This is a genomic window from Nonomuraea sp. NPDC003754 (assembly GCF_053605785.1).
In genome coordinates this window covers 113,269-168,422 of sequence record NZ_JBSGJX010000019.1, presented here as the reverse complement: position 1 = coordinate 168,422, position 55,154 = coordinate 113,269, and the positions used below count along the sequence as shown (strand labels likewise).

Annotated in this window: 51 protein-coding genes and 1 pseudogene (2 of these 52 only partly in view); 25 read left to right on the top strand and 27 right to left on the bottom strand. The window is 72.7% G+C overall.

Annotation, left to right across the window (positions count from 1 at the left end; all coding sequences use genetic code 11):
• Window positions 1-1,538, top strand: partial view of a hypothetical protein gene (locus ACWEVS_RS24170; RefSeq protein ID WP_452553396.1) — the 3' portion only. It extends 490 nt beyond the left edge of the window; the window shows 1,538 of its 2,028 coding nt (coding positions 491-2,028); the start codon falls outside the window, past its left edge; its stop codon occupies window positions 1,536-1,538.
• On the opposite strand, the gene ACWEVS_RS24165 is transcribed toward ACWEVS_RS24170, so the two are convergent.
• Genes ACWEVS_RS24165 through ACWEVS_RS24140 form a run of 6 tightly spaced genes read right to left on the bottom strand, consistent with a single transcriptional unit; the run spans window position 1,522 to window position 6,297 of the window.
• A complete protein-coding gene (locus tag ACWEVS_RS24165) occupies window positions 1,522-2,028 on the bottom strand; it encodes a flavin reductase family protein (RefSeq protein WP_354914476.1) in 507 nt (168 codons plus the stop codon). The genes ACWEVS_RS24170 and ACWEVS_RS24165 overlap by 17 nt on opposite strands.
• Complete coding sequence (locus ACWEVS_RS24160; RefSeq protein ID WP_452553394.1) at window positions 2,025-2,291, bottom strand: hypothetical protein; 267 nt, start codon at window positions 2,289-2,291, stop codon at window positions 2,025-2,027. The genes ACWEVS_RS24165 and ACWEVS_RS24160 overlap by 4 nt, the downstream gene beginning before the upstream one ends.
• Window positions 2,288-3,646: an LLM class flavin-dependent oxidoreductase gene (locus ACWEVS_RS24155; RefSeq protein ID WP_452553393.1), complete on the bottom strand. Its 1,359-nt coding sequence runs from the start codon at window positions 3,644-3,646 to the stop codon at window positions 2,288-2,290. Before ACWEVS_RS24155 ends, ACWEVS_RS24160 begins: the two co-directional genes overlap by 4 nt.
• Window positions 3,643-4,494: an ABC transporter permease gene (locus tag ACWEVS_RS24150; protein WP_452553391.1), complete on the bottom strand. Its 852-nt coding sequence runs from the start codon at window positions 4,492-4,494 to the stop codon at window positions 3,643-3,645. The genes ACWEVS_RS24155 and ACWEVS_RS24150 overlap by 4 nt, the downstream gene beginning before the upstream one ends.
• Window positions 4,487-5,281: an ABC transporter ATP-binding protein gene (locus ACWEVS_RS24145; RefSeq protein ID WP_354914468.1), complete on the bottom strand. Its 795-nt coding sequence runs from the start codon at window positions 5,279-5,281 to the stop codon at window positions 4,487-4,489. The genes ACWEVS_RS24150 and ACWEVS_RS24145 overlap by 8 nt, the downstream gene beginning before the upstream one ends.
• Entirely contained in the window at window positions 5,278-6,297 is a 1,020-nt protein-coding gene (locus ACWEVS_RS24140) for an ABC transporter substrate-binding protein (RefSeq protein WP_452553389.1), read from the bottom strand. The genes ACWEVS_RS24145 and ACWEVS_RS24140 overlap by 4 nt, the downstream gene beginning before the upstream one ends.
• Window positions 6,298-6,666: 369 nt before the next feature.
• Between ACWEVS_RS24140 and ACWEVS_RS24135 the strand changes: the two genes are divergently transcribed.
• Both ACWEVS_RS24135 and ACWEVS_RS24130 read left to right on the top strand, forming a co-directional pair.
• Window positions 6,667-8,058, top strand: a complete 1,392-nt coding sequence (locus ACWEVS_RS24135; RefSeq protein ID WP_452553388.1) for a selenium-binding protein SBP56-related protein — start codon at window positions 6,667-6,669, stop codon at window positions 8,056-8,058.
• Window positions 8,055-8,660 carry a hypothetical protein gene (locus ACWEVS_RS24130; protein WP_452553386.1) on the top strand — a complete coding sequence of 202 codons (606 nt, stop codon included), beginning with the start codon at window positions 8,055-8,057 and terminating at the stop codon, window positions 8,658-8,660. The genes ACWEVS_RS24135 and ACWEVS_RS24130 overlap by 4 nt, the downstream gene beginning before the upstream one ends.
• Window positions 8,661-8,781: 121 nt before the next feature.
• Here ACWEVS_RS24130 and ACWEVS_RS24125 read toward each other — a convergent pair whose 3' ends face one another.
• Window positions 8,782-9,066: a hypothetical protein gene (locus tag ACWEVS_RS24125; RefSeq protein ID WP_452553384.1), complete on the bottom strand. Its 285-nt coding sequence runs from the start codon at window positions 9,064-9,066 to the stop codon at window positions 8,782-8,784.
• Between the two features lie 420 nt (window positions 9,067-9,486).
• Between ACWEVS_RS24125 and ACWEVS_RS24120 the strand changes: the two genes are divergently transcribed.
• From ACWEVS_RS24120 to ACWEVS_RS24110, 3 genes are all read left to right on the top strand, one after another.
• Window positions 9,487-9,621 (top strand): hypothetical protein, encoded by a 135-nt coding sequence (locus tag ACWEVS_RS24120; RefSeq protein WP_354914462.1) that lies wholly within the window; start codon window positions 9,487-9,489, stop codon window positions 9,619-9,621.
• On the top strand, window positions 9,621-10,724 hold the full coding sequence (locus tag ACWEVS_RS24115) for a YeiH family protein (RefSeq protein ID WP_452553382.1): 1,104 nt from the start codon (window positions 9,621-9,623) through the stop codon (window positions 10,722-10,724). Before ACWEVS_RS24120 ends, ACWEVS_RS24115 begins: the two co-directional genes overlap by 1 nt.
• 88 nt (window positions 10,725-10,812) lie before the next feature.
• Complete coding sequence (locus tag ACWEVS_RS24110) at window positions 10,813-13,062, top strand: MMPL family transporter (protein ID WP_452553380.1); 2,250 nt, start codon at window positions 10,813-10,815, stop codon at window positions 13,060-13,062.
• Here the strand turns inward: ACWEVS_RS24110 and ACWEVS_RS24105 are convergent.
• Both ACWEVS_RS24105 and ACWEVS_RS24100 read right to left on the bottom strand, forming a co-directional pair.
• Window positions 13,028-13,753, bottom strand: a pseudogene (locus ACWEVS_RS24105) (SRPBCC family protein); the annotation flags it as partial. The gene ACWEVS_RS24110 and the pseudogene ACWEVS_RS24105 overlap by 35 nt on opposite strands.
• A gap of 4 nt (window positions 13,754-13,757) precedes the next feature.
• Window positions 13,758-14,318, bottom strand: a complete 561-nt coding sequence (locus ACWEVS_RS24100) for a helix-turn-helix domain-containing protein (RefSeq protein WP_354914456.1) — start codon at window positions 14,316-14,318, stop codon at window positions 13,758-13,760.
• A 61-nt stretch (window positions 14,319-14,379) separates the two neighbouring features.
• On the opposite strand from ACWEVS_RS24100, the gene ACWEVS_RS24095 reads away from it, so the two are divergent.
• Window positions 14,380-15,153: an NAD-dependent epimerase/dehydratase family protein gene (locus ACWEVS_RS24095; protein WP_452553378.1), complete on the top strand. Its 774-nt coding sequence runs from the start codon at window positions 14,380-14,382 to the stop codon at window positions 15,151-15,153.
• 239 nt (window positions 15,154-15,392) lie between these two features.
• Here ACWEVS_RS24095 and ACWEVS_RS24090 read toward each other — a convergent pair whose 3' ends face one another.
• On the bottom strand, window positions 15,393-16,436 hold the full coding sequence (locus ACWEVS_RS24090) for a serine hydrolase domain-containing protein (protein ID WP_452553376.1): 1,044 nt from the start codon (window positions 16,434-16,436) through the stop codon (window positions 15,393-15,395).
• A gap of 214 nt (window positions 16,437-16,650) precedes the next feature.
• Between ACWEVS_RS24090 and ACWEVS_RS24085 the strand changes: the two genes are divergently transcribed.
• Together ACWEVS_RS24085 and ACWEVS_RS24080 are read left to right on the top strand one after the other, a co-directional pair.
• Entirely contained in the window at window positions 16,651-17,400 is a 750-nt protein-coding gene (locus ACWEVS_RS24085) for a bestrophin-like domain (protein ID WP_452553375.1), read from the top strand.
• Window positions 17,397-18,743, top strand: a complete 1,347-nt coding sequence (locus ACWEVS_RS24080; protein ID WP_452553373.1) for a hypothetical protein — start codon at window positions 17,397-17,399, stop codon at window positions 18,741-18,743. The genes ACWEVS_RS24085 and ACWEVS_RS24080 overlap by 4 nt, the downstream gene beginning before the upstream one ends.
• Before the next feature lie 227 nt (window positions 18,744-18,970).
• On the opposite strand, the gene ACWEVS_RS24075 is transcribed toward ACWEVS_RS24080, so the two are convergent.
• Window positions 18,971-19,888, bottom strand: coding sequence for a zinc-binding dehydrogenase (locus tag ACWEVS_RS24075; protein WP_452553371.1), 918 nt, complete (start codon window positions 19,886-19,888; stop codon window positions 18,971-18,973).
• Between the two features lie 78 nt (window positions 19,889-19,966).
• Here ACWEVS_RS24075 and ACWEVS_RS24070 point away from each other — a divergent pair, with 78 nt between their 5' ends.
• Entirely contained in the window at window positions 19,967-21,040 is a 1,074-nt protein-coding gene (locus ACWEVS_RS24070) for a winged helix DNA-binding domain-containing protein (RefSeq protein ID WP_452553369.1), read from the top strand.
• A gap of 145 nt (window positions 21,041-21,185) precedes the next feature.
• Window positions 21,186-23,846: a BTAD domain-containing putative transcriptional regulator gene (locus ACWEVS_RS24065; protein WP_452553367.1), complete on the top strand. Its 2,661-nt coding sequence runs from the start codon at window positions 21,186-21,188 to the stop codon at window positions 23,844-23,846.
• 67 nt (window positions 23,847-23,913) lie between these two features.
• Here the strand turns inward: ACWEVS_RS24065 and ACWEVS_RS24060 are convergent, their stop codons facing one another.
• Window positions 23,914-25,206 carry an FAD-dependent monooxygenase gene (locus ACWEVS_RS24060; protein WP_452553366.1) on the bottom strand — a complete coding sequence of 431 codons (1,293 nt, stop codon included), beginning with the start codon at window positions 25,204-25,206 and terminating at the stop codon, window positions 23,914-23,916.
• 95 nt (window positions 25,207-25,301) lie between these two features.
• Here ACWEVS_RS24060 and ACWEVS_RS24055 point away from each other — a divergent pair, with 95 nt between their 5' ends.
• Window positions 25,302-25,799: a cysteine hydrolase family protein gene (locus ACWEVS_RS24055; RefSeq protein WP_449918369.1), complete on the top strand. Its 498-nt coding sequence runs from the start codon at window positions 25,302-25,304 to the stop codon at window positions 25,797-25,799.
• A gap of 33 nt (window positions 25,800-25,832) precedes the next feature.
• Here ACWEVS_RS24055 and ACWEVS_RS24050 read toward each other — a convergent pair whose 3' ends face one another.
• Window positions 25,833-26,231 (bottom strand): MerR family transcriptional regulator, encoded by a 399-nt coding sequence (locus ACWEVS_RS24050; RefSeq protein WP_449918372.1) that lies wholly within the window; start codon window positions 26,229-26,231, stop codon window positions 25,833-25,835.
• Window positions 26,232-26,296: 65 nt separating this feature from the next.
• Between ACWEVS_RS24050 and ACWEVS_RS24045 the strand changes: the two genes are divergently transcribed.
• Window positions 26,297-27,520, top strand: coding sequence for an MFS transporter (locus ACWEVS_RS24045; protein WP_452553364.1), 1,224 nt, complete (start codon window positions 26,297-26,299; stop codon window positions 27,518-27,520).
• 186 nt (window positions 27,521-27,706) lie between these two features.
• Here the strand turns inward: ACWEVS_RS24045 and ACWEVS_RS24040 are convergent, their stop codons facing one another.
• From ACWEVS_RS24040 to ACWEVS_RS24015, 6 genes are read right to left on the bottom strand one after another with little or no spacing between them, the layout of a single operon-like run.
• Window positions 27,707-28,036: a hypothetical protein gene (locus ACWEVS_RS24040; protein WP_452553362.1), complete on the bottom strand. Its 330-nt coding sequence runs from the start codon at window positions 28,034-28,036 to the stop codon at window positions 27,707-27,709.
• A complete protein-coding gene (locus ACWEVS_RS24035) occupies window positions 28,030-28,551 on the bottom strand; it encodes a hypothetical protein (protein ID WP_449918377.1) in 522 nt (173 codons plus the stop codon). Before ACWEVS_RS24035 ends, ACWEVS_RS24040 begins: the two co-directional genes overlap by 7 nt.
• Before the next feature lie 54 nt (window positions 28,552-28,605).
• Window positions 28,606-28,770 (bottom strand): hypothetical protein, encoded by a 165-nt coding sequence (locus tag ACWEVS_RS24030; protein WP_449918380.1) that lies wholly within the window; start codon window positions 28,768-28,770, stop codon window positions 28,606-28,608.
• Window positions 28,758-29,294, bottom strand: a complete 537-nt coding sequence (locus tag ACWEVS_RS24025; RefSeq protein ID WP_449918382.1) for a hypothetical protein — start codon at window positions 29,292-29,294, stop codon at window positions 28,758-28,760. Before ACWEVS_RS24025 ends, ACWEVS_RS24030 begins: the two co-directional genes overlap by 13 nt.
• Window positions 29,284-29,799, bottom strand: coding sequence for a hypothetical protein (locus tag ACWEVS_RS24020; protein WP_449918385.1), 516 nt, complete (start codon window positions 29,797-29,799; stop codon window positions 29,284-29,286). Before ACWEVS_RS24020 ends, ACWEVS_RS24025 begins: the two co-directional genes overlap by 11 nt.
• Window positions 29,796-30,548, bottom strand: coding sequence for a hypothetical protein (locus tag ACWEVS_RS24015; protein ID WP_452418411.1), 753 nt, complete (start codon window positions 30,546-30,548; stop codon window positions 29,796-29,798). The genes ACWEVS_RS24020 and ACWEVS_RS24015 overlap by 4 nt, the downstream gene beginning before the upstream one ends.
• A gap of 143 nt (window positions 30,549-30,691) precedes the next feature.
• Here ACWEVS_RS24015 and ACWEVS_RS24010 point away from each other — a divergent pair, with 143 nt between their 5' ends.
• Window positions 30,692-31,279 carry a hypothetical protein gene (locus tag ACWEVS_RS24010; protein ID WP_452553361.1) on the top strand — a complete coding sequence of 196 codons (588 nt, stop codon included), beginning with the start codon at window positions 30,692-30,694 and terminating at the stop codon, window positions 31,277-31,279.
• 40 nt (window positions 31,280-31,319) lie between these two features.
• Here ACWEVS_RS24010 and ACWEVS_RS24005 read toward each other — a convergent pair whose 3' ends face one another.
• Window positions 31,320-32,207, bottom strand: coding sequence for a phosphotransferase enzyme family protein (locus ACWEVS_RS24005; RefSeq protein WP_452553359.1), 888 nt, complete (start codon window positions 32,205-32,207; stop codon window positions 31,320-31,322).
• A gap of 116 nt (window positions 32,208-32,323) precedes the next feature.
• Between ACWEVS_RS24005 and ACWEVS_RS24000 the strand changes: the two genes are divergently transcribed.
• Window positions 32,324-33,358, top strand: a complete 1,035-nt coding sequence (locus ACWEVS_RS24000) for a fatty acid desaturase family protein (protein WP_452553357.1) — start codon at window positions 32,324-32,326, stop codon at window positions 33,356-33,358.
• Here ACWEVS_RS24000 and ACWEVS_RS23995 read toward each other — a convergent pair.
• Window positions 33,332-33,565, bottom strand: coding sequence for a hypothetical protein (locus tag ACWEVS_RS23995; RefSeq protein ID WP_354914428.1), 234 nt, complete (start codon window positions 33,563-33,565; stop codon window positions 33,332-33,334). The two genes, ACWEVS_RS24000 and ACWEVS_RS23995, sit on opposite strands and share 27 nt — an antisense overlap.
• 326 nt (window positions 33,566-33,891) lie before the next feature.
• Between ACWEVS_RS23995 and ACWEVS_RS23990 the strand changes: the two genes are divergently transcribed.
• From ACWEVS_RS23990 to ACWEVS_RS23975, 4 genes are all read left to right on the top strand, one after another.
• Entirely contained in the window at window positions 33,892-34,977 is a 1,086-nt protein-coding gene (locus tag ACWEVS_RS23990) for a sensor histidine kinase (protein WP_452553355.1), read from the top strand.
• Window positions 34,974-35,642: a response regulator gene (locus ACWEVS_RS23985; protein WP_449918401.1), complete on the top strand. Its 669-nt coding sequence runs from the start codon at window positions 34,974-34,976 to the stop codon at window positions 35,640-35,642. The genes ACWEVS_RS23990 and ACWEVS_RS23985 overlap by 4 nt, the downstream gene beginning before the upstream one ends.
• Before the next feature lie 64 nt (window positions 35,643-35,706).
• Window positions 35,707-36,960, top strand: coding sequence for a cytochrome ubiquinol oxidase subunit I (locus tag ACWEVS_RS23980; RefSeq protein ID WP_452418403.1), 1,254 nt, complete (start codon window positions 35,707-35,709; stop codon window positions 36,958-36,960).
• A gap of 10 nt (window positions 36,961-36,970) precedes the next feature.
• Window positions 36,971-37,708, top strand: coding sequence for a cytochrome d ubiquinol oxidase subunit II (locus ACWEVS_RS23975; protein ID WP_449918407.1), 738 nt, complete (start codon window positions 36,971-36,973; stop codon window positions 37,706-37,708).
• Between the two features lie 132 nt (window positions 37,709-37,840).
• Here the strand turns inward: ACWEVS_RS23975 and ACWEVS_RS23970 are convergent, their stop codons facing one another.
• Window positions 37,841-39,502 carry an alpha-amylase family protein gene (locus ACWEVS_RS23970; protein WP_452553353.1) on the bottom strand — a complete coding sequence of 554 codons (1,662 nt, stop codon included), beginning with the start codon at window positions 39,500-39,502 and terminating at the stop codon, window positions 37,841-37,843.
• Window positions 39,503-39,538: 36 nt separating this feature from the next.
• Between ACWEVS_RS23970 and ACWEVS_RS23965 the strand changes: the two genes are divergently transcribed.
• Together ACWEVS_RS23965 and secD are read left to right on the top strand one after the other, a co-directional pair.
• Entirely contained in the window at window positions 39,539-39,880 is a 342-nt protein-coding gene (locus ACWEVS_RS23965; protein WP_452553351.1) for a hypothetical protein, read from the top strand.
• 27 nt (window positions 39,881-39,907) lie between these two features.
• Window positions 39,908-42,118, top strand: a complete 2,211-nt coding sequence (gene secD, locus ACWEVS_RS23960; RefSeq protein ID WP_452553349.1) for a protein translocase subunit SecD — start codon at window positions 39,908-39,910, stop codon at window positions 42,116-42,118.
• A gap of 145 nt (window positions 42,119-42,263) precedes the next feature.
• On the opposite strand, the gene ACWEVS_RS23955 is transcribed toward secD, so the two are convergent.
• The 3 genes from ACWEVS_RS23955 to ACWEVS_RS23945 all read right to left on the bottom strand — a co-directional run bounded on the left by ACWEVS_RS23955 (window position 42,264) and on the right by ACWEVS_RS23945 (window position 44,469).
• On the bottom strand, window positions 42,264-43,307 hold the full coding sequence (locus ACWEVS_RS23955; protein ID WP_452553348.1) for a PAS domain-containing sensor histidine kinase: 1,044 nt from the start codon (window positions 43,305-43,307) through the stop codon (window positions 42,264-42,266).
• Between the two features lie 46 nt (window positions 43,308-43,353).
• Window positions 43,354-43,761, bottom strand: coding sequence for an ATP-binding protein (locus tag ACWEVS_RS23950; protein WP_449918415.1), 408 nt, complete (start codon window positions 43,759-43,761; stop codon window positions 43,354-43,356).
• A 72-nt stretch (window positions 43,762-43,833) separates the two neighbouring features.
• A complete protein-coding gene (locus ACWEVS_RS23945; protein WP_449918418.1) occupies window positions 43,834-44,469 on the bottom strand; it encodes a response regulator transcription factor in 636 nt (211 codons plus the stop codon).
• Between the two features lie 113 nt (window positions 44,470-44,582).
• On the opposite strand from ACWEVS_RS23945, the gene ACWEVS_RS23940 reads away from it, so the two are divergent.
• The 3 genes from ACWEVS_RS23940 to ACWEVS_RS23930 all read left to right on the top strand — a co-directional run bounded on the left by ACWEVS_RS23940 (window position 44,583) and on the right by ACWEVS_RS23930 (window position 46,679).
• Complete coding sequence (locus ACWEVS_RS23940) at window positions 44,583-45,182, top strand: alpha-L-rhamnosidase C-terminal domain-containing protein (protein WP_449918421.1); 600 nt, start codon at window positions 44,583-44,585, stop codon at window positions 45,180-45,182.
• Window positions 45,183-45,219: 37 nt separating this feature from the next.
• Window positions 45,220-45,417 carry an EF-hand domain-containing protein gene (locus ACWEVS_RS23935; RefSeq protein WP_354914402.1) on the top strand — a complete coding sequence of 66 codons (198 nt, stop codon included), beginning with the start codon at window positions 45,220-45,222 and terminating at the stop codon, window positions 45,415-45,417.
• Between the two features lie 74 nt (window positions 45,418-45,491).
• Window positions 45,492-46,679 (top strand): helix-turn-helix domain-containing protein, encoded by a 1,188-nt coding sequence (locus tag ACWEVS_RS23930; protein WP_354914400.1) that lies wholly within the window; start codon window positions 45,492-45,494, stop codon window positions 46,677-46,679.
• Here ACWEVS_RS23930 and ccrA read toward each other — a convergent pair.
• Window positions 46,645-47,970, bottom strand: a complete 1,326-nt coding sequence (gene ccrA, locus ACWEVS_RS23925) for a crotonyl-CoA carboxylase/reductase (RefSeq protein WP_452553346.1) — start codon at window positions 47,968-47,970, stop codon at window positions 46,645-46,647. The two genes, ACWEVS_RS23930 and ccrA, sit on opposite strands and share 35 nt — an antisense overlap.
• Window positions 47,967-54,065 (bottom strand): SDR family oxidoreductase, encoded by a 6,099-nt coding sequence (locus ACWEVS_RS23920; RefSeq protein ID WP_452553344.1) that lies wholly within the window; start codon window positions 54,063-54,065, stop codon window positions 47,967-47,969. The genes ccrA and ACWEVS_RS23920 overlap by 4 nt, the downstream gene beginning before the upstream one ends.
• Window positions 54,066-54,323: 258 nt before the next feature.
• On the opposite strand from ACWEVS_RS23920, the gene ACWEVS_RS23915 reads away from it, so the two are divergent.
• Window positions 54,324-55,154: the 5' portion of an alpha/beta hydrolase-fold protein gene (locus tag ACWEVS_RS23915; RefSeq protein WP_452553342.1), read on the top strand. Its footprint extends 606 nt past the window's final position; 831 of the gene's 1,437 nt are visible here — the first part of the coding sequence; it begins with the start codon at window positions 54,324-54,326; the stop codon falls past the right edge of the window.

The following is a 55,154-nucleotide window of genomic DNA, read 5'->3' as shown; positions in this document are numbered from 1 at the left end:
ACAACGCGTCCAGCGTCAAGGAGTGTCTCGATTCCGTCGATCCGCTACGGCTGGCCGCGCAGGGCACGCTCTGCTCGGACCTGGCGATGTGGTTCGCCGAGCTCCAGGGCGACCTCGAGGGGCGGGCCCGCGAGCTGGCCAACGCGTGGCGCGGTCACACCTCCGAGCTCGCGCTCGAAGGGATGCGCAAGGTGCACGCGACCTGCCGGGCGCTGGCCCATGTGAGCGGGCAGACCGGCGAGACGATGAGCTGGCTGGCCGGGGTGCTCCTGCAGTACCAGTTGAACTTCGAGAGCGTCCTCGATCCCGACGGGCAGGAGGACGGCGCCGAGCAGGGGGACGGCGACGGCTGGGCTCGGTCGATGGGAGCCGGGGCGCACGAGCGGGCACGTGACTACCTGCGGGATCTGAACGTCCAGCTGGCCGTCGCGCACGGCATGCTGCCCGACCAGGTCGAGACCCTGCTGCCAGGGGTCGTCGTCGCCGCCGGTGCGAGGGCGCCGCGCAGGCAGCGGGAGCGCGGGGGCGAGCACGTCCTGGGGAGCGGGGGTGGCGGGCGGGAGGCGGGCGGCTTCCCCGGCTACCCCGGCTACCTGGTGCCGCCGATCGCGCCCATGGCGGGTGGCGGTGGTGGAAGCGCGGGCACGGGAGGATCCCCGTCGCGTGGCCAGAGGCGGCTGCCGCCGAGCTCGTTCGCCGGCGAGACGAGGGTGCACGCGTATGAGCCGGAGCGGGACCGGGTGCGACGCGCACGGCCCCTGCCGGAGCCGCGCGAACAACGGCAGGCGGAAGATCGCCGGCCCGGCGCGGATCGGTCCGGCACGACCCGGCCCGGCGTGGACCGGCCCGGCACGACCCGGCCCGGCGTGGACCGGCCCGGCACGACCCGGCCCGGCGTGGACCGGCCCGGCGTGGACCGGCCCGGCGCGGATCGGCCCGACGGGGATCGGTCCGGCGGCGCCGACCAGGCGGGGAAGGGCGACCGTGAGGGTGCCGACCGCCTCAAGAGGGCGTCCAGCCAACCGGAGGGCGACTCGGCCGAGCAGTTCGTCGACACCGCGGAGGAGCCGCGCCCAGACCAGGTCGTCGACGTGAGGGAGGAGCCCTGGCCGGGCCGGAGTCTCGACACGACGGAAGAGCCCTGGCCGGGCCGGAGTCTCGACACGACACAAGAATCCGGCCCGGGCCAGAGTCTCGACATGATGCACGAGTCCCGGCCAGGCCAGGGTTTCGGCACGGCGCACGAGTCCCGTCCAGACCAGGAGAGCACGGCGAACGGGACGCACGACACCCGACCGGGCCAGGAAACCGACGTGGCCCACTCGCCCGCCGGCCGGGGGCCGGGTCAGGGGGATGACAGGAGAAACTCGCCGTGGGACCCCCGCCCAGGCGGCCGGCAGGACGATCCGGCGGACGCACCAGGTGAGAGGTCCTACCCGGCCCCGGAGGCTCGCGTGGGCGGGGACGGGGCTGCCGGTCCGCGCCCGGATCTGAACGACGAGGACCGGCCAGACGACGTGCTCAGGGGTGGGCGGTGAAGCGGCCGAAGCTGCCCTGGTGGTACAGGAGCGGACGGCCCCGGTGGTGGATGTCCGCCTCCGCCACCAGGCCGACGACCAGGATGTGGTCGCCCACGTCCACCCTCTCGTACGGCAGGCAGATCAGGTGCGCGGACACGTCCGCGAGCAGGGGCGCGCCGAGTTCGCCCGGCCGCCATCGGGTGGGTTCGGCGAACCGGTCGATGCCTTTGCGGGCGAACCGGGTGGCCAGTTCGGCCTGGTCGCTGGTGAGCACGTTGACCGCGAAGTGGTCGGCGGTGGCCAGCCACGGCCAGGTGGCGGAGGCTCGGTCGACGTAGAAGGAGACCAGGGGCGGGTCGAGGCTCACCGACGTGAAGGAGGTGGCCGTCAGCCCGACCGGCACTCCCCCGTTCTGCGCGGTGATCACGACGACACCGGAGGCGTGGACAGCCAGGGCCCTCCTGAACCGGTCGGCGTCCACGGCGCGCTCGGGCATCGTGTCGGTCATGAGCCCACCACCCCATCGAGCTCGTGGTCGGGCACCGCGCGGGCCGTGAGACCGCCGCCGTGGCCGAGCACGACACGGGCCACAAAACCACCGCCGTGGCCGAGCACGACACGGGCCACAAAACCACCGCCGTGGCCGAGCACGACACGGGCCACAAAACCACCACCGTGGCCGAGCACGACACGGGCCACGAGACCACCACCGTAGCCGGGCATGGCGCGGGCCACGAGACCACCACCGTGGTCGAACAGGGTCCCGGTCATGAGGTCACCACCACGTCCAGTTCGCGTTCGGGTGCTGCCGCGTACCGGGACGGCGGTCTGGCAAGCCCGTAGTTCTCCCGCAGTGTCCGCCCCTCGTACTCGGTCCTGAACAGCCCGCGGTCCCTGAGCTCGGGCACCACGTGGTCGACGAAGTCCTCGAGTCCTCCGGGCAGGATCGGCGGCATGATGTTGAAGCCGTCCGCGGCGCCGTACTCGAACCATTCCTGCAGTTCGTCGGCGATCTGCTCGGGTGTGCCCGCGATCACGCGGTGGCCGCGCCCGCCGGCGAGGCGGGACAGTAGCGCGCGTACGGTGAGCTGCTCGCGCCTGGCCAGGTCGACGACGAGTTTGCGGCGGCTCTGCGCTCCTTCGGTGTCGACGCCGACGTCGGGGAGCGGCTTGTCGAGGGCGTCCTCGTCGAGGTCGACGCCGATGAGGGTGGACAGCTGGACCAGCCCGTAGGCGGGGATGAGCAGGTCGTCGAGTTCTTTCTCCAGGCGCCGCGCCTCCTCCTCGGTGGAGCCGATGATCGGGGAGATGCCGGGCAGGATCAGCAGTTCCTCCTGGCGCCTGCCGTGGGCGCGCAGGCGGTTCCTGAGGTCGATGGAGAACGCGCGCGCCTCGCCCAGGGTCTGCTGGGCGGTGAAGACGGCTTCGGCGTGGCGGGCGGCGAAGTCCTTGCCGTCCTCGGACGAGCCGGCCTGGACCAGCAGCGGCCGGCCCTGGGGGGCGCGGGAGGTGTTGAGCGGTCCGCGGACGCTGAAGTGGGGGCCGGCGTGCTCGATCGGGTGGATCTTCCCGAGGTCGGCGTAGGTGCCGCCGGCGCGGTCGCCGAGGACGGCGTCGTCCTCCCAGCTGTCCCAGAGCTTGCCGACGACCTCGAGGAACTCGGTGGCCCTGGCGTAGCGTTCGGCGTGCGGCGGCCGTTCGACGCCGAAGTTGTGCGCTTCTGCCTCGCCGGCGGAGGTGACGATGTTCCAGCCGGCCCGGCCGCCGCTGATGTGGTCGAGCGAGGCGAACTTGCGGGCCACGTGGAAGGGCTCGTTGTACGTCGTGGACACGGTGGCGATCAGCCCGATGTGCTCGGTGACGACGGCCAGCGCCGACAGCAGCGTCAGCGGTTCGAGGCCGCCGAGCGCGTTGTGCTTCACGTTGCCCCACAGGGCCAGGCCGTCGGCGAGGAAGACCGAGTCGAGGGTGCCGCGCTCGGCGGTCCTGGCCAGGTTCTGGTAGTGGCGGACGTCGGTCAGCCTGGACGGCTCGACGCTGGGGTGCCGCCATGCGGCCTCGTGATGGCCGACGCCCATGAGGAAGGCGTTGAGGCGCAGCTTTCTCGTCGTGTGATTTCTCGTCATGTGGTCCTCCAGGTCGAGAAGCGGCGCTCCACGCTGACCAGGAGCTGGTTGAACAGCAGGCCGATGGCGGAGATCGTGATGATGCCGGCGTACATGTCGTGGATGCGGAAGCTGGATTGGGAGGCCTGGATGAGGTAGCCGAGCCCGGCCTTGGCGCCGACCATCTCGGCGAAGAGCAGGACGAGGATGGAGTACGCGCCCGCCAGCCGTACGCCGGTGAAGACGGTGGGGACGGCGGCGGGCAGGATCACTTTCTGGAACAGCCGGAACGGGCCGAGGCCCATGGATCGCGCGGACTTGACGAGCAGGGGTTCGACGGTCTTCACGCCGCTGATCGTGTTGAGCAGGATGGGCCAGGAGCAGGCGTAGAGGACGAATGTGATCTTGGTGGTCTCGCCGATGCCGAGGATCAGCGTGAACACCGGCAGCAGGGCGACGGCCGAGGTGTTGCGGAACAGTTCGAGCAGGGGGCTGAGGAAGGCCGCCACGGGCCGGTACCAGCCGATGGCCAGGCCGAGCGGGATGGCCAGGGCGATGGCGAGGGCGAATCCGGCGAAGGAGCGCAGCAGCGAGGCGCCGAGGTGCTCGCCGAGCTGGCCGGAGAGCAGCAGCTCGTACCAGGCCGCCAGGTTCTCCGACAGCGGTGGCACGAACACCCGGTCGACGACGCCTGCCCTCGGCAGCGCCTCCCAGAGGGCGAGCAGCAGGACGATCGCGGCCGAGCGCTCGACGGCCGTCGACAGCCGCCCGGTCCTGGGCTTCCTCTGGGCGCCGGCGTCGGAAGGGCCGTGCCACCGCGCCTGGGCGGGCCGGCCGGAAAGGGCGACCGGCGAGGTCAGCTCAGCCAACGGAGCCCACCTCCTCGCGGCGTGCGGCGGCGACCTCGTCGCGCAGCAGGGTCCAGATGTGGTGGCGGTAGTCGCCGAAGCGCGCCTCGGCGCGCAGGTCGCCCTCGCGGGAGCCGAACTCGACGGCGAGCGTCTCCTTGATGCGGCCGGGCCGGGAGGTCATCACGGCCACGCGCTGGCCGAGGTAGACGGCCTCGTCGATCCCGTGCGTGATGAAGACGATCGTCTTGCCGGTCTTCTGCCAGATGTGCAGCAGCTCCTCCTGGAGCGACTCGCGGGTCTGGGCGTCGAGCGCGGCGAACGGCTCGTCCATCAGCAGGACGTCGGGGTCGAAGGCGAGGCTGCGGGCGATGGCGACGCGCTGGCGCATGCCGCCGGACAGTTCGTGCGGGTAGCGGTCCTCGAACCCGGCCAGCCCGACCAGGTCCAGGTAGTGCCTGGCCCGCTCGGCGCGCTCCTTCTTCGGCACGGCCTTGGCCTCCAGGCCGAACTCGACGTTGCCGGTGGCCGTGCGCCAGGGGAAGAGCGCGTACTGCTGGAAGACGATGCCCCTGTCGAGCCCGGGGCCGGTGACGGGGACGCCGTCGATGAGGATCTGTCCCGAGGTCGGCGGGGTCAGGCCGGCGATGAGGTCGAGCAGCGTGGACTTGCCGCAGCCGCTCGGCCCCACGAGCGTGAGGAACTCGCCGGCGCGGATGTCGAGGTCGATGCTCTCCAGCGCGGTGAACGGCCGGTCGGCGCCTCTGACGTCGAACACCTTGCCCACGTCGCGGATGACGATCTTCATGAGGCGCTCCCGCCGGCGTAGGGGTTGTAGGCGTTGGTGAACAGCTCGGACAGCTTGACCTGGCCGGGCTGGATCTCGCCCTCGCGCTCCAGCCAGTCGATCCAGGTCTGGAACTCCTTGTCGGCGATCACGCCGCCGGCGCCCGCGATGCCGGAGCTCTTCCAGAACGTCACGGCGGTGGCGTCCTCGCTGCGCCCGCGCCTGGCGATGATCTTCTGGAAGGTGGCGACCACCTCCTGACGGGGGTGGGTCTGCGTCCAGCGCACGGCCTTGGCGAACGCCTCGACGAAGGTCCTGGTGGTGCGGGGGTTGGCGGCGATGAAGTCCTCGCGCAGGACGACGGCGCCTGCGGTGAACGGGCCGAACAGGCCGACGTCGGTGAACAGCGGGCGCAGCCCGCCGCGCTGCAGCGCCTTGTCCTTGAGGATCCCGCCGAGGGTGCCGACGTCGAGCTGACCCTGGCGGATGGCCTGCTCGGTGTTGACGGGCGGGATGACGACGAGCTCGACCTGCTTGATCTCCTCGGGGGTCAGCCCCTCGCGCTTGAGGTACTCCTTGATGACCGCTTCGTGGTGCGCGCCGAGGGTGTTGACGCCGATCTTCCTGCCGATCAGGTCGCGGGCGGTCCTGATGGGGCTGTCGTCCTTCACGTAGTAGCCGTTGAAGCTCCGCTCGTCGGAGCCGTAGTAGCCGATGACCGCCTTGATCGGCGCCTTGGCCGCCTTGAGCTTGATGATCGCGCCGTTGAAGGCGCCGCCGATGTCGGTCTGGCCGGTCGCGACCGACTGGATGTCCTGGGGGCCGCTGGTGGTGTTGCCGACCCAGGTGAGCTTGATGTCGCCGAGGTAGCCGAGTTCCTGGGCGAGTTCGGGGAAGGTGACGGCGCCGTCGCTGCCCTGGTAGCGCAGTTCGGTCGTCTCGGCGCCGCTGCCGGTGGCCGAGCCTTCGGCCGTCGCGCAGGCGGCCATCGTCGCAAGGGCCAGCGCGTACGGCAGGGCGTGTCTGATCTTGATCAAGGGAGTGTCCTCACGAGAGCACGGCGGCCCGCGGCGGGGCGGGCACGCCAGGGGAGTGTTCGTCGGTGGGTCGCGCGGGCGCCTTCGGCCACGCGGGAGGGAACGGCGCGCGATCAGCACGCGTGATCGGCACGCGTGATCGGCACGCGTGATCGGCACGCGTGACCGGCACGCGTGACCGGCTCCGTGATCAGCGACACTGCGCGCTGGCGACGTGGCCGTGGTCCACGTGCGGGCGCGTGGTCAGGTAGGGACCCTGCCTCATACCGGCGAACCTACGCGCTCGCGGGCGCAAAGTAAATATTTCCTACTGGTTTTACATGGATAATTACCTATTGACCTTGTAGGGATATCGGAGATGCTGGGACCATGGCACTCTGGACCCCCGACCCCACCTTCTACCCCTCGCCCCGAGACGCCGCCGCCGCGCCGGCCGAACGCCTGGCCTACGTCGCCGCCTTCGACCGCAGCGCCGAACGGCCCGACGCGATCGCCGTGCTCGACACCGACCCCTCCTCCTCGCGCTACGGGCGCGTGGTGGGCTGGACCGACCTGCCGTACACGGGTGACGAACTGCACCACTTCGGGTGGAACGCCTGCAGCAGCGCGCTGTGCCCCTACGCGCCGCACCCGCACGTGGAGCGGCGCTACCTGGTCGTGCCGGGGCTGCGTTCCTCACGCATCTACATCCTGGACACCAAGGACCGGATCAGCCCCGAGATCGTCAAGGTCATCGAGCCGGAGGAACTGGCCGCACGGGCGGGCTACTCCCGCCCGCACACCGTGCACTGCGGGCCCGACGGCCTCTACGTCTCCGCGCTCGGCGGGGCGAACGGCGAGGAGGGCCCCGGCGGGATCGCCATCCTCGACCACCAGTCCTTCGAGGTACTCGGCCGCTGGGAGGTCGACAGGGGGCCGCAGTACCTCGCCTACGACTTCTGGTGGCACATCAACCACGACGTGCTGGTCACCTCGGAGTGGGGCACGCCGTCGATGATCGAGGGCGGGGTCGTCGGCGAGCTGCTGCTCGGCCGGAAGTACGGTCACCGGCTGCACTTCTGGGACCTGCGCAGGCGCCGGCACGTCCAGGAGGTCGACCTCGGCGACCAGTACCAGATGCCGCTGGAGCTGCGGCCCGCCCACGACCCGACCAGGACCTACGGCTTCGTCGGCGTCGTCACCAGCGTCGAGGACCTGTCGGCCTCGGTCTGGACGTGGTTCCACGAGGACGGCCGCTGGCAGGTGCGCAAGGTCATCGACATCCCCGCCGAGCCGGCCGACCCCGCCCTGCTGCCCGACGTGCTCAAGCCGTTCGGGGCGGTGCCGCCGCTGGTCACCGACATCGACCTGGCGGTCGACGACCAGCGGCTCTACGTCTCCTGCTGGGGGACGGGCGAGATCAAGCAGTACGACGTCGCCGATCCGTTCAAGCCGGTCGAGCTGGGCTCGCTGCGCATCGGCGGGATCGTCGGCAACCGCGCCCACCCGGCCGCGCCCGGCGAGCCGCTGCGCGGCGGCCCGCAGATGGTGGAGGTCAGCAGGGACGGCAGCCGCCTCTACGTGACCAACTCCCTGTACGGCGCGTGGGACGACCAGTTCTACCCCGAGGGCGTGGGCGCCTGGCTGGCGAAGATCGACACGGGGTCCTTCACCTTCGACGAGCGCTTCTTCCCGCACGGCGACGACTTCCGCGGCCTGCGCCCGCACCAGGTCAGACTGCAGGGCGGCGACGCCTCCTCCGACTCCTACTGCTATCCGTGACGGTCACGGCGGCGCTCCTGCTGGGCGCCTTCCACGGTCTGAACCCCGCGATGGGCTGGCTGTTCGCCGTCGCCCGCGGCCTGCAGGAGCGCAGCAGGAGCCGGCTGCTGGCCGCGCTTCCCGCGATCGCGGCGGGCCACCTGGCCGCGGTGGCGTTGGTCGGCCTGGTCGTCGCGGTCACGGGTTCGCTGGTCACCGGCACGGTGCTGTCGGTGGCGGGTGGCGTGGTGCTCGTCGGCTACGGCCTGTGGCTGCTGCTGTCCAGGCGGCACTTCCGCTGGGTGGGGATGCGCCTGTCGCTCCTCCAGCTGGCGGGCTGGTCGTTCCTGATGTCCTCGGCCCACGGCGCCGGGCTGATGCTGATCCCGCTCTTCACCGGCCTCCAGGGGGAGCACGCGGGACACGGCTCTCACGCGCTCGCCGGGGGCCTGGGCGTGGCCGCGCTCCACACGGTGGCGATGTTCGCCGTCGCGGGAGCGGTCGCGCTGCTCGTCTTCGAGGTGGTCGGGCTGACCGTGCTGCGCAGGGCCTGGTTCAACGTCGACAAGGTGTGGGCCGTCGCCCTGGTGGGCGCGGGGGTGCTCACCCTGGCGCAGGCGTAGGGAGGATCCGTCGTGAGCCTGCCGGACTTCCTCGTCGTCGGCGGCCCCGAGGTGGGGCCGCGTCGCCGTCCCGCACGCCAGGCTCATCGTGGGCCTGCGCGACCCCGTCGAGCGGGCCCGCTCAGCGCAGCTCGGTGAGCAGTTCGTGGGAGCCGTCGGGCCTGGTGAACTCGTAGTACACGCGGGTGCGCCCGTCCGGCAGGTCGACCAGGTCGAGGTAACGCAGGCCGCCGCCCGCGTGCGGGGAGGCGGCGACCGGCGGGGTGCCGACGGGGCGCAGGTCGGCCGGGTCGCCGCCCTCGGCGATGCCCGTCCGCTCCTCGTGGTTCTGCGCCGCGCTCGCCCGCCCGTCGTAGAAGGCCTGGACGAGGCCGCCGGTGAAGCGCACGGCGCTGAAGCCCGTCACCGGCCGCCGCGCTGGGCGCGCCCGCCCAGTGCCCCTCCCCTGCGACGGGGGGCGTCGCCACGACCACCGCGCGGTCGGGAGCGGGAACCAGCGCCCCGATACGGCGCGCGTCCTCATTGATCGACATGTGCTCGACGGCAGGCCCCGACACGGGGTTCGGCATGGCCTTTCACCTTCTCTTGGCTGGTGAGCAAGGTTTCATGTATTCCCTATTGACTTCATGGGGAATATCGCCGAGTGTCAAGGGTGTGATCCACCGCGAGCCTCTCGTCGCTCGCCTCACGAGAAGGGTCCTCCACGGGCGGGGCGTTGGGAGGCGCCCCGCCCCCTTCCCCCCGGCGTACCCCGCCTCCCCTGGCACCCGCCTTCCCGGCGCGCGCCTGCCCTCCCCGGCACACCCCCCACAGAAAGGCGCATCCCATGAGCGAGCACGAGACGCGGACCGACGGCGACAGCCGTGCCGCCCTCAACGAGGACTGGGCCGCCACGATCGTCGGCCTCGCCCTCCTCCTGCTGGTCATCACCGGAGTGATCCCGGCAGGGCTGATCCCGTGATGAGCACCACCCGCCTCCCCTCCCCGGCCACCGCCACCTGGGTGTGGCCCGCCGCGGGCGTGCTGACCGTGCTGGTCCTCGCCGCCGCGACCAGGTTCCTGGAGCGGAACGTCCCCGTGTGGTGGTCGGGCTCCGACCTGGCCAAGGCCGTCGAGTACCCCGTCTACGCCATCGCCCTCGGCCTGCTCGGCAACGTGGTCCTGACCGCCACCGGGCTCAGGGACCGTCTGGCGGGCGGCTTCCGCACCGAGTTCTTCATCAAGACGGGCCTCGTCCTGCTCGGCGCCTCGATCAACCTGAAGGTGGTCGTCACTGCCGCCGGGCCCGCCGTCGTCCAGGGGATCGCGCTCATCGGCACGGTGTTCCTGTTCACCTGGTGGCTGGGCGGCAGGCTGGGCCTGGACGACAAGCTGCGCGCCCTGCTGTCGGCCGCCGTGTCGATCTGCGGTGTCAGCGCCGCCATCGCCGCGGCGGGAGCCGTCCAGGCCAGGCGGGAGCAGCTGGCCTACAGCGCGAGCCTGGTGATCGCCTTCGCGCTGCCGTCGATCTTCATCCTGCCCGGACTGGCCACGACGCTCGGGCTGAGCCCCGCGGTGGCGGGGGCCTGGATCGGCGGCAACATCGACACCACCGCGGCGGTGACGGCCGCGGGCGCCCTCGTCGGCGAGGACGCCCTGGCGGTCGCCACCATCGTGAAGGTCACGCAGAACGCCCTCATCGGCGTGGTGGTCGTGGCCCTGACCGCGTGGTTCGCCTTCCGCGTCGAACGCCGGCCCGACGCCGAGCGCCCCGGCGCCATCGAGTTGTGGCGCCGCTTCCCCAAGTTCGTGCTGGGGTTCGTGGCCGCCTCGGTCATCGCCACCTGGTACCTCGCCACCGTCCCCGCCGCCGCGGGCAAGGAGGTCGTCGGGGTGGCCAACGACCTGCGGGTGTGGTTCCTCATCCTCGCCTTCGTGAGCATCGGGCTGGAGTTCCGCGTGGCCTCGCTGCGGGAGGCGGGATGGCGTCCGGTCGGCGTGTTCGCCGCGGCCACCGTGGTGAACGTGCTGGTCGCGCTGGGACTCGCGGTCCTGCTGTTCAGCGGCTTCAGCGCCGGCGCGTAGGAGGGCATCGCCGGAGGCGCGTTGACAAATACGAGCGAAGACTTGTATTAATCCAAACACGAGTAATTCGTCGTGTTTGGAGTGAGTCGTGGGTGCATTCCTCGTCCGCCGGCGCCGCCTCGTCATGCTGCTGTCCCTGCTGGCCACGCTGGTCATGGGCGCGCTGGGGGCGGGGACGGTGAACGCGCTGTCGCTCGCCAGGTTCGAGGCGCCGGGATCGGAGTCCGACCGGGCGGGAGCCGAGCTGGCCGAGCGGTTCGGCACCGGCAGCGTCGACCTGATCCTGCTCGTCACGGCCGCGACCGGCACCGTGGACGACCCGGCCGTGGCGGCGGCGGGACGGGAGCTGACCAGACGGGTGGCCGCCTTCGACGGGGTGGCGGAGGCGGCCTCCTACTGGACCAGAGGCAACCCCGCCACACTGCGCAGCGAGGACGGCACGCGGGCGCTGGTCGTGGCGCGCATCCCCGGCGACGCGGACGTGGTCCGCTCGCGGATCCTGCCCGCGCTGGTGCCCGAGGTCACCAAGGGCGACGCGGTCGTCTCGGTGCGCGCGGGCGGCGGCGAGGAGGTGTTCAGGCAGACGGTCCCGCAGGCCAGGCAGGACTTCCTGCGCGCCGAGATGATCATTTTTCCGCTGGTCTTCGCGCTGCTCTGGCTCTACTCCCGCAGGGTGCTCGGGGCGGTGCTGCCGATCATGGTCGGCGTCTTCGCGATGGTGACGACGCTGGCGCTGCTGCGCGTCGTGCTGCTCTTCGCCGACGTCTCGACGTTCGCGCTGAACATCACGCTGGCCATGGGCCTGGCGCTGGGCATCGACTACTCGCTGTTCGTCATGGCCCGCTTCCGCGAGGAGGTACGGCAGGGCCGCGCCCCGCACGACGCCGTCGTGGCCGCCGTCGCCCGTGCGGGCCGTACGGTGGTCTTCAGCGGGACGACGGTCGCCGCCTCGCTGGCGGTGCTGCTGGCTCTGCCGTTCGGCTTCCTGCGCTCCTTCGCCTACGCGGGGATCGCCGTGGTGATCGGCGGCGTCGTGGGCGCCGTGGTGGTGCTGCCGGCCGTCCTGGCGGCCGTGGGACCGCGGGTGATCCCGCGGCGCGACCGGGACGAGCGGGCCGTGGGCTTCTGGCACGCGGTCGCGACGCGGGTGATGCGCAGGCCCCTCCGGTACGGCGGCGCCGCCACGCTGGCGCTGCTCGTGCTCGGCACGCCGTTCCTGGGGCTGGACTTCGGCGTGGCCGACGACCGGATCCTGCCGCCGAGCGCGCCCGCCCGGCAGACGCAGGAGATCATCAGGGCCGAGTTCCCCGCCGAGGAGACCGACGCGCTCCAGGTGGTGTCCACCGGCCAGGCCACGGGCGTCACGGCGTACGCCGCCGCGCTGTCGCGCCTCGACGGCGTCGCGCAGGTCGACTCCGCGGCCGGCTCCTACGTCAGGGGCGCGCGGGCCGGCGACGGCGACCCCGCCAGGTTCCGCGGCGGAGAGGGGACCTGGCTGTCGGTCGTGCCCACCGCCGCCCAGATGGAGGGCGATCCGATCGAGCTGGTCTCGCGGGTACGCGCGGCGCCCGCGCCGTTCGAGGTGCTGGTCGGCGGCTACACGGCCGAACTCGCCGACTACCGCGCCTCGGTGGTGGACCGGCTGCCGCCGCTGATCGGGCTGATGTTCGCGGTCACCTTCGTGATCCTGTTCCTCATGACGGGCAGCGTGCTGATCCCGCTGAAGGCGACCGTGCTGAACCTGCTGAGCATGGCGGTGATGTTCGGCGCGCTCGTCTGGGTCTACCAGGACGGCCACCTGTCGGGGCTGCTCGGGTTCACCCCGACGGGAAGCATCGACCCGAGCATCCCGATCCTGATGTTCTGCATCGCCTACGGGCTGTCCATGGACTACGAGGTCTTCCTGATCGAGCGGATCAGGGAGGAGTACGCCAGGACCGGCGACACCGTCACCGCGGTCGCCCATGGCCTGCAGCGCGGCGCGCCCCTCATCACCGCCGCCGGGGCCATCCTCGCGCTGTCGTTCGCCGCCTACGCGACGGCCAGGGTGGTGTTCGTGCAGATGCTGGGGGTCGGCATGGCGGTGGCGATCCTCGTGGACGCCACCGTCATCAGGGCCGTCATGGTGCCCGCGTTCATGCGGCTGGCCGGGGCGGCCAACTGGTGGGCGCCCCGGCCGTTGCGCCGCCTGCACGCTCGGGTCACGCGGCCTCGAGCCAGATCGGACGCCAGTCGGGCAGCTCGTGGTAGCGGCGCAGCTCCGCCAGACCCGACAGCCAGCCGCCCCACGCCGCGTGCGGCGGACGGGCCGCGTCGAAGCCCGACTGGACGAACGTGAGCCTGGTCCTGCCGTCCGACTCCGCCAGCTCCCAGCTGGAGATGCCGGCCGATCCCCAGTCGACCGACATCGCGCGGCCCTCGACCAGGTCGACGACCTTGGCGGGGTCGGGGTTGTCGAAGCCGCCCATGGCCCAGCGGCCGCCGACGAACGGCTCGATCTCGATGGGGTAGCCGAACCAGCGGGTCGCCTCCGCGCCGTCGGTCAGCGAGCGGTAGACGTCGGACATGGGCGCGTCGATGACGACCTCCTCCCGCATGACGGCCGAGGTGTAGTCGATCTTGGGGGTGAGCTCGCGGCCCTCCACGTGGTCGACGAGGTTGGCCAGCGACAGCGCCCAGTACGTCTGCAGGGCGCCCCTGATGCTGGCTCCCGTGATCACGTCCTGGAAGTCGAAGTGGCTCTGCCTGAGAGTGACGATCGTCGTGTCGTCGCCCTCCTCCTCGAGGGAGATCTCGGTGGTGGTGGCCTCGCCGTCGAGCGTCCACTCCAGGGTCAGGGAGCGGTCGTCGGCGCGCAGCACCCGCTGGTGCGGCGCGTCGCCCTCGGGGGTGTGGCGGCCCCAGAACTCGAAGCGGTGGGGCAGGTCGGCCTCGGCGTGCTCGGCCAGCCACGTGCGCAGCGACGCGGGGTCGGTCAGCGCGTGCCACACCTGCTTGGCCGGGGCGGCGACGCGGACGCGCAGGGTCATCGGCTCAGTCATGTGTCTCTCCCTTGGGGTAGCAGGCCACGGCCAGCTTGAAGGCGTCGCCCTCGGCGCCGCCGTATCGGGTGAAGAGGTCCTGCAGGGCGTCGCGCAGGTCGTTCATGAACTCCTGGCGCCGCTCGGGCGGCACCCTGATCTCCCCCGAGACGCCGATGGACGGCAGCTCGGAGGCCGTGCGATCCAGGGCCGCGATGTCGGCTTGGACCTCCTCCATCAGGTCGAGGAGGTAGCCGAGCGACAGCTCGTCCTGCGCCTTCCTCAGGCCGCCGATGCGCCCGACGAGACGGGGTGAGAGCCAGTAGGAGCGGGCGGTGGCCTGATAGATGCCTTCGCTGATGCCGCGCACCTTGCGCTCGGACACCTGCTCGACCAGCCCGGCCTCCACCAGCCGTTTGACGTGGTAGTAGACGCGTTGCGGGGTCTGGGAGAGCCGGGCGCCGACCTCGGTGCAGGTGCGCGGCTCGGCCAGCTGCCGCAGCACCTCGATGCGCTGCGGCTTGAGCAGGGCCTCGGCCTGCTCGATCTGTTCCAGGTACAGGACGTCTCTCATTGCGAAAACAATGTTGTACGTAAAAATCCTGCTTGTCAATGAGCGTGACAGACTCCGGCGCATGGCTTTGGACACCGTGGTAGTGACAGGAGCCGCCGGGCTGGTGGGGACCGCGATCCGCGGTGCGCTGCGCGAGGCGGCCACCCGGCTGGTGCTCGTCGACCGCAGGCCGCTGACCCCCGAGGCCCCCGGCGAGGAGGTACGGCAGGCCGTCCTCGACAGCCCCGAGACGGTGGCCGGCATCGTCGCGGGCGCCGACGCGATCGTGCACCTGGCGGGCGTGCCCGACGAGGCCCCGCTGCCCGACCTGCTGGAAGGCAACGTGCTGGGCACCCACCACGTCCTCGAAGCGGCCAGGCGCGCGGGCGTGCCCCGGGTCGTGCTCGCCAGCAGCAACCGGCTGACCGGGTGCTACCCCTCCGCCGTGACCGTCTCCCCCGACATGCCGCCCCGCCCCGACGGCCTGTACGGCGTGAGCAAGGTGGCCGTCGAAGCCCTCGGCAGGCTGTACGCCGACAAGTTCGGCCTGGAGGTCGTGTGCCTGCGCATCGGCAGCCTCGAACCCGAACCCGCCGACGCGCGCCAGCTGTCGACCTGGCTGAGCCCCGGGGACTGCGCCGGCTTCTTCGTCGACGCGCTCACGCGGAAGGACGCGGGCTTCCGCACGCTCTACGCGGTCTCGGCCAACACGCGGCGCTTCTGGGAGCTGAGCGAGGGCTACCAGCCGCAGGACGACGCCGAGGCGTACGCCGGCACGCTCGGCGACACGGAAGGTCCGGCACTCCAGGGCGGCGCCTACGCCGACCCGGCGTACACCCTGCGGCACCTGACCTGAGGCCGCGCGGAATCACCCCGGGGCGGCCCGACCCCCCGCCCCGGAGCCGCGGCTCGACTCCCACCCCCGAGCTACCGAAACGACCGACCCGTCCCCTGTGCCCGGATCCACGGGAAGACCGCGGCATCCGCCTCCCGCTGACTCGCTGCAACGCCCGCTTCCCAGGACTCCCTCCTCTCGCGAGGACCCAGAGGCCGGGCTTCAGGGACCTGGCGCCCGGGCGTGGAGCGGCGGGCGGGTCACGGCAGGAGGGGCAGGATCTGGTTGACCGTGCTCGCGTCCGCGAGGGAGAAGCGGGTCTTCGTCAGCGCGAACGCCAGCCCGGCCGCGGTGTCGCCGAAGGCCGCGCTCCCGTTGATGCCGACCATGCCGAAAGCGGTCTCGGGGCGCGAGCCGTCGGGACGGCCCGCCGCGTAGCCCAGCGCCCACGTGACCGGGTTGCCCATGAGCTGGTCGGTGCCGGTGAAGGCGGGCGCGGTCACCTCGCGCAGGTGCTCGGGCGACAGCAGGCGCACGCCGTCCACCTCGCCGAGCAGGGCGGCGTACATCCGGGCGATCGCGCGGGCGGAGAAGGTGCCGCCCGCGGGGATGTCGGCGGTGAGCACGTCGGCCCTGTTGGCGTAGTCCGCGCCGGGCATGAGGGCGCGGGGCGTGCCGGGGAAGTCGCCCATGGCGGCGAGGATCGCGGCGTTGCCAGGCGCGTCGTCGAGGCGGGCCACCCTGCCCAGCGCGGCGGCCGGGACGCCGAGGAACAGCTCGTCGGCGATGCCGAGCGGCTCGGTGATCTCCTCACGGAGCACCTGCGAGACGGGTCTGCCCGTCGCCCTGCGGACGACCTCGCCGAGGATCCAGCCGAACGTGTGAGCGTGGTAGCCGGTCTTCGTGCCGGGCTCCCACCACGGCACCGAGCCGGCGATGCCGCGGCACATCGTGTCCCAGTCACTCAGGTCCTCGACCGTGGTGCCCTCCGGTACGGCGGGCACGCCGACGGTGTGAGTGAGCGCGTGCCGTACGGTGGCCGCCGCCTTGCCGTGCGCGCCGAACTCGGGCCACAGCGCGGCGATCGGCGTGTCGTAGGACAGCACTCCGCGCGCCACGAGCACGTGGACGACGGTGGCGGTGACGGCCTTGCCGGTGGAGGCGCTGTAGACGAGAGCGGACGGCGCGAGGCCGCCGGCCGTGGCGTCGACGACGAGCTCGCCGTGCCGGTAGACGGCGACCTGGACCCCGCTCTCGGCACCCGAGGCGACCAGTTCGTCGATGGTCTTCTGGATGGTGTTCACGCCGGGCACACCTCCTGCCCCGCCTGACCGGTCAGCTCGACGAGCATGTCGCGCTGCTCGTCGGACAGCGTGCCCGCGGCTTCCGGGTTCATGGAGATCGTCAGTAGGTAGTTCATGCCCCTTGGTCGGACACCGCCGGGCGTTCTCGACACGCCGCGGAGAAAATCTTTGCGTGTTCGCGACGTGACACACCGTAGTCACTAGAGTCTGGGTCATGCTTGCCCTGATTGCCGCCGTGGCGGCCGCCGTCGCCGTGGTCGCGCTCACCGCCTTCCTGTTCAGGAAGCTTGGCACCGAGGACCGCGACCCGGGTGGCCCGTCCACCGGCCACGCGGGCGCGATGCTGTCGGCGCTCTTCCTCCTGGTGTTCGCGATCGCCATCATCGTGCCGTGGACCACGGCCGACGCCGCCCGCCAGAACACCTTCGCCGAAGGCCAGGCGGCCGTGGAGACCTACTGGGCCGCCGGCGACCTGCCCGAGGCCGACAAGATGTGGATACGGCAGAGCCTGAACGACTACGTCAGGTTCGTCGTGCGCGACGAATGGCCGCTGATGGCGGAGGGCAGGATGTCGCCCGAGGGCGGAGCGCGCCTCGACGCGCTGCGCAACAGGATCGACGCGGCCGACCTCGACGCGAACGCCAAGGCGCAGGTGCTCGACAAGGTCGAGGAGCTGTCGGCGTCGCGCAGCCGCAGGGCCGCCGACGCGGGCACCACGCCGCCTTCGGGACTGCTGTGGCTGACCGTGCTGACCGGGATCGTGGTGATCGTCTTCCCGTTCCTCGCGGGGGCGCGGCCGCGCGGACTCACCCTGGTGCCGCTGATGGCGATGGCCGGGATGCTGGGCGTCGGCATCTACCTGACCTGGGACATCTCGCACGCGTTCGCGGGGGCGCTGGCGGTGGGGCCTGAGGCGTTGCAGGCCGCGCTGCAGGAGTTCCAGCGGATCGCGGGGAGCGCGTGAGGGCGGCGGCACTGGTGGCGGGCGCGCTCTGCCTGGGCCCCGCCCTGCCCACCATGCCCCAGCCGTCCGCCACCCCCGACCCCGCCCTCCCGACCTCCGCCGCCCTCTCCCTTCGCACGTCCGCCGCCCCCGGCTCCGCCGTTCCCATCTCCACCGCCGTCTCCCCTCGCACGCCCGCCACCACCGGCTCCGCCCTTCCCACCTCCACCGCCGTCTCCCCTCGCACGCCCGCCACCCCCGGCTCCGCCCTCCTCAACCCGCGGAAGAGCACCACCACGTCCCACCCCGTGACCGCAACCCGAGAGATCGCCACCTCCCACCCCGTGACCGCTTCCCGCAAGACCGCTACCTCCCCCGCCGCGGTCGGCACCCGCGGTACCGCCGCCTCCACACCAGCGGTGGCGGCGCGGAAGAACCTCACCCCCGACGCGACAGGCACGACCCCGAAGAACATCACCCCCGGCCCGGCGACCAGCGCCCAAAGGGACGTCACCACCGACGCGACAGGCACGACCCCGAAGAACGTCACCCCTGAGCTGGCAGCCACCGCCCAGAAGAACGTCACCACCGGCCCGGCAACCACCGCCCAGAGGAATGCCACCGCCGACGTGACAGGCGCGGCCTCGAAGAACGTCACCGCATACCCGGCGCGCATGGCGCACGACAGCGCCGTCTCCGGCCCGGCGGTCGCGGCGCGGAAGAAGGTCACCGCCTACCCGGCGATCGGGGCCCGCGGAGGCGCCGCAGGGAGCGGCTACGGTCCGCGCCTCACGCGCCGGGCGGGCGCCCGCCCGGTGGCGGTGCACCAGAAGCACGTCACGCCCGAGGAAGAGGCGGACGAGCAGGGGTGGGTGAGCGTGACGGCACCGGGCCCCGGTGACAACGCGGTCGAGGTGAGCGTCGGCGTCGCGGTGTGCATCAGCGTGGCGAACGTGGTGGTCCAGGTCGGGCCGGACGCCTGCCAGCCCCCTCCGCCGCCCCCCGCGCCCCCCACGCCGCCCTCCCCCACCCCCCAGCCCCCGGAGCCCGAGCCCGAGCCGAAGCCCGAGCCGAAGCCGCAGCCGCCGCCCGAGCCGACCCCCGCCCCCACCCGGCCGAGAAGCAAGCCGCCCAGGCCCACGCCCCGTCCTGAACCGGTCCTGCCCGTGCGCGCCCGTCCACCGGTCAAGACGCCGGTGGCCACGCCGGCACCCTCGAAGCCGCCCGTGCCGCAACACGTCCACGCCAAGCCGGAGGAACCGAAGCCGCAGCGGCGCAATCCGATGCGTTCGGTGCTGTTCCTGGTCGTGCTGACCACGGTGATCGCCTCGACCACCGCGGTCGCGTTCGGCGCGATCAGATAGGGGGAACCGCGACCGCTCCGCATGGCCGAGGAGGGGACCCGCGACCGCCCGGCGTGGCCGAGGAGGGGACCGGCGACCGCCCGGCGTGACCGGTTCGGCGCGATCGGGGAGGGAAACCCCGGCGGCCGGGCGGGATCACGTAGGGAAGCCGGGCGGGATCACGTAGGGAAACCGTGCCGCCCGGCGCGGCCGGCGAGAGGAACCCCGGCGGGTCGGGTGTGCCGGGGTCAGATGACCAGCAGGGTCTTGCCCGTGGTCTGGCGGGTCTCGATCGCGCGGTGTGCCGCGGCCGCCTCCTCCAGCGGGTAGGTCTGCCCGATCGTCGGCACCAGTTGCCCCTCGGCGGCCAGTTCCAGCGCTCTGGCGACCAGCCGGCGTAGTTCGTCCTGGCTGGGCGGTCCGCCGCGCTCGATGACGGTGATCGGCAGGCCGTCCGTCCGCGACCACGACCCGCTCGCCATGCCGTACAGGCTGGCTCGGCCGCCGGGGCGGAGGGCGGTCAGCGCCTCGGTGCCCACGTTGCCGCCGACCCCGTCGAAGACCACGTCGACTTCGAGGGAGCTGGCCCATCCTTCGGCCGAGTAGTCGACGTAGGAGCCGAAGCGCTCCACGAGTTCGCGCTTGCCGCGCGCGGCCCCGGTCACGACGGCCCCGGCGGCCTTGGCCAGTTGCAGGAGCAGGCCGCCGACGCCGCCGCCGGCGGCCAGCACCAGGACGCGCTCGCCGGGCTTGATCTCCGCCTGCTCGTGGAGCATCACCGCGGTACGCCCGTCGGCGAGCAACGCCACCGCGTCGCGCAGCGGCACGCCGTCCGGCACGGGTACGGCATCGGCGGCGGCGGCCACGGCCAGCGAGGCGTAACCGCCCGCGCCGCCGGTGGTCGTCACCACTGTCGTTCCGACCAGCCCCTGGTCGACGCCTGGACCGACGGCGACGATCCTGCCGCCGACGCCGTTGCCGGGCGTGCGGGGCAGCGCGGGCGGCGCGAAGGGCCCGGTTCCCGCCCTCACCTGGGTCTCGACGAAGGTGATGCTCGCGAACGCCACCTCCACCAGCACCTGGCCCTCGCCGGGGGCAGGGTCGTCAACCGTGCGTGGCCGCAACACCTCGGGCCCGCCGAACTCGTCCATCACGATCGCTCTCATGCACCCACTCTAGCGGAGCGATTCGCTCCGCATGAATAGCGGAACGAATCGTGCCGCAATGGCTCCTACGCTGAGACCATGAACTGGAACGCCCGTCGTCTCGCGCGCCACTTCCCCCAGCAGGGCGGCCCCGCCGACGTCGTCGCCGCGATGTGCGGGGCGCACGCGCAGATCCTGTCCGCCGCCGAGCTGTCGGTCAGCCTCCGGCTGCCCGGCACCACCAGGGTGGACGTCCGCGAGGCGCTGTGGACCGAGCACAGCCTGACCAAGACGTACGGCCCGCGCGGCACCGTGCACCTGCTCCCCACCGCCGACCTGGCCATGTGGACGGGCGCCCTCTCGTCCATCCCCGCGGGACGCGTCGACCTGCTCACCCCCGACCAGATCGAGAAGGTCGTCGAGGCGATCGGCAGCGCGCTCAAGGACCGGGCACTCACGATCGACGAGCTGGACGAGGCGGTCGTCGACATCGCGGGCCCCTGGGCGGGCGACCGCGTCATGGACGCCTTCCAGACGAAGTGGTCGCGCTGGCGCCAGGCGACCCACCTGGCGGCGCACCGGGGCGTGCTCGCGTTCGGGCCCAACCGGGGCCGCAAGGTGACCTACACCAGCCCGGACGTACGGCCCGCCGACCCTGGGACCGCGCAGGCCGAGCTGCTCAGGGCCTACCTCCACTCCTACGGCCCGGCCACGCCCCAGCACTTCGCCCGATGGCTGGCGGCGCCCGTCACCTGGGCGGCCAGGGTGTTCGAGCGGGCGGCGCTCGACGAGGTCGAAGGCGGCTGGGTGAACGCGGGCGACACCGAGGCGCCCGGCGAGCCGGCGAGAGGCGTGCGGCTGCTGCCGTACTTCGACGCCTTCGTGGTCGGCTCGCATCCGCGCGAGCAGCTGTTCCCCGGCAGGGCGTGGGACCGCGCGCTGGGCGGCGGACAGGCGGGCAACTATCCGGTGCTGCTGGTCGACGGGATCGTGGCGGGGGTGTGGCACCAGCGCCGGTCCGGCAGGCGCCTGGACGTCACCGTGGAACCGCTCGACGAGCTGAGCGCCGCGCAGCTGAAGGAGCTGGACGAGCAGGTCGGCAGGGTGGGCGAGATCCTGGAGGCCACCCCTCGGCTGACGATCGGCACGATCACCGTGGGGCCGCACGCGTAGCCGATCGGCGCGCTCCGTCCGGTGGCGGTGTTCAGAGGTGAACACCAGTCAGGTGACGAGGCCGGCGGCAGGGTGTGCGGGTGGGCAGCGGGTCAGGTGACGGGGTCGGTGACGGTGTCCGGAAGGGGCACGCTTGGATGTGGGCATGCGCATCGGGATACTCGGCCCCCTCCACGTGCCAGGCGCGACGGTTCGCGGCGCCCTGCCGCGCGCGCTGCTGGTCAGGCTGGCGCTCGACCCCGGCAGGGTGGTGGCGGCCGAACGCCTCGTCGACGACCTGTGGCAGGACGACCCGCCCGCGCACCCGGCCGCCGCGCTCCAGTCGCTCGTCTCGCGCGCCCGCAGGGAGGTTCCTGGCCTGATCGTCACGCATCCGTCCGGCTACCTGCTCGACGTGCGGGCCGACGACGTCGACGCGTGGCGGTTCGAGCGGCTGGCGCGCGAGGGCGCGGCCGAGGAGGCGCTGTCTCTGTGGCGCGGTACGGCTCTCGCGGACGCCTCCGGCCTGCTCTTCGCCGTCGCGCCCACCGCCCACCTCGAGGAGCTGCGCCTGGCGACGCTCGCGACGCGGATCGGGGCCGACGTGGCGCGGGGTGTCGACGCGACGGCCGAGCTCGAGGGGCTGGTCGCCGCGCATCCGCTGCGGGAGCCGTACCACGCGCTGCTGGTGCGGGCGCTGCTGTCGGCAGGGCGGCGGGCGGAGGCGCTGGAGGTGTTCGAGCGGATCAGGCGGCGGCTGGCCGACGAGCTCGGCACCGACCCCGGTCGCGAGCTGCTCGACGCCTACGAGGCGGCGCTGCGGGAGGATCCGGGCTCGACGCTGCCCGCCCAGCTGACCAGCTTCGTCGGGCGTGCCGCCGACGTGGCCAGGGTGCGCGAGCTGCTCGGCGTCGCCAGGCTGGTCACGCTGACCGGTCCGGGCGGCGCGGGCAAGACGCGGCTGGCGATCGAGACCGCCGCCACTCTCAGGGTTCCCGACGGTGTGTGGCTGATCCCGCTCGCGCCCGCGTCGGACGTGCTGACCGCGCTGTCCAGCGCGGTGAAGGCCGCCGATCCCGTGGCGGCGCTGCGCGGCACCTCCCCGGTGATCGTGCTGGACAACTGCGAGCACGTGATCGACCAGGCGGCCGACGTGGCGGCGCGGCTGCTGGCCGAGATCCCGGGGCTGCGCGTCATCGCCACCAGCAGGGAGCCGCTGGACATCACCGGCGAGCACCTGCACGCCGTGCCGCCGCTGGACGAGGTGGCGGCCGTCGAGCTGTTCCGCGACCGCGCGGCCGCCGCCAGGTCGGGGCTCGACCTGTCCGGTGTGGCGGACATCTGCCGCGAGCTCGACGGCATCCCGCTGGCGATCGAGCTGGCCGCCGCGCGGCTGCGCACCCTGTCGCCCGCGCAGCTGGCCGCCCAGCTCGGTGACCGGTTGTCGTTGCGCGGCAGCCGTACGGCCGAGCCCCGGCACCGCACGCTGCGCGCCGTGATCGACTGGAGCTGGGAGCTGCTGTCGCCCGGCGAGCGGCGGCTGCTGGCCAGGATGTCGGTGTTCTCCGGCGGTGCCACCTACGAGGCGGTGCGCGAGGTGTGCGGGCCCGGCATCGAGTCGCTGGTGGACAAGTCGCTGGTGACGTTCACGGGCGAGCGCTACACCGTGCTGGAGACCGTGCGCCGTTACGCCGCGGAGAAGCTCGACGACCCGTCGGTCGTGGCCGCCCACGACGGCTACTACACCGCGCTGGCCGAGCGGGCCGACGCCACCCTCAGGACGGAACGCCAGCTCGAAGGGCTGGCGGTGTTCGAGGCCGAGCAGGCCAACCTCGACGCCGCCCTCGGCCGTACCGACGATCCGCTCAGGCTCTTCCTGGCCAGGACCTGGCTGTGGATCATGCGGGGCCGGCGGCGGGAGGCCCGGGCGTGGGCGTCCAGGATGCCCGCGGGGGACGGGTTCGCGGCCGAGCTGTGCGCGGCGGTCATCGGCGGCGAGCCGGGTCCGGCGCTGCTGGCCTCCGACCATCCCGCGGCGCTGGCCTGGTGGGGGCTGACCGGCGCGGCCGCCGCGCCCGGCGACGTCATGGCGCGGGTGCGAGGGTCGCTGGCCAGGCTCGGCGACCACCCCGACCCGTGGATCAGGTCGACGGTGCGGCTGATCGCGGGCATCGTCGAGTTCGAGTACGGCACGCCCGGCGCGGCCGACGCCCTGCTGGCGACCGCCCTCGACGGCTACAGCGCGACCGGCGACCGCTGGGGCAAGGCCATGACCCTCACCTGGCTGTCCCTCGCCGCGGAGAACCGTGGCGAGACGGCCCGAGCGCTGTCCTTCGCCACGGAGTCCGTACGGCACGCCACGGCCATCGGCGGCCTGGAGGCGATCCCCGGCCCCGTGATGCTCAGGGTGCGCCTGGCCCAGCTGCATGCCAGGCTCGGCGACTTCGCCGCCGCCGGGGCGGCGCTCGACCAGGCGTGGGAGGCGGCCGAGTCCGACCCGGTGGCCCGCGCCCGCGTCCTGCACGGTCGGGGCGAGCTGGCGCGGCGCGGCGGCGATCCCGTGACGGCCGCGAAGCTGTTGCGCGAGGCGCTGACGCTCGTCGAGGGAGCGCCCGCGCAGCTGGTGGCGCTCATCCATCTGGAGCTGGCCACGGCGTCGGGCTCGCGCGACCACGCGGACATGGCGCTGGAGCTGACGGCGGGGTGCGACGACAAGACCGTGCGGGCGACCGTGCTGGAGGGCGCGGCGGCGTGGCGGCCCGCCCCCGAGGCGGCCGCCATGGTGGCCGAGGCCCGTCGGCTACGCGGTCTCGACACCGAGCCGTGAACCGGTGGGCGCACGCAACGCCGTGCCGGTGAGCGCACGCAACGCCGTGCCGGTGGGCGCACGCTCGCTACGCGGTCTCCACGCCGAGCCGTGACAGGTAGGCGCGCACGCCCGCCTCGTCGCCGTCGTAGCCGACGTAGCCGTCGGGCCGGACGAGCAGCACGCCCTCCTGGCCCGGCAGCGGGGGCAGCACCCGCGCCGCGTCGCCGTACCGCTCGGTGGTGTCGGCGAGCAGCGTGAACCGGCCGCCGCCGTACACGCCCGGCACCCGCTCACCGCCGCGTGGCCCCTCCGACAGCGGGCCGTACCAGTAGCCGAGGGTCAGCTGCTGCGTCTCCTCGTCCCGTGTGTGGTCGCCCTCCCTCAGCAGGCGGGTGCTCAGCCCGAGCACGTGCTCGGCGACCGGCATCCGCTCCTGCTCGTAGCTGTCGAGCAGCGGCTCGGAGCCGACGGCCAGCTTCCAGCCGAGGTTGTAGGCGTCCTGCACGCCGGTGTTCAGCCCCTGGCCGCCGGCGGGCGAGTGGACGTGCGCCGCGTCGCCGGCCAGGAAGACCCTGCCCACCCTGAACCGCTCGGCCATCCTGATGTTGACCCGGTACTCCGACCGCCAGACCACCTCCGTCGGCTTCACGCCCGCGTGCTCGTCCAGGATCCGCGTCACGTCGTCCTCCCCGGTGTAGGGGGCGGTGAGCTGGAACAGGTCCGTTCCCGGCAGCGGGCACAGGCTCACGTCGAGCTTGCGGCTCGCCATGTCGCCCCACAGGTGCCAGTGCCCCCTGTCGACGTCGGGGACCTTCACGTCGGCCAGCAGCATCCGCTCGCTCTCGAACGTCTCCCCCACGAACCCGACGCCCAGCGCCTTGCGCACGGTGCTGCGCCCGCCGTCCGCGCCCACCAGGTAGGCGCACCTGATCCGCTCGCCGTCGGCGAGCGTGGCCGTCACCCCCTCGGCGTCCTGCTCGAACGCCGTGACCTCCACGCCCAGTTCCACCTCGTGGCCGAGCCGCGCCAGCCGCTCCCTGAGGATCCGCTCGGTGCGCCACTGCGGCTGCATGATCACCATCGGGTACGGCACGCTCGCGCTGGGCTCCTCCGGCTCGTGCATGCGGCCCTCCCACACCGTCTGCCCGTCCTTGTAGGCGCGCAGCGGAGGATAGACCGCGCCCGTCGCCAGGATCTCGTCGATGACCCCCATGTCGTGGAAGATCTCGAGCGTGCGCGGCTGCAGCCCCTTGCCCCGCACACCCTCGGGGTGCACGGGAGACTTCTCCACGATGCGCAGGTCGACGCCGCGGCGGGCCAGCTCGATGGCGAGGGTCAGTCCGGTCGGCCCGGAGCCGACGATGAGAACGTGTGTCATGCCGCTCACCCTGCACGGCGCCGCTGTCATATCGCTGTCATGGACTGGCGGCGGCTGTCATGGCGCCGCGCGCAGTGATTCGATACGGTGTTCGGGTGCTTCTGCTCATCGACGTCCAGCGGAACATGCTGGAGCCCCCCACCCCCGTCCCGGCCTGGGAGAGCGTGTCAACGGCGATCGGCGCCCTGCTCGACCGGGCGCGCGCCGCCGGCGAGCCGGTGGTCTGGGTCCGCAACAACGGCGGGCCCCGCGATCCCGACGTGCCGGGTTCGCCGGGGTGGGAGCTGGTCCACCGGCCGCTCGAGGGTGAGCCCGTCATCGACAAGGAGGTCCCCGACTCCTTCGCCAACACCGACCTGATCGACCTGCTGCCGCCGGCCGGCCACGTGGTGGTGGCGGGCATGCAGAGCGAGTACTGCGTCCGCGAGACCTCGCTCACGGCGCTGGCCCTCGGCCACGAGGTGACGCTGGTCAGTGATGCCCACGCCACCTACGACGCCGACCGGCCGGCCGGCGAGATCGCCGCCGAGGTGGAGAGGGAGCTGGCCGCCTCGGGCGCCAGGATCGCGCGGGTCGACGAGATCACCTTCTGAGGGCGTGGGCCGTGCGCGGCCCGCCAAGGCGTGTCAGGGGGTCGCGGGGGGCTCGGGCGCCGGGCCGGGTGCGGCGTCGGCGCGGACGGCGTCGAGGTAGTCGGCGATCGCGTCCCTGTTGCGGGTCAGGCAGGAGATGCGCCGGGTCATGCGATCGCGCTCCTGTTCCAGAGTGGAGAGCATCTCCGGTGTCGCGTCGGTGAAGTGGATGATTCTGGGCTTGTCGAGGCAGGGCAGGATCTGTTTGATGATCCTGGTCGGCAGGCCCGCGTCGAGCAGCCCTCTGATCTGCAGGACCCGGTCGACGAGACGCTCGTCGTAGGTGCGGTAGCCGTTCGCGCAGCGGTCGGGGGCGATCAGCCCCTGCTCCTCGTAGTAGCGCAACAGCCGGCGGTGCGTGCCGGTCCGCTCGGACAGCTCTCCGATGCGCATGTGCTCCACCTCACACCTCGTCACATTGACCTTCACATCTATGTGATGGTTTGAGCATACGAGCCATGAGAGATCACGACACCATTGTCGGTCCCCGCGCCGCCACCGATGACCGGAAACTCCCGCTCGCCGCGCTTCTGGCGTTGACCACGGCCGCCTTCATCACCGTTCTGACCGAGGCGCTGCCCGCCGGCGTGCTTCCCGCGATGAGCGCCGACCTCGGCGTCAGCGTGTCAGCGATGGGGCAGTCCGTGACGATCTACGCGATCGGCACGGCGGTCGCGGCGATCCCGCTCTCCGCCGCCACGGCGGGGTGGTCGCGCAGGCGGTTGCTGCTGGCCGGGGTGGCGGGGTTCGCCGTCGCCAACACGGTGACGGCGGTCTCGGCGTCCTTCCCGTTGACCATGGCGGCCAGGTTCGTCGCCGGGGTGGCCGCGGGGCTGGTGTGGGCCCTGCTGGCCGGGTACGCCCGCCGGCTGGCCCCCGACCACCTGCAGGGCAAGGCGATCGCGGTCGTCATGGCGGGCATCCCGCTCGCGCTGTCGCTGGGCGTGCCCGCGGGGACCTTCCTCGGCGGGGTGCTCGGCTGGCAGGTGACGTTCTCGGTCATGACCGGAGTGGCCGTCGTCCTGGTCGCGTGGATCCTGCTGGCGGTCCCCGACCAGCCGGGACAGCGGCGTGCCGGCCGGCCGCCGATCCTGCGGACCCTCACCGTCCCCGGCGTGGCCCCCATCCTGGTCGTCACGCTGGTGTTCGTTCTGGCGCACACCATCCTCTACACCTACATCGCCACCTTCCTCGACCGGTTCGGCATGGGCGACTCGGTCGACCTCGTCCTGCTGCTGTTCGGCGCCGCCTCCCTGGTGAGCATCTGGATCGTCGGCGCGCACATCGACCGGCGGCTGCGCGCGCTCACCGTCGCGGGCACCGTCCTGGTCGCCGTGGCGGCCGCTGCCCTGGCGGTGCCGGCCGGCAGCCCCGCCCTGGTCTACGTCGCGGTGACGCTGTGGGGGCTCGGCTGGGGCGGCGTCCCCACCCTGTTGCAGACCGCCGTCGGCCAGGCGGGTGGCAAGGCGGCCGACACGGCCCAGGCGATGCTCGTCACCTTGTGGAACGCGGCCATGGCGGGCGGCGGCGTGGCCGGCGGCGTGCTGCTGAACCTCCTGGGCGCCGCCTCCTTCCCGTGGACCGTCCTGGTGCTCCTGACGCCGGTGCTGGCCGTCGTGATCGCCGCGCGCACCCACGGCTTCCCCGCCCGCCGCGCGAACCCGGCTCCCTCGAAAAGTTGAGAAGGCCTCCGCATGTCGCGCAGGGCCGTCCGGCCGCGTGAACCATTTCCTCGGTCGGGAGACGCTGACCCACGCGGAGAACCCGGCCTGAATGCCCGGCGGTTTCTCCCTCTGGCGCCGCGAGAAAAGAAAGAATGGCGAAAGGAACGGCCGGAAAGCCATGCGAAAGAATGGCGCGAGGGGCGGTCATCCGGTCGTGGATCGGCGCCGGGTTCTCAGGATGGTGACGGCCAGCCGGAAAGCGGCGCGGCGGCGGCCGGGGGCGACCAGCAGCGCTCCCCGCCACATCAGCCGCAACCCGCTCAGCAGCTCGGCCCGGCCGTCCTGCGTCAGGGCGATCGCCAGCGGGCGGGCGCACGGGACCTCCCCGCGCAGCACGGGGAACTCCCGTACCAGGTGCGGGTCGCGGCAGGAACGGACGAGCACGGGCGGGGCCAGCACGCCGGACAGCGCCGACGCGATGGCCGAACACCCGCCGCACCCGCTGTCGTGGACGACGACGAGTGCCTTCACCATCCGGCCGCCCAGAGGCCGAGCAGCAGGGAAGCGATGGTCCCGACCGCGGTCGCGACGGCCAGCAGCCGCTGGTTGCCGAGCCAGAGCTCCGTCCACTCCCCGTCGTCACCGTGGGTGATGCTGGCCGCCGCCATGATCCAGCGCGCCGCGGCGAAGCCCACCGCCGCGGCCATCGCGCCGGAGAACGGCACGGCGAGCAGCAGCGACACGAGCACCAGGTGGGGCAGGGCCGACGGGGAGTACGTGCGCATGCCCGTCCCCATCTCGAACCCGAACTGGATGCCGCCCAGCACCCGGCCGCGGCCGAGCACGTGCTCGGGCACGAGCCGCCGGTTCTCCGGGACCGTCAGCGTGATCAGGCCCGCCTCCCGCAGGAAAACCACCACCGCCAGGAGGGCCAGGCCCGCGAGCCGGACGTACGGCGGAAGAAGCGCCTGGAGCACGCCACCGATCGCCCCGGCGACGAGGGCGACGCTCGACGCCCCGAGCAGCAGGCCGACACCGAAGTAGGCCAACGCACCAGAACCGCGCCAGACCGACGCGCTCAGCAGGAATGCCGAGTTGTGGCTTCAAGTGCTGCCGGAGTTGGCGTACCCGGCGTTGAGGCCCGCCCAGAGGAACAGGAGGAAGGCCGGGGCCTTCACCGCCCACGGCACCGCGGCGCCGAGCACGATCGGCGCCGCGAGGACGACGGGGTGAAGGCCCAGCCTGCGAAGTGCGATCACAGGAAGCACATGGCGATCGTCAGGCCGGTGTAGCTGTCGCCGTCGTTCCAGCGGACGAAGGTGCTGGCGTCGGAGCAGCGGTAGGTGGTGCCGCTGGAGGTCCACCGCCAGGCGTTGCGCCTGCTGCAGGTGGTGACGCGCGTGGAGGTGTAGCCCTCGTCGTAGTAGCCGCGCCAGCCTTCGAAGTGGTATCCCCTCGACCCGGACGAGCAGGGGTAGCTGCCCATCCGCCAGCCGCCGAAACAGACCTTCTTGTTGTCCACCCACCAGTTGTTGGCGCCCTCGCCGTACCCGTAGGGGTAGCCGTCACTGCAGTTGGCGGCGGTCCACTCCGAGGTGGGCCCGGCGGCGTGGGCGGCCCGCTTGGACAGGACCCACTCGAACGGCACCAGCGTGGCGGAGATCGCGCCGACCACCAGGCCGCGCAGCACGGTCCGGCGGGCGACCGGGGCGTCGGGGATGAGGCTGCGGACGAGGCTCGGGGCCGCGCCTTCGGGCGCGGTCTCGGCCGAAGGGATGAGGTCAAGACGCATGGCTGCTCCCGGAGGTCGAGAGGGAGGGGATGAGGTCGTGGAACAGGGTGGGCAGGTCGGTGTCGGCGTAGACGAACCGCCGGTCCGTGATCCGTCCCGTGGCGTCGACCGCGAGCACGCACGGGGTGTATCCCTCGTGGAGGGCGGTCCACAGGTCGGGATCGGCCACCTTCTCGACGGGTCCGTCGAAACCCTGGGCCGAGTCCGCGTGGGAGAACACCGCGACGACGCGTGTCCTGGACCGCGACACGGCCGCCGCGGCGGCCCAGACCTGCCGGCAGATGGAGCAGGAGGCGTCGAGCATGAGGACGAGCGTGCCGTCCTGGTCACGGCCGGGCCTGAGCGCGGGCGGCGCCTCGCGCACCTCGTCGTCGAGCCGGTCGCGCCCCGGTTTCAGCACGGTCTGCTCCATCATCCGCAGCCGGGCGTAGACGGCGCCGACCGCGAGGATCGCGAAGACCGACAGGAGCAGGGACAGCAGGGCGAGAGCCGTGGCGAGGCTCATCCGCCCCACACGGCCTTCACGCCCGCCAGGACGGCGGCGGCCTTGTCGTGCTCCTCGGTGCTTCTGAGCTGCGCGGCCTCGGCCGCCCGCCGGTGGAAGACGAGTTCGGTGATGGAGGTGGCGTTGGCGATGATGTAGCGCCACTCGAACGGCGTGCCGCGCACCGCGTCGGCCTGCTCGGGGTCGAGGCCCAGCGGCTCCTTCCACACCTCCGCGTCGCCCTGCGTCGCGCCCCTCCAGGTGGGCAGTTCCTCCCGCGCGCCCCGGGCGTCCTTGACCATCATGACCATCCGCTCGCTGTTGCCGATGAGCACGGTGGTGGACTGCTGGAGGTTCGCCACCGCGTCGGCCGGCACCAGCCGCGCGCCCTCCGGCGAGTCGGCGAAGGTCAGGTTCGCCACCAGGCGGTTCAGGACGGCGCGGCGGGGGGCGGGGCCGCCGAACCAGGTGGTCGCCTCGTTGTGCGGCCCCGCCCACACCAGGCAGCTGTTGGTACGGTCGGCCGCCTCGTACAGCACCAGGTCGAAGCCCGAGCGGCGGAACGTCTCGACCTTGCCGCCGGGGAAGATCTTCCTCGGGATCACCTGCCGCTGGCCGGCGGGGGCCAGGTCGAAGCTCTGGACCAGCGGGGGCCCGGCGAACCGGGTGTGCGCGTGCCAGGCCAGCTGGTCGGCCTCGGGCGGAAGGGTGATGGTGACGCGGGCCCCGTCGGGAGCTAACCGCACGATTTCGGAAAGAGTCGCGACCACGCGTCCCCCTTTTTCCAGGTGGTGAGTCACAAGAACTTCCATAGTGTTGGATCCACGGCCGCGCCCCGTCAAGGAATTTCGGAAATCCAGAAGTAGCGCAACTATCAATGACATTCGCCGCGGTTTCAGCGTGTAATGGAGTCATGACCCGCACGGGATTCTTTCTCGCCTTTCTTTTCTCCTTTCTTCTCGCCTTTCTCGGGACAGCGACGCCCGCCCTGGCGAAAGGTGTGGACAGCGGGGTCCTCACCGGCCCGGGGCTTTCCGTCCCCCTCCGCATCAGCCCGGACGACGAGCGGACGGCGGCGAGCCTGGACCTGGTCCGGGAGGGCTCGGCGGTCACCGTCGCGCTGGTCGCCGAGCTGCCGGGCGAGTTCCGTCCCGCTCCCCCGCCCGGCGACCTGGGGCCGCGCTACCGCCTCGCCTGGCACCTGCCGGAGGACGACTCCGAAGTCGTCCAGGATCTGTATCCGTACGCCGTGGGTGCCCCCCTCGTCCACACCCCGGCGCAGCGGCACGTCGTCCGGACGGGCTGGCACCGGGCCCCGGCCTTCCTCAAGGACGCGCTGGTGGGTGTCGGCCTGCCGGCCGAGCCTCCCCGGCCGTGGCGGGCCGCCTGGTGGTGGGCGGCGGCCGCCGGGCTCGTCGTGATCGTCACGATCGCGCTGTCCTGGCGCCGCCTCACGCGCGCGGCGGGCGCGAGCCGCCGGCCGACCGGCCAGACCGGGTAGCGCGCCGCGCGGGCGGGGAGCGCTCCGGGAACGGCTCGCGTCAGGGGGCCAGGCTGTGGAAGAGGGCGACGCGCTCGCGGTGGTAGTCGAGGTCCTCCTCGTCGTGGACCACCCCTGCGGCGACGGCCTTGTGGAAGTAGGCGTACTCGCGGCGCAGCTTGTGCCTGATCAGCTGGGCCAGCTCCTCCTCCGTCAGCGGGGCCGCGGTGCCGCCGGCGGCGAGGTAGGCGTCGACGAACTCCCTGCCTGCGCCCAGCTCGTCGTCGCCCCACTCCAGCGCGGCGGCGGCCAGCTCGACCTCGGGGGCGCCGACGAACGTCTCGTCCCAGTCGAGGACGGCGACGACGGCGCCGTTCCTGGCCAGGGTGTTGCCGGTGTAGTAGTCGCCGTGGAGCGGGTGCCTGACCGGGTGCGTGCGGTGGAACTCGGCCAGCCACCGGTCCAGCGCGGGGTCGTCGAGGCCGGCGGCGTCGCGGGGCGGCTCGCCGTACAGGCCTGACTCCTGGAAGGCGGGTGACGGGCGCGGGCCGGGACGGCAGTCGGCCAGGGCGGTGTGCAGGCGGGCCAGCAGCCGCGCGCCCTGGGCGCGCTGCTCGGGCTCGTCGGAGTCGGGCCAGCTCCCCTCGACGTACGGCCAGAGCGAGACGAGGCGGCCGTCGACCCTGATGACGGTGTCCCCGGTGGGGGTGGGCAGCGGGGCCACGGCCTCGGGCATCCGGTCGGCGGCGTGGCGGGCGACGGCGTGGCACCATTCGGCGTCGGCGGTGGCGCGCGAGGCGGGGCCCACCCGGACCACATGCTCGCCGAGCAGGTAGGCGGCCGACTCCTCGCCCCCGTGCAGGCGCTCACCGTCGCCGGCGGGGATGCCCCAGGCGGAGGTGACGGCGCGGCGGACAGCATCGGTGAGCGGGGTGCCGGCGTAGATCATCTCTCCAGTCTGGCCGACGCGGCCCCGACACGAGACCACCGAACTGACGATCGATTGCCCTGGTACGGGAGTGCACGCAAGGGTGGGGCCATTGTCCGACGCTCATGAGGAGCCCCGTGACCGACGTCCCCGTCACCGTCGAAGCCCGCGGCAGCGACTTCGCACGACTGGCACGCAAGATCAACGAAGCCGGCCTGCTGGACAGGCGGCCTCTCTACTACACGCTTCGCCTCAGCCTGGTGGGCCTTTTCTTCGCCGGCGGCTGGGTGGCGTTCGTCCTGGTGGGCGACTCCTGGTGGCAGCTGCTCGTGGCCTTCGCGCTGGCCTTGGCGTTCGCGCAGGTGGCGCTGGCCGCACACGACCTGGCGCACCGGCAGGTGTTCCGGACCCGCCGGCCGAGCGAGTTCGCCGGCCGCCTCGTGGGCAACCTGCTGATCGGCATGGGCTACGGCTGGTGGACCGACAAGCACACCCGCCACCACGCCAATCCCAACCACGAGGACCATGACCCCGACGTCTCACCCGCGGTGATCGTCTGGTCGACCGACCAGGTGGAGCGCGCCCGCGGCCTGCCCAGGTTCGTGGCGCGCTGGCAGGCGTTCCTGTTCTTCCCGCTGCTCACGCTGGAGAGCTGGCACCTGCACGTGGCCAGTTTCAAGGCGCTGCGCACCAAGGCGATGCGGCGGCGTGGCCTCGAGGGGACGCTGCTGGTGCTGCACTTCGTGTGGTACTTCGGACTGATCTTCAGCGTGCTGCCGTTCGGCATGGCCGTGGTGTTCACGCTGGTGCACCAGGCGGTCTTCGGTGTCTATCTCGGCTGCACGTTCGCGCCCAACCACAAGGGCATGCCGGTGCTCACCGCCGCCGACGAGCTGGACTTCCTGCGCAAGCAGGTGCTGACCTCGCGCAACGTCCGCGGCGGCTGGCTGGCCGACGTGGTGTTCGGCGGGCTCAACCACCAGATCGAGCACCACCTGTTCCCGAACATGCCCACGCCCAACCTGCGCAGGGCCCGGCCGATCGTGCGGGCGTACTGCGCGGACCTCGGGGTGGAGTACGTCGAGTCGGGCGTGTTCAGCTCCTACGGCCAGGCGCTCCGCCACCTTCACGAGGTCGGCCGCACCCTAAGAGGAGCCGAGGCGGGCGCGTAGCCGCTCCCGTCTCACCTCGAGCTCGGAGATCAGGACGTCCTGCTCGTCGGCCATGCTCAGCATCGCCGCCCGCTCGATCGCATCCGTCGCGCCCATGTCCCTGACCTGGGCGCGAATCTCGGCGGTCGACCCTTTCAGCTTCGCGATGTCCTCGTCGAGCCGGCGAAGCTCGTCTTCGGGCCGGCGGCGCTCATCCTGTGTGCTCATTCCGATCCCTTACCCGGCCGAAATGCCTTCAATGTGTAGAGGAGAGCGGCAAGGGCCGTGAGCGTAGGCGCCGGTGACGGTGTAGACGGCCCCCATGACCAGGGGCGGGAAGTAGCCAGGACGCGTACCGGGCCGACCCTGTCGGACAGGGCGCCGCCGAGCGGCCTGGCGATCACCGCGGCCAGGGAGAAGCCGGCCGCGCGCAGGCCCGACTCGGTCTGGGACAGGTGGAAGCATTTCGCTACGTTCTGCGATGAAGGCGGGGTATGGCCCAGGCGGTGGATCGGGAGGCCGTCCGGCGCCGGTCGGCGCGACAGAATGGACGCATGAGAGTGACGATCGCGGCGGTGACGGTCATCCTGCTCGGGTCCGCGATCACCGCGCTGATGAAGTCAGGCGTCACCCTCACCGCGCTCGACGTCGTCCTGCCGCTGGTGGCGGCCGGCGCGCTGTTCTTCAGGCACCGCCATCCCGTCGCCGTCCTGCTCGTCGTGATGATCGCCACCGCGGTCTACTACCCCCTCTCCGCCCAGGACGGGCCCGTCCTGGTGGCGCCCATGCTCGCCCTCTACACCGCCGCCGACCTCGGGCACCTGGTGGCCGCGGCCACGGTCGCGGCCATGGCGCTGCTGGGCATGGGGCTGGGCGAGACCGGCAGCGTCCGGCACGTCGACGACAGCCTGTTCCTCATGATCGCCGGCTGGATGGTGGCCGTGGTGGCGAGCGGCGGCGTGACCCGCAACCGGCGCGCCTACCTCCAGGAGGCCGAACGGCGGGCCGCCGAGGCCGAGCACAGCAAGGAGGAGGAGGCCAAGCGCAGGGAGACCGAGGAGCGGCTGCGCATCGCGCGTGAGCTGCACGACGTGCTCGGCCACAACATCTCGTCGATCAACGTGCAGGCCGGGGCGGCGCTCCACGGCATCAGGAAACGGCCGGAGGACGCCGAGGCGGCGCTTCGGGCGATCAAGGAGACCAGCAAGGAGACGCTGCGGGAGCTGCGCGCCACCCTGGGCGTCCTGCGGCAGGTGGACGAGGGGGCGCCGACCGCTCCCACGGCTGGGCTGCGGCAGCTCGACGAGCTGGTCCGGCGCACCGGCCTCGACGTCACCAGGCGGGTCTCGCACGGCGACCTTCCCGTCGAGGTGGACCTCGCCGCCGCGCGGATCGTCTCCGAGGCGCTGACGAACGTCTCCCGCCATTCGGCGGCCGGAAGCGCCCGGCTCACCATCACCGAAGAATCCGGAAAGATAGCGATAACAGTGGAAGACGACGGGCCCTCCGCCGTCTTCACGGGAGGAAGCGGGTACGGCGTGCAGGGCATGAAGGAGCGGGCGGCCGCGCTGGGCGGCACGCTGGAGGCGGGGCCGCGCCCCGAGGGCGGCTACCGCGTCGTCGCCGAGCTGCCGCTGTGATCCGCGTCCTGCTGGCCGACGACCAGACGCTGGTGCGGGCCGGGTTCCGGTCCATCCTGTCCGACGAGGACGACATCGAGGTGGTCGCCGAGGCCGCCAACGGCGTCGAGGCCGTGGCCAGGACCCGCGAGCTGCGCCCCGACGTGGTGCTCATGGACATCAGGATGCCCGAGCTCGACGGACTGGAGGCCGGGCGCCAGATCGTCACCGACCCCCGCATGGCCGGCACGAAGGTGATCATCCTCACCACCTTCGACCTCGACGACTACGTGTACGGCGCGCTCAAGGCGGGCGCCAGCGGCTTCCTGGTCAAGGACACCGAGCCCGCCGAGCTCATCCACGCCGTCAGGGTGGTGGCCCGAGGAGACGCGCTCATCGCCCCCTCGATCACCCGCAGGCTCATCGCCGAGTTCGCCGGCCGGGTCAAGCGCCCCGCCCCCGGCCCGGAGCTCAACTCGCTGACCGACCGCGAGCGCGAGGTGCTCGAACTGGTCGCGCACGGCCTGTCGAACGACGAGATCGCCACGCGGCTCGTGCTCAGCCCCGCGACCGCGAAGACCCACGTCAGCCGCATCATGACCAAGCTGAACGTGCGCGACAGGGCCCAGCTGGTCGTCCTGTCCTACGAGGCCGGTCTCGTCACGCCCGGATGGCTTACGCCCTGAGGAGTACCCGCCACGCAACCGTGGGCCGATGCGGCGGCGCATGCCGTACCGGGAGGGTCGGGGCATGGAAACGGTGGACCTGGCCCGCTTGCAGTTCGCGCTGACCGCGGGGGCGCACTTCCTCTTCGTCGCGTTGACGCTCGGACTCGCGACGCTGGTCGCGGTGCTGCAGACGGTGGCGACGCTGACCGGCAGCCCGCTGCACCAGCGCATGGTGCGGTTCTGGGGCCAGCTCTACATCATCAACTACGCCATGGGCATCGTGACGGGGCTGGTGATGGAGTTCCAGTTCGGGATGTCGTGGAGCGGGCTGACGCACTTCGCGGGCAACGTCTTCGGCGCGGCCCTGGCGATCGAGACGCTGGTCGCCTTCTTCGTCGAGTCCACCTTCCTCGGCCTGTGGATCTTCGGCTGGAACCGGCTCAACAAGTGGGCGCACCTGGCGCTGATCTGGATCGTGACGCTGACCGCCTACGCCAGCGCCTTCTGGATCCTGATCGCCAACGGCTTCCTGCAAAACCCCGTCGGCCACCAGGTCGTGGACGGCGTGCTGCGCCTCACCGACTTCGGCGCGCTGACCGCCAACCCCGCCTCGCTCGTCGCCTTCGGGCACGTCCTGAGCGGCGCGATGGTCGTCGCCGGGTTCTTCATGGCCGGGGTGAGCGCCTACCATCTGCGCAGGCGCACCACCGAGCAGGACTTCTTCCGCAAGTCGCTCCGGATCGGCGCCGGCCTGGCCCTGCCCGCCACGCTGGTCACCGCGACCTTCGGCGGCATGGGCTTCCAGACCCTCCAGCCGGGCAAGGCGGCGGCCTGGTCCGGCGGCGCCGACGACCTCGCCCGAATCCAGGCCGACATGGTGGCCCGCTTCGGCCCCGGCGACCACCTGCCGCCCGTCGGCCTGGTGCAGGCCGCGGGCATCACGATGATGCTGCTGTTCGCCGTCATGCTCTTCTTCTCGGCGGCCGGCTTCCTGCTGATGCTGTTCCGGCCCGCCGTCCGCGGGTTGCGGATCTGGCACTGGCTGCTGACCGCGATGATCCCCGTCCCGTTCGTCACGATGCTGGCGGGATGGGTCTTCCGGGAGGTGGGCCGCCAGCCATGGGCGGTGTACGGCCTGCTGACCACGGCCGACGCGATGTCCCCGCTCAGCGCCACGGAGGTGCGCGTCTCCCTGATCGCCTTCAGCGCGGTGTTCGGGGTGCTGATCCTGGTCAACTACTGGCTGCTGGCCAGGACCGCCAGGCGCGGCCCCGACGCCGTCGCCCTGGGCGCCGAACGCCCGATCGAGACCCCCGTTCCCGCCCTGACCTTCTGAGGACGCCACCATGGAGATCTTCGTCCTGGCCTTCTTCGCGCTCGGCTACTTCCTGCTGGCCAGCGCGGACATCGGGGTGGGCATGCTGCTGCCGTACCTCGGGAAGACCGCCACCGAGCGCAGGACCGTCATCGCCGCGATCGCCCCCTTCTTCCTCGGCAACGAGGTGTGGCTGGTGGCGCTGGCCGGCGTGCTCGCCGGGCTGTTCCCCGAGCTGGAGGGTGAGCTGCTGGGCGGCAACTACCTGGCCCTCGTGGCGTTGCTCGTCAGCTGGATCGTGCGCGACATGGGGCTGTGGCTGCGCGGCCGGGTGCCGGCGGCGTGGTGGCAGGCCGGCTGTGACGGGGCGATCGTGGCCGGCTCGTGGGGGCTGGCGCTGGCCTGGGGGGTGATCTTCACGCGGATCCTGCCGGTGCCGGTCGCGGCGGCGCTCGTGGTCGCGGTGCTGTTCGCCATGCACGGGCTGGCGTTCGCGGGGCTGCGGCTGACGGGCCGGTTGCGGGAGCGTGCCGTACGGCTGACCGGAGGGTCCGGCGAGAGGCCCACCTACGCGCTGACGGCGGCCGCGCTGACCGGCATCGTGGTGCTGGCGGGGGCGGACCTCGACCTGGCGGCGTCGGCGGCCGACGGGGCCACGCTGGCGCTGCTGGTGCCGGTGATGCTGGTCCTGATGCCGCTGCTGGTCCTGGCGCAGGCGTGGGTGTGGTGGACCTTCCGCCACCGCGTCACGGGACCCTCCTACCTCTGACCCGGCCCCACCCACCCGCCCTCGCCACCTTCTACGCCTCCGTCATCCAGGGCATGTCGGCCCGGGCCCGCGACGGCGCCACGCGCGAGGAACTGGAGCGGGTGGCACGGCTGGCGATGCCGGCCTACCCGGTCACCGAGCGATGATCGAGGCGTCCTCCGGCGGCATGTCCTCGCGCGGGGCGGCGCGCAGCCAGCGGCAGCCGTGCGGCGCCATCGGCAGCGTCACCCTGCCGTCCTCGACGTCCATGCTTTCGTCGGAGAGCAGGTCGGTGAGCACGCAGTCGCCCCGGTCCTTCAGCAGCAGTTCGACCTCCGTCGCGGTGTCGCCCAGGTTGTGGACGGCCACCACGGTCGCGCCCGCGGCGTCGCAGCGGTGCGCGAAGATGCCCGGGTTGCCGGTCTCCAGCACCGTGTTCTCGCCCCATGCGAGCTCCGGGCACTCCCGGTAGCGCTCGATCAGCAGCTGGAACCAGCGCAGCAGCGAGTCGGGGTCCCGTTTCTGGTCGGCGACGTTGACCCGCTCGGGGGCGAAGCTGCCGCCGGGGATCCCCCGCACGGGCTCGGCCTCGCTGAAACCGCCGCCGCGTGACCACTGCATCGGGGTCCTGACCGCCATCCTGCCCTCTTCGTCGAGGTTGTCACCCATGCCGATCTCCTCGCCGTAGAAGATCACCGGGGTGCCAGGCATGGAGAACAGCAGGCTGTAGGCCATCTTGATCCGGCGCAGGTCACCGCCGAGCATCGAGGGCAGCCGGCGGCGCAGGCCCCTGCCGTAGATCTGCATGCTCTTGTCGGGGCCGAAGGCCTCGAACACCTCCTGCCGTTCCTCCTCGCTGAGCTTGTCCAGGGTCAGCTCGTCGTGGTTGCGGAGGAAGGTCGCCCACTGGCAGTCCTTGGGCGGCATGATGCGCTCGCGCAGCGCCTGGTAGATCGGCTCGGCCTCGTCCCTGGCCAGCGCCAGCCAGATCCGCTGCATGAGGATGAAGTCGAAGCACATCGTGAGCTGGTCGCCGTTGCCGTCGCCGAAGTAGCCGACGAGGTCCTTGTAGGGCATGTTGACCTCGCCCAGCAGGATCGATCCGCCCTCGCGCCGGCACATGAAGGCGCGCAGGTCGGCCAGGAAGGCGTGCGGGTCGGGCAGCTTGTCGCCCACGTTCTCGATGAGGAACGGCACCGCGTCCACCCTGAACCCCGACAGGCCCAGCTCCATCCAGAAGCCGAGGATGCGGGCGATCTCGTCGCGCACCTCCGGGTTGGCGACGTTGAGATCGGGCTGGTGGCGGTAGAAGCTGTGCAGGTAGTGCTGCCCGGTCCGCTCGTCGAACTGCCAGATCGAGTCCTCCTTGTCGGGGAAGACGATCTGGCTGGGGTCGTCGGGTTCGGGCGTGTCGCTCCAGACGTACCAGTCGCGCAACCGCGACTGCTTGCTCGATCGCGAGTCCTTGAACCACGGGTGCTGGTCGGAGGTGTGGTTGACCACCAGGTCGGCGATCACCCTGATCCCCCTGTCGGTCGCGGTGCGCATGAACTCCACGAAGTCGCCGAGCGTGCCGAGCCGGGGGTCGACGCTGTAGAAGTCGGTGATGTCGTAGCCGTCGTCCCTGTTGGGGGTGGGGAAGAAGGGCATGAGCCACAGGCAGGTGATGCCCAGGCTGTGCAGATAGTCGATCTGCTGGGTGAGGCCGCGGAAGTCGCCGACCCCGTCGCCGTTGCCGTCCTTGTAGGTCTCGACGTCGAGACAGTAGATCACCGCGTTCTTCCACCAGAGATCGCTGGTATAGGTCAGGCGCATCCGCCTCCGCTACCCGATCAGGCGTATGGTGAACGCGTGCGGACCAGGTTGCCTGCTGCGCTGCTGCTCCTGCTGTCCACACTGTTCCTGGCCGGCGGGACGCCCCCGCCTGCCCCCGTCGTGGCCGCCGTCCACGCGCAGATCGCCGGAGCGGCCGATCACCAGCAGGTCCTGCCCGACCCCACCAGGCCGCACGCCCACGCGAGCAAGGGCGTGCACGCCACGGGTGGCGGCCTCGCCGTCCTCACCGCCGCCGTTCCGTACGGCCGGCGCGCCGCGCTGACCGCTGTCGCCGGCGCCCGCCCGAGGGCGCTCGGCGGCGAGCACCACGCGAGCGCGCCGGCCCGCGCGCCGCCCACCTCCACACCGCTCTCCTGACCCCATCAAGAGCCTTGTGGAGGCCCCATGTCCCGTGCGCCGTTGTGGCGTGCGGTGGCGGCGCTTGCCGTCATCGCGACTTCGTTGTTCCTAGCCCTGACCATGCCGCCGCGCCTCGGTCTCGACCTGCGCGGCGGCACCCAGCTCGTCTTCGAGACCAGAGACTCGCCCACCGCCAAGGCCGACGCCGAGGCCACCGACCGGGCGCTGGACGTGCTCCAGCGCAGGACGGACGCGCTGGGCGTGGTCGACCCGACCCTCGTCCGCTCGGGCGAGAAGCGCATCATCGTCGAACTGCCGGGCGTGCTCGACCCGCGCAAGGCCGCCGAGGTGATCGGCAGGACCGCGCAGCTGTCCTTCCACCCCGTCCTCGGCGACGACGGCCAGACCCGCGACGAGGACGGCCGGCCGCTCCGTCTCGGGCCGGCCGCGATCAGCGGCGACGGCGTCACCGACGCGGGGGCGGGCACCGACCCGCAGCGCGGCGGCGCCTGGTTCGTCACCGTCGACTTCCGCGAGAGCGCGCCGTGGCAGAAGCTGACCGGCGCGGCCGCCTGCGAGCCCGTCGGCGACCCCAAGCGCAGGGTCGCCATCGTGCTCGACGACAAGGTCATCTCCTCGCCGCAGGTGAACGAGGGGACGCCGTGCCGTACCGGCATCCCCGGGGGTTCCACCGAGATCACCGGCTCCTTCACCCCCGAGGAGGCGAAGAACCTCGCCGTGCTGATCAAGGGCGGTTCGCTGCCCGTGCCGCTGGAGATCGTCGAGCAGCGGACGGTCGGCCCCACCCTCGGCGCCGACGCCATCGCCGCCAGCGCGCAGGCCGCCGTGGTCGGCGTGATCCTGACCGGCGCCTTCATCATCCTGGTCTACCGGGTCGTCGGGCTGCTGGCGGCGATCGCGCTGGTGAGCTACGGCCTCATCTCCTACGCCGCCCTGGTCGCCCTCGGCGCCACGCTCACCCTGCCGGGCCTGGCCGGATTCGTGCTGGCGATCGGCATGGCCGTCGACGCCAACGTGCTGGTCTTCGAGAGAGCCAGGGAGGAGTACGGCCGAGCGGGCCTCAAGTCCGCGCTCGACCAGGGGTTCTCGAAGGCCTGGAGCGCCATCGCCGACTCCAACGTGACCACGCTGCTGGCCGCCGGGCTGCTGTTCTGGCTGGCCTCGGGCCCGGTCAAGGGGTTCGGCGTGACGCTGTCGATCGGTGTGGTCGCCTCGCTGATCTCAGCCATGATCATCACCAGGGCGCTCACCCAGTGGATCATCGGCAGGACGCCGCCGCGAGCCTCGGGTCTCGCCTCGATCGGCAGGGTGCGCGCCTGGCTGACCGCCCGCAGCCCCTTCGTGATGCGGCACGCCCGCCGGTGGCTGGTGGGCGCGGCCGTCCTGGTGCTGGTCGCGGTCGCGGGGCTCGTCTCGCGCGGGCTGAACTTCGGGGTCGAGTTCACCGGAGGGCGGCTCGTCGAGTTCACCACGTCCACGCCGATGACCACGGACACGGCCAGGGCGGCCGTCGCGGGCGCCGGACACCCCTCGGCCGTCGTGCAGAGCTCGGACCAGGGGATCTCGGTGCGGACCGGGCAGATCACCGGCGACGACGTCGAACGCATCCAGCGGGCGCTCGGCGACCGGGTCACCAAGGTGCGCGACGAGCTCATCGGGCCCTCCCTCGGCGCCGAGCTGCGGCGCAACGCGCTGATCGCGCTGGGCGTGGCGCTGGCGGCCCAGCTGGCCTACCTGGCGGTGCGGTTCCGGTGGACGTTCGGCGCGGCGGCCGTGCTGGCGCTGCTCGTCGACACGGCGGCGGTCGTGGGCACGTTCGCCTGGCTCGGCAAGCCGATCGACGGGGTGTTCCTGGCGGCGATGCTGACGATCGTCGGGTACTCGGTGAACGACAAGGTGGTGGTCTTCGACCGGGTGCGCGAGCTGTGGGCGCGGCAGCGGACCAGGCCGTTCCCCCAGGTGGTCAACGAGGCGATCCTGCAGACCGTGCCGCGCACCGTGAACACCGGGCTGGGGGCGCTGTTCATCCTGGCGGCGCTGGCGGTGTTCGGGGGTGACTCGCTGCGGGACTTCGCGATCGCGCTGCTGATCGGGATCGTGGTGGGGACGCTGTCGTCGTCGCTGGTGGCCGGGCCGTTGGCGATCGAGTTCGAGCGGTACAGCAAGCAGCCACCGCCGTCGCCGCCCGCCCGCCGTACCTCCCGGCCCCGCGAGGGCTCCGGCGCGGTCCTCTGACCACCGGCCGGACGGCTCCCTGACGCCCCGGCCCCGCTCCCACCCGCACGGCACGCAGGGTGATGGCGGGGCCGGGGCCCCTACCGGGAGGCGCCGTCGCCCGGCACCGGCGGCCCCACCAGGCGAGGGCCTACCGGTGGGCGGATCACTCGCTCCCTCCGTACGGCAGCGCCGGCACCCAGAACTCCACCGTCGTTCCCCCGCCCGGCTCGCTCCTGATGGCCCACCAGCCTCCGGCCGCCTCCGCGCGTTCGCGCATCTCCAGCAGCCCGAAGTGGTCGCGCCCGGACAGCGTCTCCACGGGCTTGGCGAGGCCGACGCCGTCGTCGGTCACCCTGACGAGCACGCCGTGGTCGGCGGAGACCAGCGACACCTTCACGCTCTTCGCCCGCGCGTGCTTGTGGACGTTGGTGAGCGCCTCCTGCAGGATCCGGAAGATCGTGATGCGCGTTTCGGGCGGCGGCTCGCGGACGAGGTCGTGGCTGACGCTGACGGTGAGGCCGGTGCCCGCCACCGTCTCGTCGAGATAGCCCTGGACGGCGTCGATCAGGTCGTCGTCCAGTCCTGGCGGCCGCAGCCTGAAGGTGAGGCCGCGCAGCCGCTGGACGGCCGCGCTGACGGCCTCGCCGAGCCGTTCGACGGCGTCGGCGTGCTCCGGCGGCACCCGGTCGGCCAGGAGCTGCAGCCGCATCCCGACGGCGACCATCGACTGGATGGTGTCGTCGTGGACGTCCCAGGCGATGCGCCGCCGCTCGCGCTCCTGCGCCTGGACCAGGTGGGCGAGCAGGCGTCCGCGCTCGTCGAAGGCGCGCTCTGCGGTACGGCGCTCGGTCATGTCGCGGGTGACCTTGCCGAAGCCGCGCAGCCGTCCGGACTCGTCGAACAGCGCGGTGATGATGACGTTCGCCCAGAACCTCGTGCCGTCCTTGCGGACCCGCCACCCCTCGTCCTCCAGCCGTCCCTCCGCGATCGCGGTCTCCAGCTCGCGCTCCGGCTTTTTCGCGGCGACGTCCTCGGGCGGGTAGAAGACCGAGAAATGGCGGCCGATGATCTCCTTGGCCGTGTAGCCCTTGACCCGCTCGGCGCCCGCGTTCCAGCTGATGATGTGACCCCGGGGATCCAGCATGAAGATCGCGTAGTCGACGATGCTCTGCACCATCAGGTGGAGGTCTGTGTCGGCGTCGGCCATACCGCAGCATGCCACGCCCACCCCCGCGAGCGGTACGGCACGCATGTCAGCCGACGGCCGCGCCCGCCCTGGCGCCGTCGGAGTCCGTCGCGGCCACCAGCTCGCACCAGACCACCTTGCCGCCGTCCAGCGGGGCGGCACCCCACCGGGCCGACACCTGCTCGACCACGTGCAGGCCCCAGCCGTCACGCGGTCCAGGCTCGCGGGGCGCGGGCAGTTCGGCGGCGGCATCACCCACCTCGATGCGGATCCGCGACTCGTCTCCCGCCAGGCGCAGCAGCGGCGGCCCGTCGCCGTGCAGCAGCGCGTTGGTCACCAGCTCCGAGACGACGAGCAGCACGTCCTCGCGCGCACCACGGTAGGCGGTCTCGACCACGAACCGTCCGGCGATCTCGCGGGCGGCCGTGATGCCGGACAGCTCGGCTTCCAGCCGCTCCTCGATCTCGTATGCCATGCCCCTCACTTTCCCCACCAGGGCGTGGCCTCACGAGACGCAATTTCCCCAGCGGCCAGTAGTGCAGATGCATCAGTCAAGCAGGCCGTCCCTGCGTGCGATGACGACGGCTTCCAGCTTGGAGCGCGCGCCCAGCTTCTCCAGCACCCGCTGGACATGGTTTCGCGCGGTGTTGCGGGCCACGCCGAGCCGGCGGCTGATCTCGACGGTGCTGGCCCCCTCGCCCAGGAGCGCCAGCGTCTGGCGCTCCCGCGCGGTCAGCCCGCCGCCCGGGTGCGCCGCCCTTCCCGTCAGCCGGTCGAGCACGTCGGCCAGCAGGTCGGGCGTGAAGACCATGCCGCCGGCGGCCACCTCGCGGACGGCCGCCTCCAGCTCCTTCAGCCCCGACGACTTGGCGATCAGGCCGGCGCCACCGGCCGCCACGGCCCTGGTGGCCATGGCGGCGCTCACCTCGCCGGCGACCACCAGCACGCGCACCCCGTCGGCGGCCGACGCGAGGCTGCCGATCGCCTCGATCCCGTCGCCGTCGGGCAGCCGCCGATCGAGGAGCACCACGTCGGGCCGCAGGCGTCCGGTCTCGGTGCCCGCCTCCGCGATCGAGACCGCCCTGCCCACCACCTCGATGCCGTCGGCCCGGTCGAGCGCCATGCCGAGCGCCTCGGCGACCATGTCGTGGTCCTCCACGAGCAGCACCCGGATCGACGGCATGGGCTCATTCTCCTTCAGCCCTGGGCTCGTCTGGCGGCCAGGGCGGCGCCGACGCGCTGCACGTCGCCGTCGTCGGCGGGATCGAGGCCGGTCAACGCGGGGTCGCGGGCCTGATGGGCGTCGCGGAGGGGGTGCTCAGGTGGTTCCTGCCGTTCAGGGGCGGCGACGGGCTTCGCCGGTTTCGAGATCTTCTGGGACGGCAGGCGGTACGCCGACAACCTGGTGAGCGGCGCGGCGAGCGAGCACACCGCCGCCGCGGCCGTCTGCGCCGGGATCGTGCCCGCCGGGCGGCTGCCGCTGATCAGGGAGTTCCTGCTGGACCGGGCGGCGCCCTGCTGGGCGCCGCCGACCACGTCGCCGGGCTGTGCAAGGACTGGGCCGCGCTGGGGCAGGGCACCTTCCGCGAGTGCTGGGACGGCGGGTCGTACTGTCACGGCTGGTCGGCCACGCCCAGCAGGGACCTGCTCGTCCACACCCTGGGGATCACGCCCGCCGAGCCCGGCTACGAGAGGGTCAGGATCGCGCCCCGGCTGGGTCACCTGCGCTGGGCGCGCGGTGCCGTACCGTCGCCGCACGGGCTGATCGCGGTCGAGGTACGGGATGACACGATCACGGTGGACTCGCCGGTCCCGTACGAGATCGTGCATCCCGACGGGCGGGTCAGCAGGGGTCAGGGCTCGGGGACCACGGACCTTCACGTCTTGGTCGAGTGAGGGGCGATCGGCGACAAATGAGGCTAACCTCTCGCCCATGAGTGACTACGCGATCACATTCGACCTCGTCGACGCCAACAATGACGGGCTGATCTCCGCCGCGGAACTGGTCCGCCTGATGGAGGTGCTCGGCCAGCCGATCACGATCGAGGCCGCGCAGGCCGGTGTCGCCAGGCTGGACCGCGACGGTGACGGCCTCATCTCGCTGGAGGAGTTCGGCCGCTTCATCCAATAGTTATAAAAACAAGCACTTGCTTCCCAGCTCCTCTGTCAGTTAAGTAACAAGTGGCGACGGGAGGGGTTAAGGGCATGAAGGGTGACTGGAGCGACGGACGCCGCCTCTGGGAGTCCGCTCCCCCCGGCATCGTCCACGGGTTGCGACCCGGCATCGGCAGGCTCTCCGACGAGGTGATCGAGGAGATCCAGGCCCGCATCCCCGAGTACGCGCGGCCGTCGGACGAGATCTACATCAAGGTCGTGCGGAGGGCGGTCGAGGAGGCCATCGGCCGCTTCCTCGACCGCATCGAGAACCCCGACGCCCCCTGGGATCCCGAACCGTTCCGCATGATCGGCAGGGGAGAGGCCGCCGAGGGCCGCAACCTCGAACCGCTGCAGACCGCCATGCGCCTGGGCGCCAGGGTCGGCTGGCGGCGGCTGACCGAGCTGGCCGAGCCGCTCGGCCTGACGCCTCAGTCCCTCTACGACCTCGGCGAGGCGATCTTCGTCTATCTCGACCAGCTCGCCGACGCCGCCGCCGAGGGCTTCGACGAGGCCAGGGCCCACGCGGCAGGCGAGATGGAGCGGCGCCGCCACCGCCTGCTCGACCTGCTGCTCTCCCAGCCGCCCGCCGCCGCCGAGGCGATCGCCGACCTGGCGAAGGCCGCCGGCTGGCGGCTGCCGAGGACCGTGGCGGGCGTCGCGCTCGACGACCAGAACGGCACCCCGTCCCTGCCTCCGGACGTCCTCGTCGGCCTCGACCGTCCCCAGCCGTGCCTGCTCGTCCCCGACCCCAACGGTCCCGGCCGGCCGCAGATGCTGGAGAAGAGCCTGCGCGGATGGCGGGCGGCGGTCGGCCCCGCCGTCCCGCTGGAACGGGCGGCCGTCTCGCTGCGCTGGGCCACCGAGGCGCTCGACCTGGCCCGCCGCGGGGTGCTGCCGCGCGCCAGGGGCCCGCTGCGCTGCGCCGACCACATGTCGACCCTCATCGTCTTCAAGGACGAGGACCTGGTCGGCGCGCTGGCGCAGACCCGGCTGGCCCCGCTCGCGCACCTGCGCAAGTCGCAGCAGGACCGGCTGGCCGAGACACTGCTGGCCTGGCTGCGCTACGGCAGAGGCGCCGGCGAGGTGGCCGCCAGGCTGCACGTCCACCCGCAGACCGTCCGCTACCGGCTGCGGCAGCTCGAAGAGCTCTACGGCGACCAGCTCGGCGACCCCGACGTCCGCTTCGAGCTGGAGATCGTCCTCAGGGCGAGGCAGGCCAGGACCGGAACAGCCTGAGGCTGTCCTCGCCGACCCGCTCGCGCAGCGCGTGGTCCTCGACGCCCAGGTCCTCCTCCGGCGCCAGGCACAGCACGCCCACCTTGCCCACGTGCTCGTTGGTCTGGACGGCCCGCGCCGCGTCGCCCGCCCGCTCCAGCGGGTAGACCCGGGAGAGCGTCGGATGGATCATCCCGAGCGAGATCAGCCGGTTGATCTCGGCGCATTCCTGGTAGTTCGCGCCGTGCGAGCCGATGATCCGCTTGAGCTTCATCCACAGGTGCCTGTTGTCGTAGGCGTGCTCGAACCCGCTGGAGGAGCCGCAGGTGACCACCGAGCCGCCCTTCCTCGCGACGTAGACGGACGCGCCGAAGGTCTCCCTGCCCGTGTGCTCGAAGACGATCGCCGGGTCCTCGCCGACCTGCCTGCGCACCTCCGCCCCGAGCCTGCGCCACGCCTTCTCGTCGTCGAGGTGCTCGAACTGGGTGCGGTCCACGACGTGCTCGCAGCCCATCCGGTGCAGCAGCTCGGCCTTCTCCGGCGAGCTGACCACCCCGACCGGGATGCCGCCGCCGTTCCTGACGAGCTGCACGCCGTACGCGCCGAGGCCGCCCGTCGCGCCCCACAGCAGCACCACGTCGCCCTGCTTCATCCGCGAGCCGTGCTCGCCCACCAGCATGCGGTAGGCGGTGGACGCGCACAGCATGTTGCACGCGGCCTCCTCCCAGCTCAGGTGGGGCGGCTTGGGCAGTAACTGGGTCGCCTTCACCACGGCGAACTCCGCCAGGCCGCCGAAGTTCGTCTCGAACCCCCACGCCCGCAGGTCGCCGCCCAGCATCCCGTCGTGGTGGGTGATCGGGTCCTCGCCGTCCACGTACGCCGGGCTGGTCACCACCCGGTCACCGATGCGCCAGCGCCGTACGGCCGTGCCCGTCCTGACGACCACCCCTGCCGCGTCGGACCCGAGCACGTGCGTGTCCAGGTCGTGCCGTGGATCGGTCCTGCCGAACCGCTCGAGGAAGGCGAAGGTCGGGATCGGCTCGAACATCGCCGACCAGACGGTGTTGAAGTTGATCGCGCTGGCCATGACCGCGACCAGCACCTCGTCGGGGGCCAGCGGCGGCATCGGAACCTCGCCCACGTGCATCGACCTGCGCACGTCCTTGTCCACCCCCTTCGCCCCGTGCGGCGTCCTGCCGAACATGCCGACCTCGTCCTTGCGGATGTAGGTGGCCTTGTAGGTCGAGGGGACCCGCGCGTGCTCGAGCTCTTCGGGATCCGCGCCCTCGATCACTGCCTGTACCAGCGTCATGGAAGACCTCTCAGGTGTGCGGCGACGATCTCTACGTACGGGGGGTCGAGCAGGTTGAGATGGTGCGAGCCGGGGACGGGGACGATCTCCAGATCCTCGGCGTAGGGGGCGAACCCCCTGGCGGGGTCGTCCCGGTGCGCGTAGCGGGCGTCCTCGACGGCCCACGGGGTCGGCTCGGTGGAGCGGTAGAGGACGACCCTCCCCCGGTACGGCCCGCAGCGGTAGCGCTCGATGGCCAGGGTGTCCTCGTGGGAGGTGCGCTGGTGGCGCAGGATGGCGGGGCTCAGGGCGGCCAGGACCCCCGACTCCTCGACCCGCGCCTCGGTGAGCGCGAGCTGGCCGGGCTCGTCGAGGTCCTTCAGGTCGTCGTAGGAGAGGGCGACCGCGGCGCCGTAGGTGTCCCGGAGGTACCGCGCGAAGTCGGCGTACCGCCGGGCGCGCACCTGGGTGAGCGTGGCGGGATCGAGCCGGTCGGGAAGCCCCGAGTCGATCATCGCGACCAGCTCGACGGCGTCGTCACCTAGTTGCCTGGCGATCTCGAAGGCCACGATCCCGCCGAACGACCAGCCGCCGAGGCGGTAGGGGCCGGGGCAGGTGCGGGTGATGGCCTCGGCGTAGGCGGCGGCGCGCTCGGGGATGCCGGCCGTGCCGTCCAGCCGTTCCAGGCCGAGCACGGGGGTGTCGAGGAGGGAGGCGAGCCGCCGGTAGACGCCCGTCGTGCCGCCCGCCGGGTGCGCCAGGAACAGCGGCGCCGCCCGGCCGGTGGCGCGGCCCGGCCGGGTGAGCGGCCGGACGACGCCCTGCCCGGCCTCCCGCTCGTCCGCCGCGCGCACCGCGTCGGCCAACTCGGCGACGGTCATCCCATCCGCCCGGAGACCCAGCTCGGCGGGCGCCGCGCCAACCGCCCGGAGACCCGGCTCGGCGGGCATCACCCCAACCGCCCGGAGACCCAGCTCGGCGGGCGCCGCGCCGCCCGCCCGGAGACCCGCCCCGGCATCCGTCGCCCCGCCCGCCCGGAAGCCCGCCTCGCTTGCCACGGTGGTCGCCACCTCGGCGGGGAGGACCTCGTCGAGGCGCGGCGCGCGCCCCAGGACCTGCTCGGCCACCCTCACGACCAGCCGCTCGGCCGCGTCCCTCGGCGCCGTCTCCACGGCGGTCGCCCGGCCTTCCCGTCCGCCCGGCTCGGGGCCGAGCGCGCCGCCCTGCACCGGGCCCAGCGCGGCGCCCGGCTCGAGGCCCAGCGCGCCGCCCGGCTCGGGGCCCGCCTCGATGCCCAGCTCGGCCGCGACCGCCCGCGCCACCTCGCCCAGCGTGGCGCCCCTGAGCAGCAGCCCGGCCGGCACCGCCACCCCGAAGTCGTGCTCGAACGTCCCGCGCAGCCGCGTCGCCGCCAGCGAGTCCAGCCCCAGGTCCGTCAGCACCGCGTGCTCCCCCGGCCACCCGCCCCGGTCGCCCGACCGGCCGGCGTCGAACCCCAGCACGCCCGCCACCCGCTCCCGCACCCGCGCGTGGATCACCCGCATCGCCTCGCCCGGCGCCAGCTCGCCCAGGTCACGCCGCCGCTCCGCCACTCCCTCGACCACCATCGAGAAGTACGGCATGCGTCCCACCCGGGGGAACACCGCCATCGCCGCCGCCGGATCGAGCCTGACCACCCCCGCCGACAGTTCCCGCCGCAGCAGCGCCTCCAGCGCCTCGATCCCCTCCTCGGGGGTGAGCGGCGTGACGGCCGGCAACGGGTCGGCCCCGGCCCACGTCCCCCAGCTGATCGACACGGCCGGCAGCCCCTCCGCCCTGCGCAGGTCGCACAGCGCGTCCAGGTAGGCGTTCGCCATGCCGTACGCGGCCTGCCCCGGCGAGCCGAGCAGGGCCGCCGCCGAGGAGAAGGCCACCCACCAGTCGAGGGCACGGTCGCGCGTCGCCTGGTGCAGCCGCCACCCGCCGGTCGCCTTGGCCGCCCACACCCGTTCGACCGACGCCGCGGTCAGTGCGGTGACCAGCCGGTCGTCCAGCACGCCCGCCGCGTGGACGACCCCGCGCAGCGGGACTCCCCCTTCCGTCACGGCCGCCACCAGCCGTTCCGCCGTGCCCTCCGCGGCGAGGTCGCCCGTGACCACCTCGACCGCGGGCAGCGCGGCGAGCCGGGCGGCGGCCTCGGCGGACGGTCCGGCCCGGCCGTTCAGCACGACCCTGGCCGCGCCCCTGTCCACCAGCCAGCGCGCCACGAGCAGGCCGAGCGCGCCGTACCCGCCGCTGATCAGGTAGCCGCCGCCCTCCCGCACCACCGGGGGACGTCCTGGACGGTCGGCGACGAGCTCGGCGCGGCGCAGGCGGGCGGCGTAGCGGACGCCGTCGCGCCAGGCCACCTCGTCGTCGTCGCCGTCGTGCGTGAGCTCGCGCGCCAGCACGGAGAGGTCGTCGACGTCGATCAGCGTCGCCCTCAGCTCGGGATGCTCCAGCGCCAGCACCCTGACCACGCCGCGCAGGGAGGCGGCCGCCGGGTCGCCGCGTTCCCCCTCCAGGACGGCCTGCGCCCGCTCGGTGACGATCCTGAGCCGCCTGCCGTCCCCGGCCAGCCGCGCCAGCCGCAGCAGCACGCCCGGCGGGTCGGCGTCCGCCCCCACCAGCACGAGCGGGTCGCCGTCTGGCCCCGCGGGCAGGAACGAGGCCAGGCGGGCGGCTCGCGGATCCCCCTCATCGGCCAGGATGAGCCATGCGCGAGCCGGCGCCGCCTGGTCGTCCGCCAGCGGGGCCGGGGCCCAGATCCGTTCGACGAGCTTGTCGGCCAGCCGTACCGGCACGCCGGTCTCCGGGATCTCAGCCGTCTCGATTCCCTCAATTGTCCCGTCTACACAGAACCGCCCGATTCTTTCCTTCGCATCGGCCGACGGGCCCGCGCCCGCCGAGCCGTACAGCTTCCACACCCCGGCCGCGTCCTTGGCGTGCACCTCGACGCGCCCCCCTGCCCGCGTGACGGTGATCCGCGCCGGCAACGGCAGCAGCCCGTACAACGCGACGTTCTCCACGGCCGTGCCGCCCGTCGCCGCCAGCGCCAGCCGGGCCACCGCCTCCACCGGCAGCACCGCGTGCCCGTCGCGGTGCCAGGTCGCGGGATCCAGCTGCCAGGGCGGCTCGGACAGGTCGTCCAGCTCGGTGGACCAGCCGTGCCCGGCGGGCGTCTCCACGTGCGCGCCCAGCACCGGATGCCCGCCGGCGGCCCGCGGGCGTTCCGGCGCCCAGTGCCGCTCCCGCCGCCAGCGCGGGCGCGGCACGTCCACCACCCGCCCGTCCACATCCGGCGGTACGGCGGCCGCCACCCTGGCCACCTGCTCCTCGAACCCCCGCGCCGCCCCGTCCCGCACGCCCGCGGCGGCGGAGCGCGGCCGGGCGAGCGAATGGGTCACCAGCGCGCCAGGAAGGCTGTCCCGGAGCGCGGCGGCCAGCACCGGATGCGGCCCGATCTCGGTGAACACGGTGTGCCCGTCCTCCGCCGCGGCGCCGACCGCCTGCGCCAGCCGGACCGGCCGCCTGATGCCCGCCGCCCAGTAGGCGGGCTCGAACGTCGGCGTCTCCCGCGGGTCGTCCAGCACCGTCGAGTAGAACGGCACCTCCGGCTTCCCCGGCACGATCGCCGCCAGCTCCGCCCTCAGCCGCGGCTGCAACGGTTTGACCTGCGGCGAATGCCCCGCCCCTTCCGACGTCAGCACTCTCGCGTAGCGCCCGTCCGCCTCCACCCGCGCCGCGAACCGCGCCACCGCCTGCTGGTCGCCCGTGACCACGGTCTGCGTCGGCGAGGAGTAGACGGCGACGTGCAGGTCGGACGGCACCTCCTCGGCGGCGGCCTCCAGCACGGCCATCGCGCCGCCCCCGCCCAGAGAGCCCAGCAACCCCGCCCGCCGGCAGATCACCCGGACCCCGTCGTGGAGCCCCAGCCCGCCCGCGACGACGGCCGCCGCGACCTCGCCCATGGAGTGTCCGATGACGGCCGCGGGCCGCACCCCGTACGCCGTCCACAGCCGGCTGAGCGCGATCTGCACGGCGAAGATCATGGGCTGCAGGTGGGCGACGCCGTCCGCCTCCCAGGTGTGCAGGTCGATGCCCGCCTCGGCGCGCAGGAGCGGCGCCAGCTCGTCGACGGCGTCCCGGAAGGCGGGCTCGGCGGCGTAGAGGTCGCGTCCCATGCCCGGCCACTGCGCGCCGTACCCGCTGAAGACCCACACCGGCCCCCGCCCCCCGGTGGGCACGGGCTCGACGGTCGCGAGCGCGGCGGCCAGCTCGCCGGCGGTCCTGGCCACGGCGGCGGCGCCCACCCGGCCCCGGCCCGCCCGGCGGGCCAGCGTGTGGGCGACGTCCCGCAGCCAGGAGCCGGACGGCTCCGGACGGGCGGTGAGCCAGGCGGCGAGATCGGCGGCCTGCGCCCGGACCCGGTCGGCGGTGACGTCGCTCAGGACGAACACCCGCGCCGCAGCCGTCCCGTCCTTCGGCGGGGCCGGCACCGGTGAGTGGACCGGGAGGAAGGCGTCCAGGACCACGTGGGCGTTCGTGCCGCCGAAGCCGAACGACGACACCCCCGCCCGCGCGTCGGCGCGCGGCCAGGCCGTCGGCTCGGTGACGACCGACAGCGTGTCCCAGGGCACGTGCGGGTTCGGCGTGCGGAAGTGCAGGCTGGGCGGGATGAGCCCGTGGTGCAGCGCCAGCACCGTCTTGATGAAGCCGGTCACCCCCGCCGCCGCCTCCAGGTGGCCGAGGTTGGTCTTCACCGAGCCGAGCAGGACCGGCCCGGGGACGGCGGCGGCGATGGCGCCGGCCTCGATGGGGTCGCCGAGGAAGGTGCCGGTGCCGTGCGCCTCGATGTAGTCGGGCCCCCTGTCGAGCCCCGCGTAGACGGTGCGGAGGAGGTCCTGCTGGGCGTCGGGGTTCGGGGCGACCAGGCCGTTGGAGCGGCCGTCCTGGTTCACGGCCGACGCGGTGACCACCGCGAGGACCCTGTCGTCGTCGCGGAGAGCGTCGGACAGGCGTTTGAGCACGACGACGCCGCAGCCCTCGGCCCGCACCATCCCGTCGGCCGACGCGTCGAACGCCTTGCACCTGCCGTCCGGCGCCGTGCCGCCGGCCCGGTCGAAGGCCATGGTGACGACCGGGGAGAGCAGCAGGTTCACGCCTGCGGCCAGGGCCAGGTCGCTCTCCCCCGCGCGCAGGCTGGTCACGGCCAGGTGGACGGCCACGAGCGAGGACGAGCAGGCGGTGTCGACCGCCATGGACGGCCCGCGCAGGTCGAGCAGGTACGACAGCCGGTTGGCCGCGATGCTGAAGGCGGCGCCGGTGGCCGTCCACGCGTCCACGGCGGCGGGGTCGGCGGTGGTGAGGTGGGCGTACTCGTTGCCCGAGATGCCGACGAACGCCGCGGTACGGCTGCCGCGCAACGAGCGCGGCGCGATGCCGCCGTGTTCCAGCGCCTCCCACGCCGTCTCCAGCAGCAGCCGCTGCTGGGGGTCCATCGTGGCGGCCTCGCCCGGCGGGATGCCGAAGAACTCGGCGTCGAACCCCTCGATGCCGTCGAGGAAGCCGCCGTGCCTGGTGGTGCGGTCGAGGGCGGCGGCGGTGCGGGCCGTACCGTCGTCGAACCGTTCCCAGCGCCCTTCGGGGACCGTCCGTACGGCGTCGCGGCCCTGGAGGAGAAGGTCCCAGAACGCCTCGGGCCCGTCGGCGCCCGGCAGGCGGCACCCCACCCCCACCACGGCGATCGGCTCGGGCCCGCCGGACAGGCGCTCGTCCGGGCCGGGTACCGCCTCGGGCGCGCGTCCGCCGGTGGGGCGGAGGGGGTGGGCCGGTGAGCGTCCCGCGGCCGGATCGGCGAGCGCGCCCGTGGCCAGCGCCGCGGCGAGCCGGTTGATCGTCGGGTGTTCCCACACCAGGGTCGGCGCCAGCTCGCGCCCGACGAGCTCGGCCAGTTCCCCCGCGATCCCCGTCGCGTCCCGCGACGACAGCCCGAACTCCTCCAGCGGCCGGTCGGGGTCCACCTCGGTCAGGGCACACCGGGAGGAGATCCGCTCCGTCAGGAAGCGTCGGATGTCGCCTTCACCGAGTTCGTCCACGGGCGCTCCCATGCTGCCGGGGGTGATCGGTCAACTTACCGAGACGAACCATCCAGGAGCAGGCCGTAGCGGAACATTCCTCCAGTTCGTTTTTGTCACGCGGGTGATAATTGTCCGCGGAGCGCAAGCCGTAGCGCCTTTTCGTTGCCTGCGGTGATAGCTGCCGCCCGCGGGCACCGCCTAGCCTCGCCTCCACGCTGAGGAGGGCCGATGAGGGCCGATGAGGGCCGATGAGGGCTGAGGACGGTGATGGGCATCATGCGATCCAGGGGCTTGCTGGCCGTGGCGCTGGCGTCGGTGCTGGTCATGGGCTCGTCGGCCGGTCCCGCGCTGGCCGATCCCGACTGGTCGCTGGTCCCGGACGGGCAGACCGGGCAGGAGCGGCCGGCCGCCGACCGCCGCGGCGAGCCGGCGAGACCGGCCACGGCCGACGGGCGGAGCGAGCCCGAGGAGCCGGGCGGCCGGCCACCCGGCAGCGGCCAGGCCGAGCAGCCGGGAGAGGTGCCCCCGCAGGACGGCACCGCCGGCGACCCCTTCCCCGGCGACCCGAACGGCAGGCCGCCGTCCAAGGCCCCGCAGCCGCGACGCACGCAGGAGCCGGCGCGACAGCAGGCTCCGCCGGGCGACGCCGGAGACCCCCGCTACGCCCCCTGGCAGAAGGCGCTGAAAGGTCCGGCGAGGGTGGTGAGGGAACGCCGGCTCGGCCCGCGGATGCTGGACATCCTCATCTCCTCGCCGTCGATCGGCCGGATGATGCCCGTCCGCCTGCTCCTCCCCAGGGGCTGGTCGAAGTCCGCCAAGCGCACCTGGCCCGTCCTCTACCTCCTGCACGGCGGCGCCGACAACTACACCGCGTGGACCAGGATGACCGACGTCGCCTCCTTCACCGAGAACGTCGACGCGATCATCGTGATGCCCGAGGCGGGCCGCGCCGGCAACTACTCCGACTGGTTCAACGGCGGCCGTGGCGGCAGCCCCGCCTGGGCGACCTTCCACACCCAGGAGGTGCGGCGGCTGCTGGAGATCGGCTACCGCGCCGGCACCCGCAGGGCGATCGCGGGGCTGTCGATGGGCGCCTACGGGGCGGTG

What these genes read in the sequence shown, in the direction of transcription:
- ACWEVS_RS24100 (WP_354914456.1), bottom strand. Translation starts at nt 14,318, where the DNA reads ATGAGAGACGTCCTGTACCTGGAACAGATCGAGCAGGCCGAGGCCCTG.
- ACWEVS_RS24020 (WP_449918385.1), bottom strand. Translation starts at nt 29,799, where the DNA reads ATGAGCCTCGCCACGGCTCTCGCCCTGCTGTCCCTGCTCCTGTCGGTC.
- ACWEVS_RS24160 (WP_452553394.1), bottom strand. Translation starts at nt 2,291, where the DNA reads ATGACCGGGACCCTGTTCGACCACGGTGGTGGTCTCGTGGCCCGCGCC.
- secD (WP_452553349.1), top strand. Translation starts at nt 39,908, where the DNA reads ATGTCCCGTGCGCCGTTGTGGCGTGCGGTGGCGGCGCTTGCCGTCATC.
- ACWEVS_RS24065 (WP_452553367.1), top strand. Translation starts at nt 21,186, where the DNA reads ATGCGCATCGGGATACTCGGCCCCCTCCACGTGCCAGGCGCGACGGTT.
- ACWEVS_RS24165 (WP_354914476.1), bottom strand. Translation starts at nt 2,028, where the DNA reads ATGACCGACACGATGCCCGAGCGCGCCGTGGACGCCGACCGGTTCAGG.
- ACWEVS_RS24095 (WP_452553378.1), top strand. Translation starts at nt 14,380, where the DNA reads ATGGCTTTGGACACCGTGGTAGTGACAGGAGCCGCCGGGCTGGTGGGG.
- ccrA (WP_452553346.1), bottom strand. Translation starts at nt 47,970, where the DNA reads ATGACGCTGGTACAGGCAGTGATCGAGGGCGCGGATCCCGAAGAGCTC.
- ACWEVS_RS24010 (WP_452553361.1), top strand. Translation starts at nt 30,692, where the DNA reads ATGACCCGCACGGGATTCTTTCTCGCCTTTCTTTTCTCCTTTCTTCTC.
- ACWEVS_RS24085 (WP_452553375.1), top strand. Translation starts at nt 16,651, where the DNA reads ATGCTTGCCCTGATTGCCGCCGTGGCGGCCGCCGTCGCCGTGGTCGCG.
- ACWEVS_RS23940 (WP_449918421.1), top strand. Translation starts at nt 44,583, where the DNA reads ATGGGCGTCGCGGAGGGGGTGCTCAGGTGGTTCCTGCCGTTCAGGGGC.
- ACWEVS_RS24040 (WP_452553362.1), bottom strand. Translation starts at nt 28,036, where the DNA reads ATGGTGAAGGCACTCGTCGTCGTCCACGACAGCGGGTGCGGCGGGTGT.
- ACWEVS_RS24060 (WP_452553366.1), bottom strand. Translation starts at nt 25,206, where the DNA reads ATGACACACGTTCTCATCGTCGGCTCCGGGCCGACCGGACTGACCCTC.
- ACWEVS_RS23930 (WP_354914400.1), top strand. Translation starts at nt 45,492, where the DNA reads ATGAAGGGTGACTGGAGCGACGGACGCCGCCTCTGGGAGTCCGCTCCC.
- ACWEVS_RS24025 (WP_449918382.1), bottom strand. Translation starts at nt 29,294, where the DNA reads ATGCGTCTTGACCTCATCCCTTCGGCCGAGACCGCGCCCGAAGGCGCG.
- ACWEVS_RS23995 (WP_354914428.1), bottom strand. Translation starts at nt 33,565, where the DNA reads ATGAGCACACAGGATGAGCGCCGCCGGCCCGAAGACGAGCTTCGCCGG.
- ACWEVS_RS24070 (WP_452553369.1), top strand. Translation starts at nt 19,967, where the DNA reads ATGAACTGGAACGCCCGTCGTCTCGCGCGCCACTTCCCCCAGCAGGGC.
- ACWEVS_RS23990 (WP_452553355.1), top strand. Translation starts at nt 33,892, where the DNA reads ATGAGAGTGACGATCGCGGCGGTGACGGTCATCCTGCTCGGGTCCGCG.
- ACWEVS_RS23945 (WP_449918418.1), bottom strand. Translation starts at nt 44,469, where the DNA reads ATGCCGTCGATCCGGGTGCTGCTCGTGGAGGACCACGACATGGTCGCC.
- ACWEVS_RS23970 (WP_452553353.1), bottom strand. Translation starts at nt 39,502, where the DNA reads ATGCGCCTGACCTATACCAGCGATCTCTGGTGGAAGAACGCGGTGATC.
- ACWEVS_RS24005 (WP_452553359.1), bottom strand. Translation starts at nt 32,207, where the DNA reads ATGATCTACGCCGGCACCCCGCTCACCGATGCTGTCCGCCGCGCCGTC.
- ACWEVS_RS23955 (WP_452553348.1), bottom strand. Translation starts at nt 43,307, where the DNA reads ATGGCCGACGCCGACACAGACCTCCACCTGATGGTGCAGAGCATCGTC.
- ACWEVS_RS24115 (WP_452553382.1), top strand. Translation starts at nt 9,621, where the DNA reads ATGAGCACCACCCGCCTCCCCTCCCCGGCCACCGCCACCTGGGTGTGG.
- ACWEVS_RS23935 (WP_354914402.1), top strand. Translation starts at nt 45,220, where the DNA reads ATGAGTGACTACGCGATCACATTCGACCTCGTCGACGCCAACAATGAC.
- ACWEVS_RS24045 (WP_452553364.1), top strand. Translation starts at nt 26,297, where the DNA reads ATGAGAGATCACGACACCATTGTCGGTCCCCGCGCCGCCACCGATGAC.
- ACWEVS_RS24075 (WP_452553371.1), bottom strand. Translation starts at nt 19,888, where the DNA reads ATGAGAGCGATCGTGATGGACGAGTTCGGCGGGCCCGAGGTGTTGCGG.
- ACWEVS_RS24145 (WP_354914468.1), bottom strand. Translation starts at nt 5,281, where the DNA reads ATGAAGATCGTCATCCGCGACGTGGGCAAGGTGTTCGACGTCAGAGGC.
- ACWEVS_RS24155 (WP_452553393.1), bottom strand. Translation starts at nt 3,646, where the DNA reads ATGACGAGAAATCACACGACGAGAAAGCTGCGCCTCAACGCCTTCCTC.
- ACWEVS_RS23980 (WP_452418403.1), top strand. Translation starts at nt 35,707, where the DNA reads ATGGAAACGGTGGACCTGGCCCGCTTGCAGTTCGCGCTGACCGCGGGG.
- ACWEVS_RS23975 (WP_449918407.1), top strand. Translation starts at nt 36,971, where the DNA reads ATGGAGATCTTCGTCCTGGCCTTCTTCGCGCTCGGCTACTTCCTGCTG.
- ACWEVS_RS24120 (WP_354914462.1), top strand. Translation starts at nt 9,487, where the DNA reads ATGAGCGAGCACGAGACGCGGACCGACGGCGACAGCCGTGCCGCCCTC.
- ACWEVS_RS24135 (WP_452553388.1), top strand. Translation starts at nt 6,667, where the DNA reads ATGGCACTCTGGACCCCCGACCCCACCTTCTACCCCTCGCCCCGAGAC.
- ACWEVS_RS23950 (WP_449918415.1), bottom strand. Translation starts at nt 43,761, where the DNA reads ATGGCATACGAGATCGAGGAGCGGCTGGAAGCCGAGCTGTCCGGCATC.
- ACWEVS_RS24050 (WP_449918372.1), bottom strand. Translation starts at nt 26,231, where the DNA reads ATGCGCATCGGAGAGCTGTCCGAGCGGACCGGCACGCACCGCCGGCTG.